A 57,671-nucleotide genomic window follows, 5' to 3' on the forward strand; every position below is an offset into this window, starting at 1 on the left:
AAGACGTCGATGCCACCCGCGACGGCACTCGTCCCGGTCGGGCAGTACGCGTAGGAGCCGCGACGATCTCCAGCCCAGTGGACGACGCCGTAGTACTCCCAGCCGTTGCTGCAGTCCACCCAGCCCTGGTAGTTCCAGTTCGGGCCGTTGCCATCGCACCAGCCACCTCCCCAGTTGCTCCCCACGGCCGGGTAGCAGTTCCCGAGCCAGCCCGCCTGGATGGCGAGGTCCGGCGCGGACTGGACGATGCGCACCGTCCCCGTGCCGACGGCTTGGTCTCGTGCCGTTGCCGAGGCCGGAGCGGCCGTCAGTCCCACCGCCACAGCCGCCATGGCGGCCGCCATGCCGATCATCCGTGCAATTTTCGTTGCCATCTCCACGCCTCTTCCGCTTCGTCGTGGTTGCTTGGTCGGGATGAGGCGGCCCGCCCCCCAGTCGATCTGCCTGGGCCGCCTCGGTTTCCACGGTCGGCGGCCGTTCGTGTGAACTCCTGCAAGGTTCCTGCATCGCCCTGGTCACTGCGCTATCCCTCTCGACAGGACGAGATCGCTGCGGGGGCGGCATGGTGATCGAGATCGCGTTGCTGGACGAGGTGTCCGTGCGTGTCGACGGCCGGCAGGTGGCAGTGGGGCCGTCCCGGCAACGGTGTGTGCTGGCGGCACTGGCGGTGGACGCCGGACGGCTGGTGCCCGCGGATCGGCTGCTCGACCGGGTCTGGGGTGCGGACACGCCACGACGGGGACGTGCGGTGCTGCACAGCTACATCTCGAGGCTTCGCAAGGCTTTCACCGGCGCGCTGACCATCGCGCACCGTTCCGACGGCTACCTGCTCACGATCGCGCGAGCGGATCAGGCGGTGGATCTGCTCCGCTTCCGCGCACTGCGCAGCCAGGCGCGCTCTGCGGACGACGACCCGCGCCGGGTGACGCTGCTGACAGAAGCGTTGGCGTTGTGGCGCGGCGAGCCGCTCACGGGGGTCAGCGGGCAGTGGGCGGACAGTGCGCGGTACCGGTGGCAGCAGGAACGGGAAGCGGCCGAACAGGACCTGACCGACGTCCTGCTGCGCCTGGGCCGCGGTGAGGAGATGGTGGCGCAGCTGTTGGCGCGGACCTCGAGGCATCCGCTGGACGAGCGGGTGACCGGCCAGTACATGCTGGCCCTGCACCACGCCGGACGCACCGCAGATGCTCTGACCTGCTACCGGCAGCTACGGCAACGCCTGGTCGAGGAGCTGGGCACCGACCCCGGCACCGCCCTGCGGGAGTTGCACCAGCGTCTCCTCGACAACGACACCACCCTCACCCCGGCGCCACCAGTCAGCGGCGGCAGGACGACGAACGAATTCGTGCCACATCAGCTGCCCGCACCGCCGCGGTGGTTCATCGGCCGCGACGCCGAACTGGCTCGGCTGGACGAGGCGCTGACCGCCGAGTCGGACGGGATGCCGCGGGGTTCACGGACCACGTCCGCGATGGTGATCTCCGCGATCGGCGGAGCGGGCGGGATCGGCAAGACCTGGCTGTCCCTCAGCTGGGCGCACCAGCACGCCGAGAGGTTCCCCGACGGGCAGCTGTTCGTGGACCTGCACGGATTCAGCCCCGCGCAAGAGCCGACGGCACCGGCGGTGGCCGTGCGCGGGTTCCTCGACGCCCTGGGGGTCGATCCCGGCCGGGTGCCGACCGACCTGGACGCGCAGGCCGCCCTGTACCGAAGCCTGGTCGCAGGCCGGCGGATGCTGATCGTGCTGGACAACGCCGCCACCGCGGAGCAGGTCGTCCCGCTGCTGCCGGGCAGCCCGACCTGCACGGTGCTGATCACCGGGCGCAGCCGGCTCGCTTCGCTGGTCGACCGGCACAGTGCCGGTTACGTTCCCTTGGGCGTCCTGGACCGTGCTGATGCTCGCGCCCTGCTGACCGCACGCCTCGGCGAGGACCGCGTCACCGCCGAGCAAGACGCCGTGGACGAGTTGGTCGAGTTGTGCGGGGGCTATCCGCTGGCTCTGTCGATCGCCACCCGCCACGCCGCCGATCGCCCCGCCCTCCTTCTCACCGAGGTTGCCACCAAACTGCGTGAGCTGGGGCTGGAACTGCTCGACCACGACACCGACCCCGCCGCCAGCCTGCCCGCCGTGCTGTCGTGGTCCCTGCGCCGGCTCACCGACGAACACCGCACCGTGTTCGCGTTGCTGGGCATTGCGCCCGGACCGGACACCACCCCTCCCGCCGTGGCCGCCCTCACCGGGCTTTCCCAAGCCCACACTCGCAAAGCGCTCTCCGTGCTGGAGGACGCATCCCTGGTCGAACGGCGGCCGGGCGGCCGATACGCGATGCACGACCTGGTCCGCGACTACGCCGCCACCCTTGCCCGCGACCTGCCAGACGACGTGCGCACCACCGCCTTGGTCGAGGTGATGACCTTCTACCTGCACAGCACCTCCAACGCCGACAACCGGCTGAGCCCCACGAGGTCACCCGCCGAGACAGGCCGTCACACCCGTGGAGCCGGTGCACGAACGTTTCCCGACATCACGACCGCGCTCGCCTGGCTTGACGCCGAACACACCTGCCTGCTTGCGGCCCAGCAAGTCGCCAAGGACCGCGACCGCCACTTCGAGGTGTGGCAGTTCGCTCGTTCTCTCGCCGTGTTCCACTACCGACGTGGTCACCGGCACGACGCCCTCGTCACCTGGCTCGCCGCCGCAGAGGCCGCAGTTCACCTCGACGTCTCCATTCGCATTCAAGTTCTTCAAAACGTCGGCACTGCTCTCACCCAGCTGAGTCGGCATCAGGAAGCTGTCGAACAACTGCACCGGGCACTCACCTTGGCTGAGGAACAAGAGAATCTGGCAGACCAAGCCAGCACGCACGGGGCCCTCGCGTGGTCCTGGCACGGATGCGGAGAAAACCGGCAGGCTCTGGAGCACGCGTATCGCGCCTTGCACCTCTACCGCGTGCTCGGCAAGCAGGTCAGGGTGGCAGATGCGCTCAACGCAGTCGGCTGGTGCGCCGCCCATCTGGGCGAGTACGACCTGGCTCGAGCCCACTGCGAAGAGGCTCTCGCACTGCATCGCCGACACCAGCAACATCCGGATGGCGAGGCTGCCACTTTGGACAGCTTGGGTTTTATCAGCCACCAGGCCGCCGATCACCGCCACGCTGTCCAGTACTACCAAGAATCCCTGACCCTGTACCGAACCCTCGACAACACCGCCGAGACCGCCAAGACCCTCGAAAACATCGGACATCCACTTGTCTCCATCGGTCGACTGGGAGAAGCAAGCGCCGCATGGCGGGAGGCCGAGGAATTTTACCGACACCAGGGACGCGACGTTGACGCCGAGAGAGTCCGGCGCCGACTCGACAACTTGCCCAGCCAGGAACTGCCGCCTCGACCATGAACCGGGAATGCCCGTCACGGCACCCTCGACTTGCCGTTCGTCGTGGCGGTCGGATTCGTGATCTTCGTCCCGGACGACGAGGACGTCTGGACCACGCTGTACGGAACCACGGTGGAGAACGCCGGGCGAGGCAAAGCGTCTACCTGCGGCCGGTTGCGGTACGGCTATGGGACGCTTCCACACGACCACGGTCATGAGCGGGTGAGCGGGGTGCTCGTCGTAGACAGCCCAGCGCCCTGGACGTGGTCGAGGAACGCCAGACGCTGTGGCACAGCGCGAGCCCGCGCTCGACGGGCGCACCGGTGTTCCCGACCTGGGATTCGGTGCCGAGCCGGTGCTCGCGAACGACGGTTGGGTGACTGTTCCTGATCCGATCGGCCTGTTCTGAGGTGCGGCCTTGCTGCGCATGGTGTGAGCTGCACTTCGGCGAGCTGTGACCTCACGCTCATCGAAGTCGGCAACGGCATGCCGCGGCTGGCCGCGGCGTTGTCGTGACACGTAAACCGCACCACGAAAGGCATGTCATGCGCGCACTGGTCCAGCAGAAGTTCGGTGACCCCGCTGAGGTCCTCGAGGTGCGGGAGGTGCCCGCTCCGCAGCCCGGCCCCGGCGAGGTCCTGGTGCGGGTGTTGCTGTCCCCCATCCACAACCACGACCTGTGGACCGTGCGCGGCACCTACGGTTTCAAGCCCGAGATGCCCGCGCGTTCCGGCACCGAGTTCGTCGGGGTCGTCGAGGCGCTCGGCGAGGGCGTAGAGGGCCTCGAGGTGGGCCGGCGCGTGGCTTCCGGTGGCACGTTCGGTGCCTGGGCCGAGTTCGTGGTGGCGCCCGCCAAGGCGCTCATCCCGGTTCCTGACGCCATCGGTGACGAGGCGGCCAGTCAGCTGGTGTCGATGCCGTTCAGTGCGATCGCGCTGCTCGACTCGCTGAACCTCGCCGAGGGCGACTGGTTCGTGCAGAACGCCGCCAACGGAGCGGTCGGCAGGCTCGTCGCGCAGCTGGCTGCGGCCCGCGGCATTCGGGTTCTCGGCCTCGTGCGTCGTGCGGACGGTGTGGCCGAGCTGAGTGAGCAGGGCATCGGTGACGTGGTCGCGACTGATGACGAGGGGTGGCGTGACCGGGTGCGCGAGATCGTCGGTGACGCGCCGGTGAAGGCCGGGGTCGACTCGGTCGGTGGTGCGGCCGCGGGTGATGTCGTGTCGCTGCTCGCTGAGGGCGGTCAACTCGTGGTGTTCGGTGCGATGGCCTCGCCGACCCTGGAGATCAGCTCGGGTGACGTGATCTTCAAGCAGGTGACCGTCATCGGGTTCTGGGGCAGCAAGGTCTTCCCGGCGCTGGCGGCCGACAAGCGGGCTTCTCTGCTGGGTGAACTGGTCACGGGGATCGCCTCGGGCGCGCTCACCGTGCCGGTCGAGCACGTCTACTCGCTGGAGGAGATCGCCGACGCTGCGCGCGGCAACGCGGCCCCCGGCCGGCGGGGCAAGATCCTGCTGCGTCCCTGACGGTGACAGCGACGCGGGTGCCGCGGTCAGTCGGGGTCGGCCGTGAGACCGGCGTCCGCCAGCCATTTGTCGTGGTAGAGCGTGTCGAGGTAGTTGCCGCCTAGGTCCGGGGCGATCGCCACGCAGACGAGGTTCTCGTCCCTGGTGGACAGCCAGCGCAGCGCGCCGCTGACCACGGTGCCGGTCGACCCGCCGAAGAGGTAGCCGCGGCGCACCAGGTCGTGGCAGGTGCGGACGGTGTCGTGCTCCTCTACGTGCACGACGTCGTCCACCAGCGACTCGTCGAGGATCTGCGGGCGGACGCTCGTGCCCAGGCCGGGGATCAGGCGGGTGGCCGGCTTCGTGCCGAAGGTGACCGAGCCGACGCTGTCGACGGCGACTATGCGCACGGACGGCTGGGTCTCGCGGAAGTAGCGTGCGCAGCCCATGAGCGTGCCTGTGGTGCCGGCGCCGACGAAGAGCACGTCGAGGTCGGGGAACTCCTTGGCGATCTCGGGAGCGGTCGAGCGGTAGTGGCCCATCCAGTTGCAGGGGTTGGCGTACTGGTTCAGCCACACGAAGCCGGGGTTGTCGCGGCACAACGCCCGCACGTGCGCTATCCGGGAGCCGAGGTAGGCGCCTGAGGAGTCGGGCTCGGAGATGACGTGCACCTCGCTGCCGAACGCCTCCATCGCGCGGCGTGCGGCGTGGGTGCACCGCACGTCGGTCACGCAGACGAACCGGTAGCCCTTGCTGGCCGCCACCAGGCTCAGCGCCACGCCCATGTTGCCGGAGGAGGACTCGACCAGGGTCGTGCCGGGGGTGACGCGGCCGTCGCGTTCCATCGCGTCGACCATCTCCACGGCGGCCTTGAGCTTGATCGACCCCGCGAAGTTGAAGCCCTCGCACTTGAGCATCAGGTGTCGTCCGGCCATCTCGCGCAGGTCCACGTACAGGTCCGCGACGTTGAACTCCAGCGGACTCGTGATGACAGCTGCCACACCGAAATCCCATCTCCTAGCCGATGCGGAAATCGTTGACGGCGACGCGATATTTCCGCTATACGGCCTGCCATAGGCGCGATACCGACGAAATATAGGCGTGCTCCCCAGGGTCGTTTTCACGACGAAAAGGGAGGGCGAGGCGGATGGAACACTGGGCTCCACTCGAGCTCGACCCGGCGGGCATCGGAGCCGAGCCGGGGCCACGAGGGCTGGCCGACCACCTGCGCGGGTCCGCTGACCTGGGCGAGCTCCTCGCAGAGCACAAGGCACTGGTCTTCCGCGGCTTCCAGGTCACGACCTCCGAGCTCGACGAGGTGATGGACCTGCTGCTGCCCAACCGGCTGGCCTATGTCCACGGCAACTCGCCGCGCACGAAGGTCGGGCAGAACGTCTACACGTCGACCGAATACCCGCCGGAATTCGACATCTCCATGCACAACGAGATGTCGTACGCGCACCAGTGGCCGGAACGGCTGATGTTCTTCTGCGCCGTCGCGCCGGAGACCGGGGGTGCCACGCCCCTGGTGGACGGGGTGCGGTGGCTCGGCTCGCTCGACGACGAGGTGCGCGAGGCGTTCGCGAAGGGCGTGCGGTACACGCAGAACCTGCACGGCGGCAAGGGGTTCGGCAAGAGCTGGCAGGACACGTTCGAGACCGATCAGCGGGACGTGGTCGAGGAGTTCCTCTCCACCTCCGGCAGCGAGTTCGCGTGGCGCCCCGACGGCGGCCTGCGGGTGAGCCAGGTCCGGCCGTCGACCACCGTGCACCCGGTGACCGGGGACGAGGTCTGGTTCAACCAGGCCGACCAGTGGCACGCGGCCGGGCTCGGCGACGAGACCGCGGCGGCGCTATACCAGATCATGGGCGAGGAGGACCTGCCCCAGTCGGTCACCTTCGCCGACGGCTCGCCCATCCCCGCGGACCACGTCCGGCAGATCCGCGACCGCGGGCTCAGCGAGGCCGTCGACGTCGACTGGCGCGCGGGCGACGTGCTGCTGATCGACAACGTGGCGGTCGGCCACGGCCGGCGCTCCTTCACCGGGCCGCGCCGCATCCTCGTCGCGATGTCGGACTGACCCGTGTCGAGCACGCAGCTCCGCGACGAGCGCCAGGCCGACGCGCTGCGCCGTGCCGCACGCCGGTTCGCCACCGGCGTCACGGTGGTGGCGGTGCGCGACGGCGGCGGCGAGCACGCGCTGACCGCCAACTCGTTCGTCACGTTGTCGCTGCACCCTGCGCTCGTCGGGGTGTCGGTCACGACGGACGGGCGGATGCGCTACCTCGCCGAACGCGCGCGCTACTTCGGCATCAGCGTCCTCGACGCCGAGCAGGAGGAGTACGCGCGGCACTACGCGCGCCGCGGCCGTGACGGCGCACCGGACCACCTCGGGCTGCGCACGCTGGACACCGTGCCCGCGCCGGTGGTGCCGGGCTGCGTCGCCTACTTCGTCTGCGAGTTCGCGCACACGCACCCGGTGGGCGACCACGACCTGATCGTCGGCTCGGTGGTCGAGAGCCGCGTGGTGAGCGAGGACCGCGCGCCGCTCATCTTCCTCGACGGCAAGTTCGGCTGACTGGAGCTTCCCGACATGACCCCCGTCCCCCCGTTCGGCGGCCACTCGCTGTTCCTGTTCCTGGTCCAGGTCGCCGTGCTGCTGGTGCTGGCGCTGCTGATGGGCCGCCTCGCGGTGCGCGTGGGAATGCCCGCGATCGTCGGCGAGCTGCTCACCGGCATCCTGCTCGGCCCGTCGCTGCTCGGCTGGGTGGCTCCCGGCTGGGCGGAGTGGCTGTTCCCGCACCAGGCGGAGCAGTTCCACGTGCTCGACGCGTTCGGGCAGATCGGGGTGCTGCTGCTGGTCGGCGTGACCGGTGTGTCGCTCGACCTGGCGCTCGTCCGCAAGCGCCGCGGCACCGCGGTGAGGATCAGCCTGCCCGGCCTGGTGATCCCGCTGGGCCTGGGCATCGGCGCGGGTTTCCTGGTGCCGCAGGCTTTGCTGGCCGGTGGCGGCGACGAGCGCCTGGTCTTCGCGCTGTTCCTCGGCGTCGCCATGTGCGTCAGTGCTATCCCGGTGATCGCGAAGACGTTGATCGACCTGAAGCTGTTGCACCGCAACGTGGGTCAGCTGATCCTCATCTCCGGCACGGTCGACGACGTGATCGGCTGGCTCGGCCTGTCCGTGGTGACCGCGATGGCCACGACCGGCGTGCACGCGGGCGCGATCGCGCGGTCCATCGCGTTCCTGTTGCTGTTCCTCGTCTCCTCGTACGTGCTCGGCCGTCCGCTGGTGCGGTTCGTGATGAACCGGGCCGGTGACGGCGCCACGATCGGCGCGGCGGTCGTGGTCGTGCTGGCGATGAGCGCACTGAGCCACCTGCTCGGGCTGGAGGCGGTCCTCGGCGCGCTGGTCGGCGGCATGCTGATCCGCAACGCGGGCGGTGACGTGCTGGAGAAGCTGCTGCCGTTGCGCACGGTCGTGATGACGTTCCTCGCGCCGGTCTTCTTCGCGATGGCCGGGCTGCGCATGGACCTCACCGCCCTCGTCCAGCCCTCCGTGCTCGTCGCGGCCGTGGTGCTGCTGCTCATCGCCGTCGCCGGCAAGTTCGCGGGCGCGTTCCTCGGCGCGTGGCTGAGCGGGCTCGACCGCTGGGAGGCGCTCGGCATCGGCGCGGGCATGAACGCCCGCGGCGTCGTCGAGGTCGTGGTCGCGATGGTCGGCCTGCGGCTGGGGGTGATCAGCACCGAGATGTACACGATCGTCGTGCTGATCGCGATCGTCACGTCGCTGATGAGCCCGCCGATCCTGCGCGCCGCCGCGGCGCGCATCGAGGTGACCGCGAGCGAACGGCTCCGGTTGCGCGAGTACGAACCCCCGTCGCGGCAGCCCCAGGCCGCCGACCCCGTCTGAGGAAGGACCTCCCGTGCTGCCTCCCCCCTTCACCGTCATCTCCGGCGCGCAGGTCCGCGAGGTCCTGCGCGGCCGGGAAGAACAGGTCACCGGCGTGGTCGAGGCCGCGTACCGGCTGCACGGCGCCGGCGGGACGGTGAACCCGGACTCGTACTTCCTGCGCTTCCCCGACCGGCCGTCGTCGCGGATCATCGCGCTGCCCGCGTCGCTGGGCGGCGTGCACGGCCTGAAGTGGATCTCGAGCTTCCCGGAGAACGTCGCGGGCGGCCTCCCCCGCGCCTCCGCGGTGCTGATCCTCAACGACGCCGAAACCGGCTACCCGTTCGCGTGCATGGAGGCCTCGGTCGTCAGCGCGGCGCGCACGGCCGCCTCCGCAGCACTCGCGGCTGTACGACTCAGCACCGCCCGTGGTGTCCGGCCCACCCGCGTGGGCTTCGTCGGCGCCGGGCTGATCGCGCGATACGTGCACACGTACCTGCTGGCCAACGGTTTCGCGTTCGACGAGGCGGGCGTGCACGACCTGTCGCCGGAGCACGCCGGCGGGTTCGCCTCCTACCTGCGCGGCAGCGGGCCGGTCACCGTGCACGACAAGGCGGAGGACCTGATCCGGTCGTCGGACCTCGTCGTGTTCGCGACCACCGCGGGCGAACCGCACGTGCACGACCCGGCGTGGCTCGACCACAACCCGCTGGTGCTGCACGTGTCGCTGCGCGACCTGTCCCCCGAGATCGTCCTCGCCTCCTGCAACGTCGCCGACGACGTCGAGCACTGCATGAAGGCGAACACGTCGCTGCACCTCACCGAACAGCGCACCGGTAACCGGTCGTTCGTGGCCGGGGACATGCGCGCGCTGCTGGCGGGCGAGATCGACGTGCCGGCGGACCGGCCGGTCGTCTTCTCCCCGTTCGGGCTGGGGGTCCTGGACCTCGCGGTGGGGATGCACGTCCACGAGCACGCGCGCGGACTCGTCGTCGACGGGTTCTTCGTCGAGCTCAAGCGCCACGGCTGAGGGGAAGGCCATGACCGAGCGACTGCCGCTGTCCGCGGCCCAGCGGGGCGTCTGGTTCGCCCACCAGCTGGACCCGACCGGACAGCTCTTCAACTGCGCCGAGTACCTGGCGATCGACGGCCCGCTGGACGTCGGCGTGTTCACCACCGCGTGGAACCGGCTGCGCGCCGAGGCCGACACACTGCGGGTCACGGCACTCGACCGCGTGGACGGCGAGCTCTTCCAGTTCGTCGCCCCCGCGGACGACGAACCGCTGCCGGTGCACGACCACACCGGCCGGGCCGATCCCGAAGGTGACGCGCTGCGGTGGATGCGCGAGGACACGACGCGGCCGGTCGACCTGGCCACGGCACCGATCTCGGCCTTCGCGCTGTTCCGGGTGTCCGTGGACCGCTTCCTCTTCTACTACCGGATGCACCACGCCGTCATCGACGGCTACGGGGTGCAGCTGGTCGGCACTCGGCTCGCGGAGCTCTACACGGCGCTGGTGTCCGATGAGGACGGTGGCGTGCCGTGCACGTCGTTCTCGACGATCCTGGCCGAAGACCTGACCTACCGGGACTCGGCGCAGTTCGACCGCGACCGCGAGTACTGGACGGAGCGGTTCGCCGACCGGCCCGCGCAGATGCGGGTGCTCGGCGACGTGCCGTCCGGCGCCGACCCCGCGACGCTGCCTGTGCGGCTCAGCCGCGAGAGGGAGCTGGCTCCCGCGCACGTGCGGACGTTGCAGCAGGCGGCCGCCGTCACCGGGTCGACGTGGCAGGTGGTCGTGCTCGCGGCGGTCGCCGCCTACGTGCACCGGGTCACCGGCCGCCGCGACGTGGTCATCGGCATGCCGGTCGCGGGCCGGCGCAGCACGGCGTCGCGGCGCGCCCCCGGCATGGCGACGAACTCCGTCGCGCTGCGTCTGGACGTCTCCGCGGCGGACAGCCTCGCGGACCTCGTGCCGCGCATGGCCGACGTCGTGCGCGAGGCGCTGCGGCACGAGCGGTACCGCGCGGAGGACCTGCGCCGCGACCTCGGGCTCGACGGCAGCGAGCAGGCGTTCATCGGACCGATGGTGAACTTCATGCCGTACGACCGCACGCTGCGGTTCGGCGGCGCGACGGCCTCGACGCACAACCTGGCGTCGGGCCCGATCGTGGACCTCTCGCTCGGGGTGCGCGGCCAGGCGGGCGGCGAGATGTCGCTCGTGTTCGAGGCGAACCCCGAGCACCACAGCCTGTCCGGGTTCCTCGCCCACCGCGACCGGCTGTCGGCGTTCCTGCTGACCGTGACCGCGGACCCCGCGCGGCCGGTCGGGGACGTGTCGCCGCTGTCCGAAGTGGAGCGTCGCGACCTGCTCGTCGACCGCAACGCCACCGCGCGCGACCTGCCGGCCGAGACCGTGCCCGAGCTCGTGGCACGGCAGGCCATCCGCACTCCCGACGCCCCGGCGCTGCGGTTCGGCGACCGCACGGTCTCCTACGGTGAGCTGAGCTCGCGCGCCTCGGCACTCGCCGCCCACCTCACCGCGCGGGGCATCGGCGCCGAGGACTTCGTCGCGCTCTCGCTGCGCCGTTCACCGGAGCTCATCGTGGCGATGCTCGGCGTGTTGCGGGCGGGCGCGGCGTACGTGCCGGTCGACCCGGACTACCCGGCCGACCGCGTCGCCTACCTGCTCGACGACCTCCGGCCCGCCCTCGTGGTCGATGACGCCGTGGTCGACGACACCACGTTCGGCGATCTTCCTCCCGCCGGCGCGGTCGAGGACCTCCTGCCGACGCCGCACGGGGCCGGCGCGGCCTACGTCGTCTACACGTCCGGGTCGACCGGCGCGCCGAAGGGCGTGGTGGTGCCGCACGACGCGATGCGCAACTTCGTCCTGGACCACGCCGAACGCTTCGGGCTCACGGACGGCAGCAGGGTGCTGCAGTTCGTCTCCCCCAGCTTCGACGTCGCCGTCGGCGACATCTGGCCGACGCTCGTGTCCGGCGGGTGCCTCGTCCTCGCGCAGGACGGGCAGGACCTGGCCGGGCTGCTGCGCGACGAGCGCGTCACGCACGCCGCGATCCCGCCGGTCATGCTCGCGCAGCTGCCCTCCGACGGGCTGCCCGACCTGCGGTTGCTGATCACCGGCGGCGAGACGCCCGACCAGGACGTGGTGCGGCGGTGGACGGCGGGCAGGCGGATGGTCAACGTCTACGGCGTCACCGAGGCCGCGGTGGCGAGCACGACCTGCCGGCTCACCGCCGGCGACGGGGCGCCGATCGGCAAACCCGTCGCCAACACGCAGGTCTACGTCCTGGACTCGCGGCTGGAGCCCGCGCTGCCCGGCGCGGAGGGCGAGCTGTACCTCGCGGGTGACGGGCTCGCCCGCGGCTACCTGCGCCGGGCCGCGCTGACCGCCGACCGGTTCGTGCCGTGCCCCTTCGGGCCGCCGGGCGCGCGGATGTACCGCACCGGCGACCTCGTGCGGTGGCGGCGGGACGGCAACCTGGAGTACCGGGTCCGGGCCGACGACCAGGTCAAGATCCGCGGGTTCCGGGTCGAGCTCGGCGAGCTGGAGGCCGTGCTGCTCGGGCATCCCGCGGTCCGGTCCGCCGTCGCCGCGGTGCGGGAGCACGACGGACGCAAGCGGCTCGTCGCATACGTGGTGCCGGAGCACGACATCACGCCCGAGGAGCTGCGCGAGCACGCCGCGCGGGTCGTGCCGGACTTCATGGTGCCGGCCGCCGTCGTGCTGCTGGACGCGCTGCCGGTCACCCCGAACGGCAAGGTCGACCGCCGGCTCCTGGCCGCACCCGACTTCTCCTCGGACGACGACGCCGCGCCGGGCAGCGAGCGGGAAGCCCTGCTGTGCGAGCTGTTCGCGAAGGCGCTCGGGGTCGCGCGCATGGGTCCGCACGACTCGTTCTTCGACCACGGCGGCGACAGCATCATGGTGTTCCCGCTGGTGTCGAACGCGGCCGCGGCGGGACTCGAGTTCACCGCGCGCGAGGTGTTCCAGCACCCGACGGCGGCCCGGCTCGCCGGAGTCGCCAGGGACGTGCCGACCACGTCCGGCACCGGCCCGTTTCCCCCGACGCCCGAACTGGCACGGCTGGGCACGCGGCTGGAGGGCCTGCACCAGTCGGTGGTCGTGCCGGTGCCGCTCGGCACCCGCCTGAACGCCGTGACCGCCGTCGTCGAGTCCCTCGTCGCGCACCACGAGGCGCTGCGGATGCGCGTGCTCGCGGACGGGACGTGGGAGGTCGCCGACGCGGTGGACGACTGCCTGAGCCGCGTGCTGCTGGTCGGCGACCCCGAGCCGGACCTCGTCGAGGCGGAACGTTCGGCGGCCGCCGAGCGCCTCTCCCCCGCCGACGGACGGGTCGTGCAGGCGGTGTGGTTCGACTCCGGGCCCGCGCACCGCGGACGGCTGCTGCTGGTGCTGCACCACCTCGTCGCCGACGGCGAGTCGTGGCGGACGCTGCTGTCCGATGTGGACACTCTGTGGTCCGGTGCCGCACTGCCCGCCGCGGCCGCGTTGCGCGATCACGTGTCGGCCACGCCGGGCGCGGGAGTGGCGACGGGTTCCCTTTCGACGGTGGAGATCACGCTTCCCGCCGCCGACTGGGACTCGCTGGCCGAGCGGTACCGGGTGGACCGGGCCGACGTCGTGCTGGCCGGGCTCACCCAGGCCGTCACCGAACCGTGCCTCGCCGAGGTGCCGCGCTCCGCCGGACCGGTCGGGCGGATCGCCGCTCCCGTGCCCGTGCACTGCGCGTGGGCCCCGGCGGACAAGGCGCTGCGGCAGGTGAAGGAACAGCGCCGCGGTGGCGGTGCCGACGCCCGCCCGCGGATCGCGTTCCGCGACCTCGGGGAGCTGCCGGTCGAGTCGTTCACCTGCACCCCTGACCCCGGCTACGCGTTGGCGTGCACCACTTTCTCCATCGGCGGCGAGCTGCGCGCGCAGCTGGCGTGGCGCGAGTCCGCGTTCTCCGCACAGGACGTGCAGGAGTTCGCCACCCGGTGGAGCACTGCGCTCGACGAGATCACCGCGTTGCGCGACCGCGCCCCTCTCACCCCGGCGGACGTGCCGCTCACCGGGCTCACGCAGGCCGAGATCGACGAGATCACCGCCGCGCACCCGGACGTCACCGACGTCCTGCCGGTCTCACCGCTGCAGGCGGGGTTCGTCTTCCTGCACGCGGTGTCCGGGCAGCACGCCGACTCCTACGTCTCGCAGCTGCGGTTCGACCTGGAGGGCCCGTTCGACGGCGCGCGGCTGCGGGACGCGGCGACGGCGTTGCTGCGCCGGCACCCGAACCTGCGGGCGGCGTTCCGCGACGACGTCCAGGTGGTGTGCTCGGACGTCACGTTGCCGTGGCGCGAGACCGCGTGCACCGCCGGCGACGCCGACCGGATCGCGGCCGAGGAGCGCGCCGAGGGGTTCGACCTCACCCGTCCGCCGCTGGTCCGCTTCCACGTGCTGCGGTTCGGCGAGCACCACCACCGGCTGCTGCTGACCGCGCACCACGTGCTGTGGGACGGCTGGTCCACCGGGCTGATCGTGCGCGAGCTGTTCGAGCGGTACGCGCAGGACCGCGAACCGCGGCCGGGCCCGCCCTACTCGGACTACCTGCGGTGGCTCGCGGACCAGGACCTCGACGAGTCGCGCGCGGTGTGGGCCGCGGCGCTGGAGGGCCTGCCCGGCCCGACTCTCGTGGCCCCCGGCGCCCCCGCCGGGCAACGGCAGGAGCAGGTCAGGGCCGATCTCGACGCCGAGACCACGGCCAAGCTCGCCCGCATCCCCGGCGTCACGCTCAACACGGTCGTGCAGGCCGCGTGGGGAGAAGTGCTGGGCCGGCTCACCGGACGCGACGACGTGGTGTTCGGCTGCTCCGTCTCGGGCCGGCCGCCGCACCTGCCGGGGATCGAACGCATGGTCGGGCTCCTGACCAACACGATCCCCGTCCGCGTGCGGCTCGGGCCGGACGTGCTGTCCCGGCTGCAGGACGAGCAGGCGGCGCTGATCCCGCACCACCACCTGGGACTCGCCGACACCGGCCGCGACCTGTTCGACACGGCGATCATGTTCGTCAACTACTCCTTCGACCGCGACGAGTGGGCCGGCGCGCTGCCGGAAGCGCTGCGGCTGACCGGGTTCGAGGTCGAGGACGAGACCCACTACCCGCTGCGGCTCGCCGCGGTGCCCGGTAACCGGCTGCACCTGCGGCTCGGCTACCGGCCAGACCTGTTCCGCCCGGCCGAGGCGCGGCGGGTGCTCGACCGCCTCGTCCACGTGCTCGGCACGTTCGCCGACTGAGGGGGAATCGCGTGCACGACGTGTACATCAAGGGGATCGGCGTCCACCTGCCACCGGTGGTCGGCATCGAGGAGGCCGTCGCGCGGGGCCTCTACCCCGCCGAGGAGGTGGAGCTGCACCAGCTCGCCGGCGCGGCCGTCGCGGGTGACGTGCCGGCGCCGGAGATGGCGTTGCTGGCGGCCCAGGAGGCGTTCAAGCGCACCGGCCAGGTCCCGGAGGACATCGGTGTGCTGCTGTACGCCGACTCGTGGCACCAGGGCCCGGACGGCTGGCAGCCGCAGTACCACCTGCAGCGGCACCTGCTCGGCGGCGACGTGCTCGCGGTCGAGGTGCGGATGGGCTGCAACGGCATGTTCGGCGCGCTGGAGCTGGGAGCGGCGCACGTGACGGCCGGCCGGGGCGACGCGCTGCTCGTGGCGTCGGACAACTTCGGCACGCCGATGATGGACCGCTGGCGGATGGGTCCCGGCTACGTCGCGGGCGACGCGGCGTCGGCCGTGGTCCTGTCGCGGGAACCGGGGTTCGGCCGGCTGCTCGCGGTCGCCTCGGTGGCCGTGCCGGAGGCGGAGCAGATGCACCGGGGCGACGAGCCGATGTTCCCGCCGGGCCCCACGGTCGGCGCGCCGCTCGACTTCGTGGCGCGCAACGCCGCCTACAAGAGCCGGATGGTGTCCTCCGGCGAGGGCACCGGCGCGTTGATCCGCATCCACCAGCAGACGCTGACCGTCGTGCAGCGGGTGCTCGACGAGGCGGGCATCGGTCTCGGCGACGTGACGCGCGTGGCGTACATGAACTACTCGCGGGAGATCGTCGAGCAGCGGTGCATGGCCGCGCTCGGGCTCGGCATGTCCCGTTCCACCTGGGAGTTCGGCCGCACGGTCGGCCACCTCGGCGCGAGCGACCAGGTCGTGTCGCTCGACCACCTGCTGTCGGCCGGCGAGCTGGAGCCGGGCGACCACCTGCTGATGCTCGGCGTGGGACCGGGCGTGACGTTGTCCGCCGCGGTGGTCGGGATCGACCACCGCCCGCTCTGGCTGGACTCGCCGGGGCAACCGTGAGCACACCACCGGTGGGCCGTGACCGGCGGCTCGGTCCCGCGGTCACGCCTCCGCCGTCGGGATCGAGAATGCGAGGAGAGTCATGAGCACACCACCGGTGGCCGTGATCGGCGTCGGCTGCAGGTTCGCGGGCGGCGCCGACGGCCCGGCCGCGTTCTGGGACATGCTGGTCTCCGGCCGGGACGGCGTCGGCGACCTGCCGGAGGGCCGGTGGCGCGCCTACGACGGCTCGTACCCCGCGGAGCTGCGCCGCGCGGCCGTTCCCGGCGGCTTCCTGGCCGACGTCTCCGGCTTCGACTCCGGTTTCTTCGGGCTCACCCCGCGCGAGGCCGAGCTGATGGACCCGCAGCAACGCCTGCTGCTGGAGGTGGCGTGGGAGGCGCTGGAACACGCCGGGATCCCGTCGCGGTCGCTCGCGGGCGGCGACACCGGGGTGTTCGTCGGCATCGGGTCCGACGACTACGGCCGCCGGATGCTGGAGGACCTGCCCTCGATCGAGGCGTGGACCGGCATCGGCAGCGCGCTGTGCGCGGCGGCCAACCGCATCTCCTACGCGCTCGACCTGCACGGGCCCAGCCTCGCGGTCGACACCGCGTGCTCGGCGTCGCTGGTCGCCACCCACCTGGCGGCCAGGGCGCTCGCCGACGGGGAGTGCGGCGTCGCGCTGGTCGGTGGCGTGAACCTGATCCTCGGGCCGGGTCTCACGCTCACCCTCGACGCCGCCGGGGCGACCTCGCCCGACGGGCGGTGCAAGCCGTTCTCCGCGGACGCCGACGGCTACGGGCGCGGCGAGGGCGGTGGCGTGCTGGTGCTCAAGCTGCTCGACGACGCGCTGCGCGACGGCGACCGGGTCCTGTCCGTGATCCGCGGGTCGGCGGTGCGCCAGGACGGGCGGACCAACGGGATCATGGCGCCGTCCGGTTCCGCGCAGGAGGAGCTGCTGCGCGAGGCGTGCGCCCGCGCGGGCGTCGAACCCTCCACAGTGGACTACGTCGAGGCGCACGGCACCGGCACCCGGCTCGGCGACCCGCTCGAGGCAGGTGCGCTGGCGGCCGTCTACGGCGGCGGGCGCGCCGAACCGGTGCGGATCGGGTCGGTCAAGCCGAACATCGGGCACCTGGAGGCGGGCGCCGGGATCGCGAGCCTGATCAAGGCGTCGCTCGCCCTGCACCACGGGGAGCTCCCGCCGAGCCTGCACTGCGCCACGCCGAACCCCGCGATCGACTGGGCCGCGTCCGGTCTGCGGGTCAACACCACCCGCACACCATGGCCGCGCGGGCAGCGGGTCCGGCGGGCCGGCATCTCCGGGTTCGGCTACGGCGGCACCATCGGGCACGTCGTGCTGGAGGAGGCACCCGTCCGCGCCGAGGCGACCGCACCGGACGACGGGCCGCGGCTGTTCCCCCTGTCCGCGGCGTCGCCGGACGCCCTGCGCTCGACCGCCGCCCGGCTCGCCGAGCACGACGACCTCGCCGCGGTCGGCCACACCCTGGCCCACCGGCGGTCGCACCTGCCGCACCGCGCGGCCGTGGTCGCGTCGACCGCGGCGGAACTGGCCGACGGCCTGCGGCTGGTCGCGGACGGCGAGGCGCTGCCCAACCCGGTACCGCCCGACCCCGGCACCGGGCTCGTGTGGGTGTTCTCCGGGCACGGCGCGCAGTGGGCGGGCATGGGCCGTGAGCTGCTCGACAGCTCACCGGAGTTCGCCGCCGCGGTCGCCGAGCTGGAACCGGTCTTCCTGGAGGAGATCGGCTTCTCCCCCGCGCAGGTCCTGCGGGACGGCGACTTCGACACCATCGACCGCATCCAGACCATGATCTTCGTCGTCCAGGTCGGCCTCGCGGCGCTCTGGCGGGCGCACGGCGTCACGCCGGACGCGGTCATCGGCCACTCGGTCGGCGAGATCGCGGCCGCGGTCGCCTGCGGCGCACTGAGCCCGCAGGACGGCGCGCGGCTGAGCTGCCGCCGGTCCGCGCTGCTGCGCCGGGTCGCCGGGCAGGGCGCGATGGCGATGACGTCGCTGTCGTTCGAGGAGGCGAGTGACCGGCTCGGCGGACGCACCGACGTCGTCGCCGGCATCTCCGCGTCGCCCTCGTCCTGCGTGGTCTCCGGCTCCCCCGCCGCGATCGACGCCCTGGTGCGGGAGTGGTCCGACGACGTCCAGGTCCGCCGGGTCGCGTCCGACGTGGCGTTCCACAGCCCGCAGATGGACGCGCTCACCGCCGATCTCGCCGCGGCGGCGAGCAGCCTCGACCCGCGCGAGCCGCGGATCACCATGTACTCCACGGCCCAGGCCGATCCCCGTTCCACCGCGCCGCTCGACGGCGCGTACTGGGCCGCGAACCTGCGCAACCCGGTGCGCCTGCTGGACGCGACGCGGGCCGCGATCGAGGACGGCCACCGGCGGTTCATCGAGATCTCGGCTCACCCGGTCGTCGCGCACTCGCTCACCGAGACGCTCGGCGACGAGGACGCGTTCGTCGGGATCACGTTGCGGCGCAACAAGCCCGAGCAGGTCTCGGTGCTCACCGCGCTGGGTGCCGCGTTCTGCGCCGGTGTCGACGTCGACTGGGACCGCCTGCAGCCCGCGGGCGACCTCGTCGACCTGCCGTTGCACGTCTGGCAGCACACCCCGCACTGGCACGAGTCGTCGGTCAGCGGCACTGTGCAGCAGCACGACCCGGCCGACCACGCGCTGCTCGGCGCCCCGGTGCCGGTGGCGGGCAGGCCGGACCTGACGCTGTGGCGCACCACCCTCGACGACGCGAACCGCCCCTACCCCGGCAGCCACACCATCCACGGCACCGAGATCGTCCCGGCCGCCGTGCTGGTCAACACCTTCTTCCGCGCCGCGGGAACCACGGCCGTCACGGACGTCGACCTGCGCCTGCCGGTGCGCGCCGGCGAGATCCAGGTCGTGCGCGACGGGACCGGCCTGCGCGTCGCCGGGAAGTCCGGGGGCACCTGGCTCACCCTCTGCACCGCCACGACCGGCGCGGTCCCCGACCTGCCGGCTCGGCTGCCGAAGCTGCCCAAGGGGTCCGCGCCGCTCGACCCCGGCCACGTCCGCGACCACCTCCGTTCGGTGGGCGTACCGGACATGGCCTTCGAGTGGACCGTCGAGGAGCTGCTGCGCGCCGGCACCGTGCTGCGCGCCCGCGTGCTCGCCGACGGCTCCTGGCCCGCCGTGCTGGACGCCGCGCTGTCCATCGCCCCCTCCGCGTTCCCCGGCCCCGCCGAGCTGCGGGTCGTCGCCGGGATCGGCGCCGTCCAGGTGACCGGCACGCCGTCGCCCGTCGTCGACGTCCAAGTGTCCGTCACGGCGGACGACACGGTCGACGTGCTGGTCGCCGGCACCGGTGGCACCGTGCTGGCCCAGCTGACCGGCCTGCGGTACGGCGGTCCGGCCACCCGGTCCACCCCGGCCGAGCAGGTGCACGAGATCGCCTGGCGGCCCCTCGATCTCGGCGACGCCCGCGAGGTCGTCCCCGGCGTCACCGACGAGGTGTTCCTCGCACCGGACGGGGAGCCGGCCGAGATCGCCTGGCAGCTGCTGGAGAAGGCACAGCAACTGTCCATGATGGACGAACCGCCGCGTCTGTGGTGCGTCACGACCGGTGTCCGCGAGAGCGCGAGCCCTCAGGCGCTCGCGCAGTCCGTGCTGTGGGGCCTGGGCCGGGTGCTGGCGACCGAGTACGAGGAGTTCTGGGGCGGCGTCGTCGACCTGCCGGCCGACGGCTCGACCGACCGGCTGCACGAGGTGATCGGATCCGCACCGGCCTCGGACGTGATCTCCATCCGCGGCGACGGGGTCGAGACGGCGACGCTGCGGCCCGCCTCGGGCGAACCCACCCACGCGCCGCTGACCTGCCGTCCGGACGGCACCTACCTGATCACCGGCGGGCTGGGCGTGCTCGGCCTGGAGGTCGCGCGGTGGCTGGCGGAACGCGGCGCCCGGCGGCTCGTGCTCGTGGGCCGCACGCCGTTCCCCGCGCGCGGCGGCTGGGACGACCACCCCGACCGGCGTCAGGTCGAGGCGGTCCGCGGGCTCGAGAACGCCGGTGTGACCGTCCGCTGCGTCGCGCTCGACATCACCGACGCGGAGGCCGTGGCGTCGTTGCGGGAGCTGGACCTGCCGCCGATCCGCGGGATCGTGCACGCGGCGGGCGTGCTCGACAACCGCATGGCCGTCGACGTCGACCTGGCGTCGATGCGGACGGTGCTGGCACCGAAGGTCACCGGTGCCGCGAACCTGCACGCGGCGTTCCCCGCCGGCAGCCTCGACTTCTTCGCCCTGTTCTCGTCCTGCGGCCAGTTGCTCGGCCTGCCCGGCCAGGCGACCTACGGCGCGGCCAACGCGTTCCTGGACGCGCTGGCGGCCCACCGCCCGGACGTCACCAGCCTCGGCTGGACGTCGTGGCGCGGACAGGGCATGGCGGTCAACGCCTCCGTCGACCGGCAGCTCGCCGCCCGCGGCGTCGGCGACATCTCCGCCGACGAGGCGTTCCGCGCGTGGGATTTCGCGGCGCAGCGCGGCCCCGGCCACTACCCGGTGCTGCGGGTGGTCGCCACCGCGGACGCCGACCGCCCGCCGCTGCTGGGTGAGCTCGCGACCGCCGAGGCCGTCCCCGCCGCGGCACCGGACGACTTCGACGGGCTGGAGTCGGATCAGTTGCAGGACAAGCTCATCGAGGTGATCGGCGCGCAGATCGCCGGGGAGATGCGGATGCCCGCGGCCTCGCTGGACGTCCGCAGGTCGCTCGTGGAGCAGGGCCTCGACTCCGTGCTCACGATCGTGGTGCGCAAGCGGCTGGAGAAGCGGTTCGGTCACAAGCTGCCGTCCGCGCTGCTGTGGCAGCAGCCCAGCGTCACGGCGATCGCGGACCACCTGGCGGAACGGCTCACCACCAGCTGATCGCACGACGTGAGGTGGCCGGGATCCCCTTCCCGGCCACCTCTTTCGTCACTCCACAACGGACATGCGAAAGCGGGCCGGCTCCCGGAGGAGCCGGCCCGCGTCGTTCGTGCGGTCAGAAGCTGGGTGCCGAGGTGGGCGCCCGCAGCGTGCCGAGGTAGGGGTGCCAGAGGTGGTCGGGGTTCGCCTCGACGGCCGCCACGACCTCCTTCATCGCCACGAGCGCCTTGGGCTCCTCGCCGTCGTACACGTCGCCCTGCAGCATCTTGAGCACGTCCACGCGGTAGCGGTGGTCCTGCACGAACGCCGTGAACAGCACGTTGAGCCGGTAGTAGATGGAGATGAACTCGTACCAGTACTTCACCGCGCGCCGCAGCTTCGTCTCGTACGTGCCGAAGCGGTCCTTCTCGTACGAGCCGGCGGCGTGCGCGGCGATGATGTCCTGGGCCGCGATCCGCGCGCTGTTGAGCGCCACGCTCACGCCGCTGGAGAAGATCGGGTCGACGAACCGGGCCGCGTCGCCGATCAGCACGAAGCGGTCGCCGCAGATCTTCTCCATCGCGTAGCTGTAGTCGCCCTCGACCTTGAACGGGCGCAGCCGCTGGGAGTTCTTCAGCGCGTCGGCGAGCTCCGGGCGGCTGGAGACGAAGTCCCAGAAGAACTCCTCGCGGTCGCCGGAGCTGTCGCGGAAGCGCTTCTTCTGGGTGACCACGCCGATGGACGTGATGGTGTCGGTGATCGGGATCTGCCACACCCAGGTGTCCTTGATGGGCAGGAAGTGCACGAAGATGTGGTCCACCTGCGACGCGTCGCCCGCGAGCGCCCCGCGGTCGAGGCCCTCGAACCAGGTGTGCACCGCGTACTGGTCGAACACGGGGTCGCTGACCTTCACCTTGAGCTGCTTGCCCAGCAGGGTCGAGCGGCCGGAGGCGTCGACCACCATGCGCGCGGTGAACGGCACGTCGCGCGGGCCGACCCGGCAGGTCAGCCGGACCTCCTCCGGCGAGGAGAAGTCGACGTCGCGCACGCGGACGCCGTTGAAGACCGTGGCGCCCTGCTCCTGGGCGTGCTTGAGCAGGATCGCGTCGAACCGGCCGCGGTCGACGTGGAACGTGTAGTCGCGGTCCACCCCCGGCTGGTTGCGCTCCACGAACTGGATGTCCGCGGTCCAGCCGTGGCTGAGCCCGCTGTAGCCCATCTTCGGGATGTCGCGCGACTCGGCGGAGGTCCAGGAGGCGCCGTACTTCTTCGGGAACCCGGCCTCGTCGATCTTCTCCAGCACGCCGATCTCGGCCAGCACCGGCGTGGTCGCGGGCACCAGCGACTCGCCGACGTGCTCGCGGGGGAACGTCTCGCCCTCGAACACGACCACCTTCAGCCCGGCCCGCGCCAGGTAGGACGCCATCGTGGAGCCGGCGGGGCCGCCGCCGATGACCGCGACGTCGTAGTCGGGGCTCATGCGCGCACCGCCTGTTCCTCGTGCAGCATCGCGGCGATGGTGCGGATGTCGGCGAAGTGCTGTACGTCGATCTTCGTCAGCGGGACCTGCACGGCGAACTCGTCGCGGATGAAGGCCATCAGCACGGCGATGCGCAGCGAGTCGAGGACGCCCGACTCGATCAGCGGGGTGGCCGCCGTGAGCTCCACGTCGTCGGAGTCCGACAGGAACTCCCGTCGCACGAAGGCGAGCAGCGCGGAGACGTATTCTTCCTCGGTCATCGGTTCTCACTCTCGTCGAGCAGGGCAAGTTCTTCGTCGGACATCCGGTCGAGCTCGGCGCGCACCTGCTGCTCGACCACGGCGGCGAGGTCGGCGACGGTGCCGCCCTCGAAGACCGCGCGCATCGGCACGGTCACCTCGAACTCGGACTGGATCGTCGCGATCAGCCGGATCGCGAGGATCGAGTTGCCGCCGATGGAGAAGAAGTGGCTGTGCGCCCCGGCGGGGACGCCGAGCAGCGCGGTGAAGATCTCGGCGATCCGTTCCTCGACGACACCGCGCGGCGCGACGAGGGTCTCGACGGCGGGGCCGGGAGGTGGAAGCGCGGCGCGGTCGAGCTTTCCGTTGGCGGTCAACGGGAACGCCGCGAGCGAGGTGAACGTGACGGGCACCATGTAGGCGGGCAGCCGTTCCGCGCACCAGCCGTCCAGCTCCACGTCGCCGGCCACCGGCACGTAGTAGGCGGTCAGCACGCCGCCGGGCGCCACGACGACCGCGTCGCGCACGCCGGAGTGCTCGGCGAGGACGGCGGCGATCTCGCCCAGTTCCACGCGGTAGCCGCGGATCTTGACCTGCTGGTCGCCGCGGCCGACGAAGTCGACGTCACCGCCGGGCAGCAGCCGCACGAGGTCGCCGGTGCGGTAGAAGCGCGCGCCGGGCGGGCCGAACGGGTCGGGCAGGAAGCGCTCGGCGGTCAGGTCCGGCCGGTCCGCGTAGCCGCGGGCGACGCCGGCGCCGCCGACGAACAGCTCCCCCACGACCCCGACGGGCACCGGCCGCAACCGGGAGTCGAGCACGTGCATCGTGACACCCGGCAACGGTTTCCCGATCGGTACCGTGTCGCCGAGCGGCCGCCGCACCGGGTGCGTGCAGGCGCCGACGGACGTCTCGGTGGGGCCGTACTCGTTGACCAGGCCGTCCCACTGCGCGGCGAGCCGCGGCGGCAGCGCCTCACCCGCGACGACGATCACGTCGGCGAGGGACCCGCGTTGCTCGGGCGTCAGCTGCTGCGTCAGCACGTCGAGGTGGCCGGGCGTGAGCTTGAGGAACCCGTACGGCGCCGCGGCCAGCAGGTGCGCGCCGAGCACGGAGAGGTCGAGGTCCTGCGGCAGCAGGTGCGCCGGGTGGCCCGCCAGCAGCGGCGCCCACACGTTCGGCACGACCAGGTCGAACGCGACCGACGAGAACACCGGCGCGCCACCGGTTCCGGCGAGCTCGCCGACCGCCCAGCGGACGTGGTTCGCGAGACCGCGGTGCGGCACCTGCACGCCCTTGGGGCGACCGGTGGAGCCGGAGGTGTAGATGACGTACGCCAGCGCGTCCAGGTCGGTCTTGCGCGGCAACGGGGTCGCGTCGCCTTCGCAGTCGTCGGGCCGCAGCCCGTCGAAGCCGTCCCGGCGGGTGATCAGCACGTCGGCGCCGGCGTCGGCCAGCACGTACCGGACGCGGTCGGCCGGGAAGTCCGGGTCGAGCGGGAGGTAGGCGCCGCCGGCCTTCCACACCGCGAGGAACGCGGCGGGCAGGTCCGCGCCGCGGTCGAGCCACACGCCGACGACCGACTCGGGCCCGACGCCCGCCGCGCGCAGCCTGCGCGCCAACCGGTTCGCGTGCGCGTCGAGCTCGCCGAACGTCACGGTCCCGCCGGGCACGACCAGCGCGGTCGCGTCGGGCGTGGCCGCGGCCCGCCGTTCGAACCCGTCGAGCACCGAGGACGTGACCGGCTCGACGGGGTTGGCGCTCCAGGACAGCACGTCGCGCAGTTCGTCCGCGGGCATCAGGTTCGCGGTGCCGAGCGGCGTGCCGCCCGTGACCGAGGCCAGCAGCTGCCCGAAGTGCCCGGCCAGGCGTTCGACAGTCGAGTGGTCGAACAGCGAGGTCGCGTACTCGACCATGCCCGTCATCGAGCCGTCGGTCTGCTCGCGCAAGTAGAGCGTGAGGTCGGTCTTGGCGACCTGCGAGGCCTCGAGGAGGGTGGCGAGCTCCGCGTCGTCGGCGGGGGCACCGGTCAGCTCGGCGCCGTGGAAGTCGAACGCCACCTGGTAGAGCGGCGTGCGGGAGAGGTCCCGTTCCGGGGCGAGCGCGGCCACGAGCCGTTCGAACGGCAGCTCCTGGTGGGCGAACGCCTGCTTGCAAGTGTTGCGCACGGAGTCGAGAGCCTGTTCGAACGTCAGGTCGCCGTCGAGGCGGCAGCGCAGGACGAGGCTGTTGAGGAAGAACCCGACGACGTCCTCGACCTCGGGCCGGTCGCGGCCGGCGACCGGGCTGCCGATGATGACGTCCCACTGGGCGGTGTAGCGGGCGAGCAGCGTGGCGTAGGCGGTGAGCAGCACCATGAACGGGGTCGCGTCGCTGCGCCGGCCCAGCTCGGTCAGCTGCCGCACGACCTCGGCCGGGACGGTGAAGCCCACCACGGCGCCGCGGGCGTCGCGGGCGGCGGGACGCGGGTGGTCGGTGCGCAGCGCGAGCGGCGTTGCTCCCGCCAGTTCCTCGCGCCAGTGCGCCAGCTCCCGTTCGAGGACGTCCTCGGTGAGGCGTTCGCGTTGCCACACGGCGAAGTCCGCGTACTGGACGTCCGGAGTGGACGGTGTGCCGCCCGCGAGGATCTCGTGGAACTCGCGCTCCAGCACCGCGGAGGACCAGCCGTCGCAGACGATGTGGTGCATCAGCACGACGAGCCGCCCGGCCGCGGGGAACAGCAGTGCCCGCACGACGGGTCCGGCGGCGAGGTCGAAGCCGCGCCGCGCGTCCTCGTCGAGGACGGCCGCGATCCGGTCGGCGGGAACGTCGAGCACGCGCAGGTCCATCGGCCGCGGCGGGTCGACGACCTGGCGTGGTTCGTCGTGCTCGACGACGAACCGGGTGCGCAGCGATTCGTGCCGTGCGACCAGGGAGTCCAGTGCCGTGCGCACGGAAGTCTCGTCGGCGTCGGTACGCAGGAACAGCCCGGAGACCCACTCGCGGGCGGCGGGGTGGATGCGGTCGAGCAGCCACAGCCGCTGCTGCCCGAACGACAGCGGCAGCGCGCCGTCGCGGGGCACCGGGCGCACCGGCACCGCGGACGGCGGGCGCGGGTCGATCAGCCGGGCCTGTGCCGCGACCGTGGTCGAGCCGAGCAGGGCGGCCAGCGGAACGTCCACCCCGGTGGCCGCGCGCAGCCGGTTGCCGAGCCTGGTCAGCTGCAGCGAGGAGCCGCCGAGCCGGAAGAAGTCGTCGTGCGCGCCGACCCGCTCGACGCCCAGCAGCTCCCGCCACACGCCCGCGACCAGCTCCTCGGCCTCGGTCGTCACGGCGGGGCCGGACACGCCGGGTGCGGGCAGGGCGGCCCGGTCGACCTTGCCGCTCGACGTGCGCGGGAAGTCGTCGACCTCGACGAACGCCGCGGGTACGTGCGTCTCGGGCAACCGGGTGGCGAGGAACGCGGCCAGGTCCGCCTCGGCGTCCGTGCGCACGTAGGCGGCGAGGCGGGTGGTGCCGTTGGCGGCGGTGTAGGGCGCGACCACGGCCTGGCGCACGGCGGGGTGGGTGCTCAGCACGGCCTCGACCTCGCCGGGTTCGATCCGCACGCCGTCGACCTTGACCTGCTGGTCGATCCGGCCGAGGTACTCCAGGGTGCCGTCGGTGCGGCGGCGGGCGCGGTCGCCGCTGCGGTACCACCGGCCGCCGTCCTCGCCGGGCACGAACCGCTCGGCGGTCAGCGCCGGGCTGCCGAGGTAGCCCTGCGCGACACCGGGTCCGGCGATGAGCAGCTCGCCGTCGGCGGCGAGCTCGACCCGCATCCCCTCGATCGGGGCGCCGATCGGCACCGGGCCGGAGCGTTGCAGGTCGTCGAACCGCTGGGCGGTGACGTCGATGGCCGCTTCCGTTGGGCCGTAGGTGTTCCAGACGGTGACGGGGCAGTTCTCCGCGACCCGCAGGAACCGCTGGACGAGGTCGGCGTGCAGCTGCTCGCCGCCGGACGAGAGCACGCGCAGCGTGGTGCAGCGCTCCCAGCCGGGTTCCTCGACCAGCGCGCGCAGCACCGAGGGCACGACCTGCAGCACGGTGATCCCGTGGTCGGCGATCGCGCGCACGATGGCGCCCGCGTCGCGTTCCGCGCCGGGCGGGGCGAGCACGACGGTCGCGCCGCTGATCAACGGCGCCCAGATCTCCCAGCCGGCGGCGTCGAACGTGAGCGCGGTCTTCTGCAGCACCCGGTCGCCCGCCTCGAGGGCGTGCGTGCGCGAGAGCCACCGCAGCTGGTTACCGATGCCCGCGAGCGTGACGACCACGCCCTTCGGGGTACCGGTCGATCCGGACGTGTAGAGCACGTACGCGGGGTGGTCACCGGTGAGGGGCACGTCCGGCGCGGTGTCGTCCTGGTCGCGCAGGACGGTCAGCTCCGGGTCGAGCACGACGTCGGCTTCGGCTTCGGCGATCACCAGCCGGGGGCGCGCGTCCGCGAGCACCGTCGCCGTACGCTCCGCCGGGTGTGCGGGGTCGAGTGGCGCGTAGGCCGCGCCCGCCCGCCACACGCCGAGCAGTGCGACGACGAGGTTGACGCCGCGGGGCAGCCGTACGGCGACGCGGTCGCCGGGCTCGACGCCGCGGGCCCGCAGGAGGTGCGCGAGCCGGTTCGCCGAGTGGTCGAGCTCGCGGTAGGTGACCTGGCGGGAGCCTTCGACGAGCGCGAGGGCGTCCGGTGCACTGGCCGCCCGCCGCGCGATCCAGGCGTGGGGCACGCTGTCCATTCGTCTCTCCACTGTGTGCGCGATGGGACGGGTTGCCGTCCCGAACCTCTCGCCGGACCCGATACTCGGGCTATATCGCGGCCATACCCGGCTTCGCCCAGTTCTCGTCGGCGCGGAACAGCTCCGCCAGTCCCGCGGCGGAGTCGTCGAAGTAGAAGTGGCCGCCGTGCTGGGTGACCGCGCCGAACGGCCCGATCGTGATCTCCTGCCAGCGCAGGACGTCCGCGTGCGACACCGACTCGTCGCTGTCGCCGGCGATCGCCGTCACCGGGCACGTGAGCGGTGCGCCGGGGGTGTACCGGTAGGACTCGATGAGGCGGAAGTCGTTGCGCAGCGCGGGCAACGACAGCTGCCACAGCTCCTCGTCGTCGAGCAGCGCCGCGCCGGAGCCGCCGAGGAACCGGACGTAGTCGCGGATCTCGGCGTCGGTGTGGTCGGCCGTGCGGCGGCGGTGCGCGGGTGGCGCGTCGCACGCCGACACGTACAGCCGGGTGAGCCGGGACGGGAACAGCGGCCGCAGCCGCCGGGCCGTCTCGAACGCGACCGCGGCGCCCATGCTGTGGCCGAAGAACGCGGTCGGTCTCGTCAGCCGGGGCGCGACCTCCGCAGCCACCCGGTCCGCCAGCTCGGCCAGGTCGGCGGGCAACGGGTCGGCGATGCGGTCCTGGCGGCCGGGGTACTGCACGGCCACCACCTCGACGGTCGGGCCGACGAGCTCGGCCCAGCCGCGGAACGTGCTGGCCGCGCCTCCGGCGTGCGGGAAGCACAGCAGCTGCCGCGGGGCGTGCGGGCGGGGCGTGAAGGTGCGGAACCAGCTGCCCATCAGCGGACCCCGATCCGCAGGCGGCGCAGGAACCGGAAGTTGATGCTGTCGAGCCACACCGGCGCGTCGTCCAGCAGCTCGATGCTCGAGAACCGTTGCAGCAGGCGGGAGACGGCGATCTCGATCTCGGCCAGCGCGAGCGAGGCGCCGAGGCAGTAGTGGATGCCGTGCCCGAACGAGAGCTGGTCGTGCGCCTTGCGGGTCACGTCCAGCCGGTCGGGGTCGGTGTACCGCTTGGGGTCGCGGTTGCCGGCGCCGAGGACGAGCGCGACGGACTGGTCGCGTTCGACGTGGTGGCCCGCGATCTCCAGGTCCTCCAGCGCGACCCGGCTGGTGAACTGCACGGAGCTGTCGTAGCGCAGGAACTCGTGGGCCGCGTTCGCCGCCAGCTCCGGCCGCGCCCGCAGCAGCCGCTGCTGGTCGGGGTGCTCCAGCAGCGCGAGCACGGCGTTGCCGATCAGGTGCGTGGTCGTGGCCTGGCCCGCGTCGATGAGCAGCATGAAGTTCGCGAAGACCTCGTCCTCGGTGTAGTCGTCCTTGGCGAGCTGCCCGGACACCATCCTGGTGAACAGGTCGGTGCCGGTGCCGTCGCGGCGGGCCTGCGCGCCCTCGTCGAACAGGCCGCGCAGCGCCGTCACCCGCGGCACCTCGCGCCGGGACTGGGTGAAGAACTCGTGCAGCAGCCCCTGCCAGCTCTCCAGGAGGTGCGCGCCTCGTTCGGGGACTCCGGCGAGCTGCCCGATGACGTCGCGGGTCAGCGGTTCGGAGAAGTCCGCGATCACGTCCATCCCGCCGCGGGCGGCGGCCTCGTCGAGCAGCGACTCGACCCGGTCGGCGATGACCTCGCGGACCTCCTTGACGAACCGGGGTGTCAGGCCGGGCCGCAGCAGCTGCCGCAACCGGGTGTGCCGCGGCGGCTCGGTGAACAGCATCATCGGTTCCAGCGCGTTCTTCAGCGTCGCCAGCCCGGTGCGGGCCTCGTCGGGGAGTTGCTCGTAGAACTGCTCGATGCGGGCGCCGGAGAGCCTCGGGTCCTTGGACAGCCGGGTGATCTCCTCGTGGTCCAGCACGATCCAGGTCCGCATCCACGGGTCCCAGTGCACCGGCCCGTGCTCGCGCAGCCGCCGGTACAGCGCGTACGGGTCGGTCTCCCCGTACTGGCCGAACAGGCTCTCGACCGCCTTCGTCATGCATTCACCCTTTCCCGGTACTCGGTGGTGCGGACGACGGGCGTGAGCCAGGCGGTCACGGCGACGGCGGCCATCACCGCGGCCACGCCGAGCACCGTGTGGCCCGTTCCCCAGGCCGCCAGCAGGAAGCCGGCGGCCAGCGCGCCGAACGAGTTGGCGCCGGAGCTCAGCAGGCCGGCCACGCTGCCGACCCGGCCCTGCATCTCGTCCGGGGTGACCTGCACCTGGTAGACGCCGGCCATCACGTTGATCAGGGCGCCGGCGAACGACATCCCGGCGAACAGGCCGCCGAGCACGACGGGGTTCGCGGTCAGCGCGACCACCGGCATCAGCAGCGCCCACACCGCGAACACGGTGATGATCACCATGCCGGGCCGCAGCCTGCGCACGAACCACGACCCGCTCATCGCGCCCAGCACCCCGCCGACACCGGACGCCGCGCCGATCACGCCGATCACGGCGGGCGAGCCGCCGTTCTCCTTGACGATCAGCGCGAGGCTCAGCGACAGCACCTGGAACAGCACGTTCGTGACGGCCACCAACAGCACGGCCGAGCGCAGGAACCGCTGCCGCAACAGCCAGCCGACACCCTCGGCGATCTCGGCCCGCAGGTTCTTGCGGGGACCCCGCTCGGTCTGGAAGTCCTTGCGGATCAACAACAACGTCACGAGCGCGACGAGGTGGCCGAGTGCGGTGAACACGAACGGCGCCCACCGCACCAGCGCGAACAGGACGCTGCCCAGCGGCTGGCCGAGCAGGCCCGCCGCCCGGCCGCGCGCCTCGTTCTGCGACAGCGCGGCGGGCAGGTCGCCGGGCTGCACGACGTTGCGCACGGCGGCGCGTTCGGACAGCCGGTAGAAGATCTGCGCGCTGCCTTCCAGGAACGCGACGACGAGCAGGTGCGGCAGCCAAAGATGGCCTAACAGCAACGAGATCGCGACGCTGCCGATCGTCGCGAACGACACCGCGTCGCACGTGATCATCACGCGCCGCCGGTCCCAGCGGTCGACGAACACGCCCGCGGGCAGCTGGAGCAGCAGCATCGGCAGCAGTGCCGCGAACCCCACGAGGCCCGCCCGCACCGCCGACCCGTCGTGCCAGATCATCAGCAGCGGGTAGGTGACCGTCGTGACGGTGCCGCCCAGCGCGGAGATGCCCGCACCGGTCCACAGCAGCCGGAAGTCCCGGTTGTGCCGCAGCACTCCCGCGCTCATCGGTCGCCTTCGAGCAGCGACGTGTACTGCTTCACCACGTCCGCGCCCGCGTCGGAGTTCGTGAGCGCCACGAACCCGGTGCCCGTGCCGATGCGGCACATCGCCATCGCGTGGAAGCCGCCGCCCGTGCCGCCGTGCCCGAACTGGACGTCGGTGCCGAGGTCGTCCACGACCACGCCGAGCCCGTACGCGCTGTGGCGGTGCTGCGCGGTCACCATCTCCCTGGCCAGCTCGGGCGTCAGCAGCGCGCCGGGGTGGCCGAGGCGGGACCTGCGGATCTCCAGCAGGAACGACGCGAGGTCGCCCGCCGTCGTCCACAGGCCGCTCGCCGCGGCGGGCCACAGCAGCCACGGGACGGGCTTGCCGTCCTGGTCGTGGCCCTGCGCGGCGGGCCCGGCCGTCGGGCCGTAGCCGCTGCGCGCCATGCCGAGCGGCGCGAACACGAGCTCCCGCACCAGCTCCGGGAACGGCTTCCCGGTGACGTCCTCCAGCAGTTGCTCGACAATCGTGTAGTTGACGTCCGCCTTACGGAACACCGCGCCGGGCGGTGTCTCCAGCCGGACGTCGCGCAGCAGCTCGGAGAGGCCCGGCAGGGCGCTGTAGCCGGGGTTGGGCGTCGGGACCAGGCCCGACAGGTGGCTGAGCAGGTGGCGGAGGGTGACGCGGCCGTCGGCGGGAGCCGACCAGCTCGTCAGGTAGGTGTTGACGTCCTCGTCGAGGTCGAGCACGCCCTGCCGGACCAGACGCAGCACCGCGAACGCCGTGACCGGTTTGCTGAGCGACCCCACCTGGAACACCGTGTCCGCGGTGACCGCACCTTGCGCGCGAACCTCTGCGAGCTCTCCGCCGCGGAGCACCGCGACGCTCACGTCGGTCCCACGCTCCACGACCGGAGCGGGCTGCTCCCGGTCCATGGCCGCCGCGACAGCCGAGAGGCGGTCGTCGGCGTACATCGTCAGCAACGACAGGGTCCGTCCGGCACGGCGGGCCGCCGCGATCACCTGGAACACCAGGATCGAGTGGCCGCCGAGCTCGAAGAACCGGTCGGCCGCGCCGACCCGGTCCAGGCCGAGCACCCGCGCCCACACGTCCGCCAGCCACTGCTCGGTGTCGGTGATCGGCTCCTGGTGCGGCCGGTGCGCGAACGACGACCCGTCCGGTGCCGGCAGTGCCCGCAGGTCGAGTTTGCCGTTGGCGGTCAACGGGATCTCCGGCACCGGCACGAACGCGGCGGGCACCATGTGGGCGGGCAGCCGGGCCGCGAGCCACGAGCGCAGGTCGCCGGTCTCCCCCGCCACGTAGGCGACGAGCCGGCCGGAGTCGAGCACCACGCGGGCGTCGTCGACCCTCGTCCGCAGGACAGCCTCGATCTCGCCCAGCTCCACCCGGAACCCGCGGATCTTCACCTGGCCGTCGGCGCGGCCGAGGAAGTCCACGTCACCGGAGGGCAGCACGCGGGCGAGGTCGCCGGTGCGGTACAGCCGGGAACCGGGCGCACCGAACGGGTCCGGCACGAACCGGTCCGCGGTCATCCCCGGCTCGCCGAGGTAGCCGCGGGCCACGCCGAGACCGCCGACGAACAGCTCACCGGACACGCCGACCGGCACCGGCCGCAAGGCGGTGTCCAGGACGTAGGTCGAGACTCCGGGCAGCGGCACGCCGATCGGCACGACGTCGGTCTCGTCGAGCACCACGTGCTCGTTGGTCGTGACCGTGGCCTCGGTGGGGCCGTAGGAGTTGACGATCCGCCCGCTGACCAGGCCGCGCGCCGCCGCCACGACGTGGCCGGACACGGCCTCGCCACCGACGACGAGCGCGTCGGCCAGCACCTCGGACACCTGGCCGGTGACCAGTTCCAGGTGGCTGCGGGTCAGCTCGACGAAGTCGAACGGCCCCTGCTCGGCGAGCCAGCCGCCCAGTGCGTCGAGCGGGAGGTCACGCGGCGCCAGGTGCAGGGGCGCGCCGGCGGTCAGCGGCCCGTGCAGGTTCGACACGACCATGTCGTAGGCGACCGACGCGAACAACGGCGCACCGCGGCCGCGCACGTACTCGGATCGGACGTAGGCCAGGAAGTTCGCCAGGCCGCCGTGCGTGACCTGCACGCCCTTGGGCCTGCCGGTCGACCCGGACGTGTAGATCACGTACGCGAGCTGGTCCGGGTCCGTGGTGCGCGCCGGTGCGGTCGCCGGGAAAGCGTCCAGTCCGTCCACAGTGGCCGGATCGAGCACCGCCGTGCAGCCGCGCAGCATCTCGTCCACGCGCGCCGCCGGGAACGACGGGTCGACCGGCACGTAGGCCGCACCCGCCTTCCACACGCCCAGCAGCGCCGCGACGAGGTCGACCCCTCGCTCCAGCACCACGCCGACGAGCGACTCGGTGTCGACACCCCTGCCGCGCAACAGGTGCGCGACGCGGTTGGCCCGTGCGTCGAGCTCCGCGTACGTCACGGTGGCGCCCTCGAACGTCACGGCGGGGGCGTCCGGCGTCGTCGCGGCGTGCGACTCGAACAGATCGATGGCGGAGGAAGCCGCCACCGGCTCCGGTCCGACCGGCAGCACCGGCTCGCCTTCGGGCAGGTAGGTGCCGCAGACGTCGTCCGCGACGACCGAGGCCAGCGCGGCCCGGTACATCTGCGCGAGCCGTCCGGCGTTGGCCCTGCTGAGGAACGCGCCGTCGCAGGCGAGGAAGAGGCAGCTGTCGGACGCCGTGACGGCGAGCGGGAACTCGTCGTGGCTGTGCCCCTCGGCCGGGTCCGCGGCCACGTCGAGCGTGCCGAAGTCCTCGTAGCTGAAGTACACCTGCACGAGCCGTCCGCCGTCCGCCAGCTCGTGCTGGATCGCGGGCATCGGGAAGTGCCGGTGCGGCCACAGCGCCAGCTCGCGGTCGAACACCTGCCGGACGAGGTCCGTCCAGGACGAGGTGATCTCGACCGGGAACGGCACGGTGTTGAGGTGCGTGCCGTAGACGCGGTCGCCGCCGTCCGGGCGGCAGTGCGTGACCAGGCCCGAGTGGAACCGGCGGGCGGGCGTGAGCTGGCTGAGCACCTTGAGGTGCGCGGCCAGCAGGACGCTCTTCACCGGCACGCCGGCCGCCGACGCGACCGCGCGCAGCCCGTCCGTCAGGTCGTCCAACGGCACGCGCAGGTGACAGCTCCCGCCGGAGTCGCCCCAGCACTCGGGCAGGACGAACGGCTCGAACCCGTCGACCACGTCCTGCCAGAAGGAGCGGTCCTCCGTGGACTCCAGTGCGCGCAGCTCGGCCGCGACCGTGTCCGCGAAACGCAGCCGGGGCGGCGTGAACGCGGGCAGATTGGCGCCGTCGCGCACCGCCCGGTAGGTCTCCAGCAGCTCGCCGCGCAGCGTGTTGAACGTCCAGCCGTCGACCACGACGTGCGACTGGGTGATCGTGAGCTGCCACTGACCGCCGGCCAGCCGGTGCACGGTCAGCCGCAGCAACGGTGCTGCGGCGTGCGGCAAGGCGGTCGCCGCCTCGGTGCGCAACGCCGCCCGCACCTGCTCGTCCGCGTCGGCGGCCGTGGTGAGGTCCACGACCCGCAGCGGCACGTCCGCCGTGGCGTGCACCAGTTGCAGCGGCACCGAGTACCGGTCGAGGTCGACCGACGTCCGCAGCGCCTCGTGCCGGGACACGAGCAATTGCAGCGCACGGTGCAGCGCGTCGCGGGAGAACGGCTCGCTGATCCGCGCCGACGCCACCCGGTGGTAGCTGGGCGGGCCGTCCGCGGACAGCATCTCCACGAGCATGCCGGTCTGCGGCTGGGTCAGCGGGTAGGCGTCCACCAGCCCGTCCGGCAGCAGCGTGCGGTCGGCGTCGGCCAGCAGCGCGAACGGCTCGACCGGCGCCACGTCGTCGTGGTCAGGGGACAACGCCAGCAGCGCGGCGATCGTCTGGTGCCGCAGCACGTCGAGCGCGGTCACCGCGATCCCGGCGGCCTTCATCTCCCCCACGACCATCACGGCGCGGATCGAGTCGCCGCCGAGGTCGAAGAAGCCGTCGGCCAGCCCGACCCGGCCGACGCCGAGCACCGACCGCCAGATCGCCGCCACCCGTTCCTCGACCGGCGTGCGCGGCGCGACGAACTCGGTTCCGGCGAACGCGCCGCGGTCCGGTTCGGGCAGCGCCCGCTTGTCCAGCTTGCCGTTGGGCGTGAGCGGGATCCGGTTGAGCACCGGGTACGCGGCCGGGACCATGTAGTCCGGCAGCGTGCGGCCGAGCCAGTCGCGCAGTTCGGCGGGGTCGACGTCGCCCGCGGGCACGACGTAGCCGACCAGCGACTCCGCCCGCAGCAGCACGACCGCCTCGCGCACCGCCGGGTGGGCGGTCAGCGCGGCCTCGATCTCGCCCAGCTCCACGCGGTAGCCGCGGATCTTGACCTGGTCGTCGGCGCGGCCGGCGAAGCCGAGGCTGCCGTCCGGGCGCCGCACGGCCAGGTCGCCGCTGCGGTACAGCCGCGATCCGGGCGGGCCGAACGGGTCGGGCACGAACCGTTCGGCCGTGAGCTCCGGCCGGTTGAGGTAGCCGCGGGCGACGCCGGGGCCGCCGACGTGGATCTCACCGCGCGTGCCCATCGGCACGAGGTCGCCGTTGGCGCCGAGCAGGTGCACGGCGAGGTCGCTCAGCGGCCGGCCGACTGGGTTGCCCGCGCCCGGCAGCAGGTCCTTCTTGGACAGCCGGTGGTATGTGGTGTGCACGGTCGTCTCGGTGATGCCGTACATGTTCACCAGCGCCACCCGGCCGAGGCCGACGCGCTCGACCCACGGCGCCAGCTCGCCGATCTCCAGCTTCTCGCCGGCGAACACCACCGCCCGCAACGACAACCGCGTGATCCGCGGGTCGGCCGAGAGCGCGACAAGCGAGCGGAACGCCGACGGCGTCTGGCTGAGGATCGTGACCTCGTTGTCCACCAACAGGTCGAGGAAGTCCTCCGGCGAGCGGGTGACGTCGCGCGGCACGACGACGAGCGTGCCGCCGTGCAGCAGGGCGCCCCACATCTCGAACACCGACACGTCGAACGCGTACGAGTGGAACATCGACCACACGTCCGACTCGTCGAACGCGTAGTGCTCCTGCGCGGTCGTCATCAGCCGCACCACGTTGGCGTGCGTCAGGCACACGCCCTTCGGCTTCCCGGTCGAACCCGAGGTGTAGATCGTGTAGATCAGGTTGTCCGGCACCGTCAGCGGCACGGGGTTCGCGTCCGATCCCTCCGGGAGCGCGGCCATCATCTCCGCGTCGACCACGATCGAGACACCGGCGTCCTCGCGGACGTACCGCAGCCGTTCCTCCGGGTTGACCGGGTCGAGCGGCAGGTAGCCCGCGCCGGACTTCAGCACGCCCAGCAACGCGGGCAACAGGTCCGGTCCGCGCTCCAGGGACACGCCGACGAGCTGCTCCGGCCCCGCCCCGAGGGAACGCAGGTGGTGCGCCAGCCGGTTCGCCCGCGCGTTCAGCTCCGCGTACGTGAGCGACACGCCTCCGGCGACGACGGCGACCGCGCCGGGCGTCCGTGCGACCTGCTGCTCGAACAGCTCGTGCACGCACGACGTCACCGGCTCCGCCACGGCGTCGGTGAACCCGAGCAGCCGCTCGCGTTCGCCAGCCGGCAGGCACATCGCCCGCGCGTCACCGTCCACATCGGACGCGATCGCTTCGAGCACCGCGCGGTACATGCCCGCGAGCCGTTCGGTGTTCGCACGGCTGAGCACGCGTTCGTGCGAGTTCACCCACAGCCGGTCGCCGCGGTTGAAGACCGAGAGGTCGAACTCGTTGGGACCGATGTTCATCCGGGTCCCGGCCGCCACCCGGTCGGTGTCGACGTGGTGGAAGTCCAGGTAGTTGAACAGGACGTTGATCAGCCGGCCGCCGCCCCAGTCGTGCTGCACGGCGGGCATCGGGTAGCGCCGGTGCGCCCACAGCTCGACCTCGCCGTCGAAGACCTGCGTCAGCAGCTCGCGCCACGTCCGCGCCGACCGGTCGACGCCCATCGGCAGCGTGTTGAGGTACATGCCGGGCACGCGGTCCGCGCCGAGCACCTCCGGGCGCACGTCGCAGACCAGCCCGGTGTGGTAGGCCGGTTCGTCGGTGACCTGGCCCAGCACCTTGAGGTGCGCGGCCAGCAACACGCTCTTCATCGACACACCGGCGGTGGTCGCGGCCGAGCGCAGCGCGTCGGCGAGGTCGTCGAACGGCACCTCGACGTACACGCGTTCGTCGGAGTCGCCGGCCCACTCGGCCGGCATCGCCGCCGGCGCCTGCGTGCCGGTGACGCGCTGCCAGTAGGCCTTGTCCCCCAGCGATCCCAGTGCCGCCAGCTCGCCGGCGATCGTGTCGGCGAACCGCACCCGCGGCTGGTCGTACGGCTCGGGCTCGGTGCCGTCGCGCAGCGCCCGGTAGACGTCGAGCAGCTCCATGAGCAGCAGGTGGTAGCTCCAGCCCTCGGTGATCGCGTGCGACTGGGTGAACGTGACCCACCACGCGTCGTCGCTCTCGACGTGCGCGATGATCCGCATGAGCGGCGCGCTTGCGACGTCGAACACCGCCGCGCGCTGCTCGGCCGCCAGCTCCTGCCGCACGCGCACGAGGTCCTCTTCGGACAGTCCGCGCACGTCGCGCAGCTCGACCGGCAGCTCGGCCGCGCCGTGCACCAGCTGCAGCGGCTCGGAGAACCCGGTGAGCCGGAACGACGTCCGCAGCACCTCGTGCCGGCCGGCGAGGACCTGGGCGGCCGCGGTGAGCGCGGCGGGGTCGAGCGGTTCCGGTTCGGTCACCCGGAACGTGTTGATGATGTGGTACGGGTGCCGGCCGTCGTCGGCCAGCATCTCGATGATCATGCCGAGCTGGGTGCGGCCCACCGGGTAGGCGTCCACGACGTCCGCGGGCAGCAGCGCCCGGTCGGCGGCGGAGACCAGCTCGAACGGCTCGACGTAGCGCTGCTCGGCCGCGGCGCCGCGACCGGCGAACAGCCGGCACAGGTTCTCGACCGTGCGCGCCTCGAAGACGTCCCGCACGGCGACGTCGAAGCCCTCGGCGCGCAGCGCGCCGACCAGGCCGACCGCGCGGATCGAGTCACCGCCGATGTCGAAGAACCCGTCCCGCACGCCGACCCGTTCGAGGCCCAGCGCGGTCCGCCAGACCTCGGCGACGCGGGCCTCGGTCTCGTTTCGCGGCGCGAGGTGCTCGCCGCGGGCGAACGCGTCGTCGCCGGGTGCGGGCAGCGCCTTGCGGTCGTGCTTGCCGTTGGGCGTCAACGGGAACTCGTCGAGCCGCACGAACGCCGCCGGCACCATGTAGTCGGGCAGCGTGCGGCCGAGCCGGTCGCGCAGCTCCTCCCGCGACGGCGTCCCGCCGGTGTAGTAGGCGATCAGGCGGTCCTCGCGCACGACGACCAGCGCCTCGGCGATCTCGTCGAACGCGACGAGCTCCGCCTCGATCTCGCCCAGCTCGATCCGGTGCCCGCGCACCTTCACCTGGTCGTCGATCCGGCCGAGGAAGTCGAGCGCGCCGTCCGGCCGCCAGCTCGCGAGGTCGCCGGTGCGGTAGAGGCGCGTGCCCGCCGGTCCGAACGGGTCGGGGACGAACTTCTCCGCCGTGAGGTCCGGCCGGTTCAGGTAGCCGCGGCCGACGCCGAGACCGCCGACGTACAGCTCGCCCTCGACCCCGGACGGCACCGGCTCCAGCCGGGCGTCGAGCACGTAGAGGCGGGTGTTGCGGACGGCCTCGCCGATCGGCACACGTCGTCCGTGCAGCCTTTCGGTCAGGAACGCGTGCGTCACGTCGTCCGAGCACTCGGTCGGGCCGTAGGCGTTGACCAGCGGGATGTGCGGGTAGCGGGCGAACCAGCGCGGGCACAGCTCCGGCGGGAGCGCCTCACCGGTCACCATCAGCCACCGCAGGTCCGGTAGCTCGGGCAGACCGGTGCCGCTGTCGAGCGCGGTGCGCAGCAGCGACGGGACGACCTCCAGCACGGTGATCCGCTCCCGCGCGGTCAGCCCGAACAACGCGTCCGGGTCGAGCGCGGTGTCACCGTCGACCACGCGGACAGCGCCGCCGACGACCAGTGGCGCGAGCATCTGCCACACGGAGATGTCGAACGACGGCGACGCGTTCTGCACCACGCTGTCGTGCTCGGTGAGCCCGAGGTCCTCGATCTTCGCGAGCAGGTGGTTGCCCATGCCGCCCCGGCGCACCATCACGCCCTTGGGCCGCCCGGTCGAGCCGGACGTGTAGATCACGTACGCGAGGTTGTCCTGCGTGGCCCGCGGTGCCGGGTCGGTGTCGGGCAGGCCCTGCGGTTCCGGCTCGTCGACCAGCACGACGGACGCGTGCGACACCTTGTCCAGCAACGAGGTCCGGGTGATCAGCAGCTCGGCGCCGGCGTCGGAGTGCATGAACTCCAGGCGCGCGGGCGGCGTCTCCGGGTCGAGCGGAAGGTAGGCGCCCCCGGCTTTGAGCACCGCGAGCACGGCGGTGACCAGCTCCGGCGAGCGTTCCAGGCAGATCGCGACGACCGTCTCGGGACCGACGCCGAGGCCGGCCAGGCGGTGCGCCAGCCGGTTGACGCGCTGGTTGAGCTGGGCATAGGTCGCCACGTGGTCGTCGGCGGTCAGCGCGACGGCGTCCGGGGCGAGCGCGACGCGGCGTTCGAACTCCTGCTGCACGCAGAGGTCGACCGGTTCCTGCTCGGTGGCCGACGCCTCGACGAGCAGCCGTTCGCGCTCGCCGGCGGGCAGGTGGGTCGTGCGGGCGTCGCCGTCGAGGTCGGCGACCATCGCGCCGAGCACCGCCCGGTACATCTCGCCGAGCCGCGCGCCGTCGGCGCGGGACAGGACGGCGGTTTTCGCGGTCAGGTTCACCCGGTTCGGGCGGCAGTGCAGGGTGAGGCCGAACTCCGTCTGCGACACCGAGTACCGCGACTCGACGTCCTCGCCGGCGGACTCCTCGTGCCGCAGGTCAACGTAGTTCAACGCGACGTCCACGAGCCGCCCGCCCGGCCAGGCGCGCTGGATCGCGGGCATCGGGTACCGCCGGTGCGGCCACAGTTCGACCTCGCGGTCGAACACGCCCAGCACCAGCTCGCGCCACGTCGCCGCGAAGCGGTCCGCGGGGAACGGCACGGTGTTGAGGTGCATGCCGTAGACGCGGTCCGCGCCCTCCAGCTCGGGCCGCGCGTCGCAGACGAGGCCGACGTGGAACGCCGGTGCGCCGGTCAGCTGTCCCATCACCTTGACGTGCGCGGCGAGCAGGACGGTCTTCACCGACACGCACAGCTGCGCGGCCAGTTCCGTCAGCGCCTGCTCGTCCAACGCCACTGTGACGTCGTAGCTCTCACCGGGTTCGTCACCGCGCCACGACTCCGGCAGCGTCACCGGGGCGTGCGAGTGCACGACGTCGCGCCAGTACGCAGCGTCCACTTCGGACTCCAGCGAGGCCAGCTCGGCCGCGATGTAGTCCGCGTACCGGACCGGAGGCGCGGTGTGCGGCGCCGGCGGAAGGCCGTCGCGCAGCCTGCGGTAGCAGTCGACCAGCTCGGCGAGCAGCCAGTGGTGGCTCCAGCCCTCGACGATCGCGTGCGGCCGGCACAGCGACAGCCACCAGCCGTCGTCGCCGGTGAGGTGCGCGGCGATCTTCAGCAACGGTGCCGCGTCCAGGTCGAAGCCCGCGTTGCGTTCCGCGAGCAGCGACTCCATCAACGCGTCCTCGCCGTGCACCTCGCGCACGGTCACCGGGACGTCCACGTCGGCGTGCACGACCTGCATCGGCACGGAGTAGGTGTAGAGGTCGAACGAGGTGCGCAGGAGGTCGTGGCGCGCCACGACGGTGTTCGTCGCGGCACGCAGGGCGGCCTCGGAGAACGGCCCGGCGATCCGGTAGGAGGCGAAACTGCGGTAGGCGTCGTCCTCGGTGAGCAGCTCGACGACCATGCCGGTCTGCACCTGCGACATCGGGTACGCGTCGGCGGCACCCGCCGGCAGCTTCGCCCGGTCCGCCGCGCCGATCAGCTCGAACGGCGCGACGGGCTCGCGGGCCGTGAAGTCGTCGCGGCTCGCGGCCACGGCGGCGAGGCCCGCGACCGTGCGGTGCTCGAAGACCTCGGGCACGGACAGGTCGACACCACCGGCACGCAGCGCACCCACCAGCCGGACAGCGCGGATCGAGTCGCCGCCGACGGAGAAGAACTCGTCGTGCACGCCCACCCGGTCGAGGTGCAGCACCTCGCGCCACACCGCCGCGATCCGCTCCTCCACCGGCGTGCGCGGAGCGACGTGATCAGTGCGGGCGAACGCGCCGGCGTCCGGGTCGGGCAGCGCGCGCCGGTCGAGCTTGCCGTTGGGGGTCAACGGAACGGCGTCGAGCGGAACGAACGCGGACGGCACCATGTAGTCCGGCAGGTCACCGGCCAGTGCCGCGCGGAGGTCCTCCTCCGGCGCGCCGACGACGTAGGCGACCAGGCGGTCGTCGCGCACGACGACGACGGCCTCGCGCACACCCGGCACCGCGGACAGCGCGACCTCGATCTCGCCGAGCTCGACGCGGTAGCCGCGGATCTTGACCTGGTGGTCGGCGCGGCCGAGGAAGTCCAGGGTGCCGTCGGGGCGGCGTTTCGCGAGGTCGCCGCTGCGGTAGAGCCGCGACCCCGGCGGGCCGAACGGGTCGGGCACGAACCGCTCGGCGGTCAGCTCCGGCCGGTTGAGGTAGCCGCGGGCCACACCGGGACCGCCGACGTGGATCTCGCCCGGCACGCCCACGGGCACGAGGCGCCCGTGCGCGTCGAGCAGGTGCACCGACAGGTCGTGCAACGGTGACCCGACGGCGTTGCCCCCGGCCAGGTCGGCCTCGGTGACGCGGTGGTAGGTCGTGTGCACCGTCGTCTCGGTGATGCCGTACATGTTGACCAGCTCGACCCGGCCGAGCCACGGCCGCAGCTCACCGAGCTCCAGCTTCTCGCCGGCGAAGACCACCGCCCGCACCGACCACCGGCCGGTCCGCGGGTCCGCCGGGTCGATCGAGCGGAACGCCGACGGCGTCTGGCTCAGCACCGTGACCCCGGTGTGCACCAACAGGTCCAGGAAGTCGTCCGGCGAACGGGTCACGTCCCGCGGCACCACGACGAGCGTGCCGCCGTGCAGCAGCGCACCCCACATCTCGAACACCGACACGTCGAAGGCGTAGGAGTGGAACAGGGAGAAGACGTCGGACTCGCCGAACCCGTAGTGCTCCTGCGCGGTCGCCATCAGCCGCACCACGTTGCGGTGGGTCAGGCTGACGCCCTTCGGCTTCCCCGTCGAGCCGGACGTGTAGATCGTGTAGATGACGTTGTCCGGGGAGGAGAGCGGTTCGGGATTGGTTTCCGGTCCGTCGGGCACCTCGGGTGAGGTGATCACGATCCCGGCGCCCGCGTCCTCGCGCACGAACCGCAGCCGGTCCTGGGGGTTCACCGGGTCCAGCGGCAAGTAGCCGGCGCCGGACTTCAGCACGCCCAGCAGCGCGGGCAGCAGGCCGGGACCGCGCTCGAGCGAGACGCCCACCAGCCGTTCCGGTCCCGCGCCGAGCGAGCGCAGGTGGTGCGCCCACCGGTTGGCCCGCGCGTTCAGCTCCGCGTACGTCAGCGACTCGTCGCCGGCGACCACGGCCACCGCGCCGGGCGTCCGCGCGACCTGCTCCTCGAACAGCTCGTGCACGCACTTCGTGACGGGCACCGGGCTGGTCTCGCCGAGCCGCAGGAGCTGCTCCCGTTCGCCCTCGGGCAGGAGCACCTCGCGGGCGTCACCGTCCACATCGGACGCCATCGAGTTCAGCACGGCGCGGAACATCCCGGCGATCCGGTTGGCGTTCTCCTGGCTCAGCACGTGCGAGTTCGTGGTGATGGCCAGCAGGCCGCCGAGCGTGGTGATCGCGAGCGCGAACTCGTTGGGCGCGTCGTTGAAGCCCCAGCCGTCCTCCGCGACCTCGGAGTCGAGCCGGTGGAAGTCGAGGAAGCCGAAGAAGACGTCCACGAGCCTCCCGGCCCGGCCGCGGATGGCGGGCATCGGGTAGTGCCGGTACGCCCAGGCCTCGATCTCCCGGTCCGAGACCTGCCGGGCCAGCTCGCGCCACGTCCGCGCGGTCCGGTCTGCGGGGAACGGCAGGGTGTTGAGGAAGTTGCCGTACAGCCGGTCGGCGCCGGGCGCCTCCGGCCGGGAGTGGGTGACGAGGCCGGTGTGGAACGCGGCCTCGCCGGTGAGCTGGCTCATCACCTTGACGTGCGCGGCGACCAGCACGCTCTTCATCGACACCTTCGCCGCCGAGGCCAGCGCGCGCAGCCCGTCCGCGAGGTCGCCGAAGTCGAGGCCGGCGCGCACGGACAGCGGCGGGGCGGTGCGGTCGCCGTGCCAGCCGGCGGGGATCTCGAACTTGGCGTGCTCGTCGACGAGCCGCTGCCAGTACTCCGCGTCCTGCGGCGACTCCAGCGCCGCGAGCTCGGCCGCCACGAAGTCGGCGTAGCGCACCGGGACCGGCTCGTAGCGGCCGGGGTCCTGGCCGTCGCGTTCGCGCCGGTAGACCTCGAGGAGCTCCATGAGGAACAGCTGGTTGCTCCACCCGTCCATGACCGCGTGGTTCTGGGTGAACGAGCACAGCCACTCGTCGTCGCCCATGAGGTGCGCGCAGACCCGCAGCAGCGGCGTTCCGGCGGCGAGGTCGAACACGTCCGCGCGCTCGGCGGCCACGAAGTCCGACACCGCGGCCCGCCGGTCGCGCACGTCGAGAGCGCGCAGGTCGCGCCGGTCGACCGGGGTCTCGGCGACGGCGTGCACCAGCTGCATCGGCACGGAGAAGCCGGTCAGGTGGACGCTCGTGCGCAGCACGTCGTGCCGTGCCACCACGATCCGCACGGCGCGGGCGAACGCGAGGACGTCGAACGGCCGGTCGTCGTGGACGGTGTAGACGTTGACGTTGTGGTAGTTGCTGCGGCCGGGGTCGGCGAGCATCTCCACCAGCATGCCGGTCTGCACCTGCGACAGCGGGTAGGCGTCGACGATCCCGTCCGGCAGCGCCGCCCGGTCGTGGGCGTCGAGGAGCGCGAACGGCGCGACGAAGCTGTCCGCCGTCACGGCCTCGCGCCCGGACAGCCGCTCGCACAACGCGGCGACCGTGCGGTGCCCGAACACGTCCTTGACGGACACGTCGAACCCGGATGCCCGCAGCGCGCCGATCAGCGCCACCGCGCGGATCGAGTCGCCTCCCAGCTCGAAGAAGTCGTCGTGCACACCGCACTCGGACCCGAGGACGTCGTGCCACACCGCGGCGACCCGCTCCTCCAGCGGCGTCCGCGGCGCCACGCTCGCCGCCCGTGCGAACGCGTCCGCACCCGGTGCGGGCAGTGCGGCGCGGTCGACCTTGCCGTTGGCGTTCAACGGGATGGCGTCGAGCCGGACGAACGCCGACGGCACCATGTACGCGGGCAGCACGGGTTCCAGCACCGCGCGCAGCTCCTGCGGGTCGAACTCCGCGCCCGTCAGGTAGGCGACGAGCTGCTTCTCGCCGGGGTTGTCCTCGCGCAGCACCACGCGCACGTCGGTGACGCGCGGGTCCTGCGCGATCCTCGCCTCGATCTCGCCGAGCTCCACGCGGTAGCCGCGGATCTTGACCTGGCCGTCGCCGCGGCCCAGGAAGTCGACGTCGCCGTCCGGCAGCACGCGCACCACGTCGCCGCTGCGGTAGAGCCGCGCGCCGGGCGGGCCGTACGGGTCGGGCAGGAAGCGCTCCGCGGTCAGCTCCGGCCGGTCGGCGTAGCCGCGGGCGACGCCCGTGCCGCCGACGTACAGCTCGCCGGGCACGCCCACGGGCACCGGCTCCAGCCGGTGGTCGAGCACGTACATGGTCACGTTCGGCAGCGGCCGGCCGATGGGCTGGACCTCCGCGGTGACCGGACCCTCGACCGGGTGGACGCACGTGCCGACCGACGTCTCGGTGGGGCCGTACTCGTTGACCAGCCGCACGTCCGGTGCCAGCGCGCGCCACGCCGTGACGACGCGGCGGGTCAGCGCCTCGCCCGCGACCACCAGCACCGGCGCGATCGCGTTGGCCTGCTCCGGTGAGAGCTGGTGGGTGAGCACCTCCAGGTGCGCGGGCGTGAGCTTGATGAAGCTGTACGGACCGGCCAGTGCGGCGCCCAGCGCGCCGAGGTCGGTGTCCTGCGGCACCATGTGCACGGCTTGGCCGGCGAGCACCGGCGCCCAGAGGTTGGGCACCACGAGGTCGAAGGCGATCGACGAGAACAGCGGCGCGCCGCCGGTGCCCTGCGACGCCAGCTCCTCGACGGCCCACCCCACGTGGTTCACCAGGCCGCGGTGCGGCACCTGGACGCCCTTGGGCCGCCCGGTCGAGCCGGACGTGTAGATCACGTAGGCGAGCCGGTCCAGGTCGGCGACGCGCTCGGGGGCGGTCGCCGGTTCGGCCGAGACGTCGTCCACGCCGACGACGAGCGTCGGGCCGGCGAAGTCGTTGGTGTACTCGGGTTGAGTGACGAACGCGGCGGCATCGGCGTCGACGAGCGCGCCGGTAACGCGGGCGGCGGGAAACGACGGGTCCATCGGCAGGTACGCGGCACCGGCCTTCCACACGCCCAGCAGGCACGCCAGCAGGTCGGGGCCGCGGTCGAGCAGCACGCCGACCACGGACTCGGTGCCGACGCCGAGAGCGCGCAACCGGTGCGCGTAACGGTTGGCGAGTGCGTCGAGCTCCACATAGGACAGCTGACGGGTCCCGTCGGTGACGGCGACGGCGTCCGGGGTGCGGGCGACCTGGTCCTCGAACAGCTCGTAGGTGCACTTCTCCACCGCGGGCGCGGGGTTGACGGCCCACTCCCCCAGCGTCAGCGCGGTCTCCTCCGGTGCCACGAAGGTCTTCTGGGCGTCCCGTGCCGAATCGGCGGCCATGTCCGCGAGCACGGCGCGAAACATCGCCGCGATGCGTTCGGTGTTGGCGAGGCTCAGTGACGACGAGGCCGCGGTGAGGAAGATGTGCTTGTTGCGGGAGGAGATGGTGAGCGGGAACTCGGTGGGGCTGTCGTCGATGCCCACGGAGGCGTCCACCAGTCCGGTGTCGACCTGGCGGAAGTCCTGGTAGTTGAAGAAGACGTCGATCAGCTGGGCCGCGCCGTACTCGCGCTGCACCGCGGGCAGCGGGTAGCGGCGGTGCGCCCAGGACTCGACCTCCTGCGCGAAGACCTGCTCCACCAGGGCCAGCCACGTGGGGGCGCCGCGGTCGAACGGCAGCGGCAACGTGTTGAGGTACATGCCGAACACCCGGTCGGCGCCGAGGACCTCGGGGCGCACGTCGTAGACCAGGCCGCCGTGGAACGACGGCAGGTCGGTCAGCTGGCTCATCACCTTGAGGTAGGCGGAGAGCATGACGGCCTTGAGCGACGCGCCGGCCGCCGTCGCCAGCGCCCGCAGGCCGGGTTCCAGGTCCTCCCAGGACACTCGCACGTGGTGCGTGGTGCCGGGTTCGGAGCCCCACCCGGCCGGCAGCGTCACCTTCGGGTAGCGGGTCACCACCGAACGCCAGTACGCACCGTCCACACCGGACTCCAGCGACTCCAGCTCGGCGGCGACCGAGTCGGCGAACCGCACGCCCGGTCGTTCGTGGGCCTCGGGTTCGACGCCGTCGCGCAGCGAGCGGTAGAGCCGCAGCAGCTCCATCAGCAGCGAGTGGTAGCTCCAGCCCTCCATCACCGGGTGGCACTCGGTGATGGAGATCCACCAGGCGTCCGTGCCGGTGAGGTGCGCGTGGAACCGCATGAGGGTGGGCCGGGTCAGGTCGAACGGCGTGGCGCGCTGCTCGCGCACCCACTCCCGCAACGACGCGAGCTGGCCCTGCTCGTCGAGGTGGCCGAGGTCGCGCTGCCCGACGGGCATGGTCGCGGTGGCGTGGACCAGTTGCAGGGGTACCGAGAAGTCGGTGAGGTGGACGCTCGTGCGCAGCATGTCGTGACGTTCCACCACGATCCGCGCCGCGTGCTCGAAGGCCTCCCGGGAGAACGGGCGGTCGTCGAGGATCCGGAAGCACGAGCAGTTGTGGTAGTTGTTCTTGCTGTCGTCGGCCAGCATCTCGATGACCATGCCGGTCTGGATCTGCGACAGCGGGTAGGCGTCCACGACGCCCTCAGGCAGCGCGGCCCGGTCCTGCGCGCCGATCAGCGCGAACGGGGCCACGAGCGCCTGGTCCGCGGCGACCAGGGCGGTGCGGCCGGTCAGCAGCTCGCACAGCTCGGCGACCGTGCGGCGTTCGAAGACGTCGCGCACGGCCAGGTCGAAGCCCTCCGCCCGCAGCGAGCCGACGAGCGCGACCGCGCGGATGGAGTCGCCGCCGAGGTCGAAGAAGCCGTCGTGCACGCCGACGCGCTCCACCTCCAGCGCCGTCGCCCACACCGCGGCGACCTGTGCCTCGACCGGCGTGCGCGGCGCCACGTACTCGCCCCGCGCGAACGCGTCGAGGTCGGGTGCGGGCAGCGCGCGCTGGTCGAGCTTCCCGTTGGGGGTCAACGGGATCGCGTCGAGCCGCACGAACGCGGCGGGCACCATGTAGTCGGGCAGGTCGCGGCCCAGCGCCGTGCGCAGTGCGGCGGTATCAAGATCGTCACCGGCCGGGACGACGTAGGCCACGAGCCGTTCGTCGCGCGCGAGCACCACGGCGTCGCGAACGTCGTCGAGCGCCGTCAGCGCGAGCTCGATCTCGCCGAGCTCGACGCGGTAGCCGCGGATCTTCACCTGGTGGTCGATGCGCCCGAGAAAGTCCAGGGTGCCGTCGGGGCGGCGCTTCGCGAGGTCGCCGCTGCGGTAGAGCCGCGACCCCGGCGGGCCGAACGGGTCGGGCACGAACCGCTCGGCGGTCAGCTCCGGCCGGTTCAGGTAGCCGCGGGCCACACCGGGCCCACCGACGTGGATCTCGCCCGGCACGCCGATCGGGACCAGCACGCCGTGCGCGTCGAGCAGGTACACCGTCAGGTCGCTGAGCGGCCGGCCGATGGGGTTGCCCGCCGACAGTTCCAGGTCGCCCGGCTGCACCTCGTAGAACGTGGTGTGCACGGTGGTCTCGGTGATCCCGTACATGTTGGCGAGCCGCGGCTCGGCGAGGCCGCACCGGTCGGTCCACGGCCGCAGCTCCGGCATCTCCAGCTTCTCGCCCGCGAAGACCACGGCGCGCAGCACCAGCCGGTCGATGCGCGGGTCCCCGCCGGCCGCCGCGGCGACGAGCGAGCGGAACGCCGACGGCGTCTGGCTCAGCACGGTGACCTCGTTGTCCACCAGCAGGTCCAGGAAGTCCTCCGGCGACCGCGTCACCTCCCGCGGCACCACCACGAGCGTGCCGCCGTGCAGCAGCGCACCCCACATCTCGAACACCGACACGTCGAACGCGTAGGAGTGGAACATCGACCACACGTCGGACTCGTTGAACTCGTAGTGCTCCTGGGCGGTGCGCATGAGCCGCACGACGTTGGCGTGGGTGAGCACGCAGCCCTTGGGCCTGCCGGTGGAGCCGGAGGTGTAGATCGTGTAGACGACGTTGTCCGGGCCGGAGACGTTGGCGGGGTTGGTGTCCTGGCCCTCCGGCAGCGCCGCGAGGAACGCGTCGTCGACCACGAGGGTGACGCCCGCGTCGGCCTGCACGTACCGCAGCCGGTCCTCCGGGTTCACCGGGTCCAACGGCAGGTAGCCCGCGCCGGACTTCAGCACGCCCAGCACCGCGGGCAACAGGTCCGGTCCGCGCTCCAGGCACACGCCGACGAGCTGCTCCGGCCCCGCCCCGAGGGAACGCAGGTGGTGCGCCAGCCGGTTCGCCCGCGCGTTCAGCTCGGCGTAGGTCAGCCGGGTGTCACCGGCGACGACCGCCACCGCGTTCGGCGTGCGGGCCGCCTGCTCCTCGAACAGCGTGTGCACGCAGTCGGTCACCGCGGCGGTCCAGCCGGGCACCGACCCGGTGACGAGCGCGTGCTCCGCGTCGTCGAGCACGGTCAGCCGGGAGATCGGGAGCGCGGTGTCGGCGAGTGCCGACTCCAGCAGCCGCAGCAGGTGCCCGGCGGCGCGCTCGACCGTCTCCTCGTGGAACAGCGACGTGGCGTAGACCAGCTGGCCGGCGAACGTGCCGTCCGGCAGGTCGTTGATCTGCAGTTCGAGGTCGCACTTGGCGACCCGCCCGGTGGCGGTGCGCGGCTCGACGGTGACGCCGGGCAGGCCGAAGGGCGCTTCGCCGCGGTCGTGCAGGGTGAACGCGACCTGGTGCAGCGGGGTGCGGGACATGTCCCGCTCCGGCTGCAGGTCGTCGACGAGCCGGGCGAACGGCACCGCCTGGTGGTCGTAGGCGTCGGCGAGCGTGCCGCGCGCCCGCACGAGCAGCTCGCGGAACGCGGGGTCGCCGTCCCACCGCGCGCGCAGCACGAGGTTGTTGACGCCGTAGCCGATCATGCCCTGCAGCTCGGGGCGGGTCCGGCCGGACACGGTGGTGCCGACCGGCACGTCGGGCGTGCCGGTGTAGCGGGCCAGGAGCACCTGGAAGGCGGTGAGCAGCACGACGAACGGTGTGGTGCCGAACTCCTTGGCCACGTCCCGGATCCGCGCGGACAACCCGGCCGGCACCGCGAACTCCACGGCGTCGCCGGAGGAGTCGCGCACCGCGGGCCGCGGCAGGTCGGTGGGCAGGTCCGCCGGCTCGATCCCGGCGAGCTGGCCGTGCCAGTAGGCGAGCTGGTCCGCCAGGGCGGGGTCGTTGCGCTGCCACGCCGCGTAGTCCGCGTACTGCGTCGGCACCGGCGGCAGCGACGCGGGCTCACCGCGCGTGAACGCCGTGTAGAGCGCCTCCAGCTCCTCGCCGACGACGCGGGTGGACCACGCGTCGAACGCCACGTGGTGGAAGACGAGCGTCAGCACGTGGTCCTCCGGCCCGCTGCGCCACAGGCGGGCGCGCACCGGCCAGTCGTGCTCGAGGTCGAACGGCTCGACCGCCTCCTCGCCGACCGCGGCGTCCACATCGGACACGTCGGTGACCGGCAGGGTCAGCGGCGCGGGCGGGTCGACCACCTGCACGGGCTCGGCGCCGTTCACCGCGTACCGGGTGCGCAGCACCTCGTGCCGGGCGACGACCTCCTGCCAGGCCCGGTGCAGCGCGGCGACGTCGAGCCGTCCGCGCAGCCGGAACGCCAGGGGCACCAGGTACTCGGCACTGCCGGGGTCCAGCCGGTTGAGGAACCACATCTGCCGCTGGCCGTGCGACAGCGGCAGCGGCGCGGACCGGTCCGCACGTCCGATCCCCCGCCGCCTGCCCCGCACGCCGCCGCTGAGCCACCGGCGCAGGAGCTCGTCCCTGTCGGTGGCGGTGCTCGTGTGCTCGATCTCGCCGGTGCTCATGGTCGACCCGTTCCTCCCCGATCGTGTGGACTGGTGGTGTGGCTCGCGAGGTCGCCGGTGGACTACGCGTTCAGACGGGCGGATCGCGGTGCCGCTCCCACGTCCTCAGCCTGGTTGGCTGTGGGCGTGGGAGCGGTGCCGCGAGGCGTCCTGCTGAGCGTGAAGTCCGCCGCCGACGTCGCGTGACGCACCACTACTGCGCGGCTTCCGCCATGCGGCGGCGGAGGCTGAGCGGGCGCATGTCCGTCCACACCTCACCGATGTGCGCGAGGCAGTCGGCACGGGTTCCCTCGGTGCCGTCCGCACGCCACCCGGCGGGCAGATCCCGGTCGGTGGGCCAGATCGAGTACTGCTCCTCGTCGTTGAGCACGACGCGGTAGGTCTGCTTGTCGTCCTGTTCCTCGGCCACGAGAACTCCTCAGGTGATCGTCTCCGGTCGCCTGAACAGTTCTCGCGGGCTCGATACTGGGTCTATACCCGAACTATCCGGCGCCCAGGCGCGCCGCGGCGCGCTGCCGCGAGGGGCCGGCCGCGAGACCGGGAACGTGGGAGAACCGGCCCAGGCCACCGGGCAGGACCCACGCCCGTTCGCCCAGCACGGCCATGGCCGCGGGCAGCAGCACGCCGCGCACCAGGGTCGCGTCGACGAGGATCGCCACCGCCATGCCGACGCCGAGCATCTTGTACTCGATCGCGCTCAGCGTGACGAACACGGCGAACACCGCGGTCATGATCACCGCCGCGCTGGTCACCACCCCGGCGCTGCCGCCGACCCCGCCGACGATCGCGGCGCGGGCGTCGGCGCCGCCGGACCACCGTTCGCGGATCCGGCTGAGGATGAAGATGTGGTAGTCCATGCTCAGCCCGAACAGCAGCACGAACATGAACAGCGGCAGCCACCCGACCACGCCCCCGTAGGACGTGAACCCGAGCACGGACTCGAGGTGCCCGTCCTGGAACACCCACGTGAGCACGCCGTAGGCCGCGCCGATCGACAGGACGTTCAGCCCGATGGAGATCAGCGGGATGGCCAGCGCCCGGAACGCCACGACGAGCAGCACGAACGCGAGCAGCAGCACGAACCCGAACACCAGCGGTGTGGTCGCCCGGACCTGCGCGGTGAAGTCGTAGGCGAACGCCGTCCTGCCCGACACGGCGAACGACACCCCCGGCACGTCCCCGAACGCGGCGGGCAGCGCCTTCGTGCGCAGGTGCTCCATGGCCCGGTTGGAGAGGTCGTCGGTGCCGGTTCCGGCCAGCGGGACCCGCAGCACCAGCGCGGAGTCGACCCGCGCGGCGGTGAGCGGCTCGTGCAGCAGCCCGCCGCTGGACGCGATCTCGCGGCGCAGCGCGGAGACGTCCACGTCGTCCCCCCGCCCCGACAGGACGACCTGCGCGGGCGTGGGCGTGCCGGGGAACGCCTCCTGCATGCGGATCGCGCCGTCGACCGCGGCGACCGACCGCGGCAGGCTGTTCGTCGCGCCCGCGTCCTGCAGCCGCATGCCGAGGGCGGGAACGGCCAGTACCAGCAGGGACAGCACGGCGAGGCCGCCCCACAGCCAGGGCCGGCGGACCACCACGCGCGCGACGGCGGTCCACAGCCGGGACTCGCGCGGGTGCGTGCGGCGCAGGAACGGCACGCGCACGCCGTCCACCCGGTGCCCCAGCAGGGACAGCACCGCGGGCAGGGCGGTCACCGAGCCGACGACGGCGAGGCCGACGACGAGCACGGTGCCGACGGTCAGGCCGCGGAAGTTGGCCAGGCCGGTGAACAGCAGGCCCGCGACGCACAGGACCACGGTCAGCCCGGACACCAAGACCACCCGCCCGGACGTGCGTGCGCTGATGCGCAACGCCTCGGCTACCGACCGGCCAGCCGCGCGTTCCTCGCGTTCGCGCCGCAGGTAGAACAGCGAGTAGTCGATGCCCACGGCGACGCCGATCAGCAGGATCATCGACGACGTGGCGCTGTTGACCGGGATCCACGTCCCGACGAGTCCGAGCAGCCCGAACGCGGCCGCCACCGTCGTCCCGGCGAGCAGCAGCGGGACCGACGCCGCGACCAGCGCCCCGAACACGACCAGCAGGATCAGGACCGTGATCGGCAGCGAGATGAGCTCCGAGCGCTGGAAGTCGTCCTTGATCGCCTGGTCGACGGCCTTCGCGAGGCTGCGGTCGCCCGCCTGGGAGAACCGGGTGTCCGGGTGGCGCGAGGAGGCCTCCGCCACCAGACGCACGACCGTGTCGTAGTGCGCGGCGACCTCGGCGTCGGGCCCGGCGAGGTGGAACGTGACCAGAGAGGGCGTCTCGCCGGAGACGCTCAGCTCCGTGACGGCACCGCTGCCGCGCAGCGCCGTGACGAGGTCGTCGGTGCCGGCGCCCTCGACCAGCACGTTCTCCCGCACGGGGGCGTAGGAACGCTGCTGGTCCAGCACTTCCGCGGCGCGGCCGGACTCGCCGGGGTCACGGGCGGAGGCCCCGTCCCCCGAGAGTGCGCCGACCAGCACGGCCAGCAGCACCAGCAGCAGCCATCCGGCGACCGCCAGGCCCCGGTGGCGGACCGACCACGCGGCCACCCGTTCCACCAGTGCGACGTCCGACCTGTGTCCAGGCAGCATCGGCTAAGGTCCTTCCTCGAAGGAGTGCTCACCAGAACTCGCCCTCGGGCGAGAGACATTTCTTCTGCTGGGCCGCCGAGTTGCCGCTCGCCGGCCCAGCACTCACACCTACTCGACTTCCTTGAGGATGCGTTCGACCGAACGCAGCCGCTCCCCCATCTCGTCGAGCTTGCGCTCGGAGTTCTCCTGCGCCTGGACGGCCCGCTCGGCGAGCGCGCGGTACTCGCTCTCCCGCGACAGCGCCGCCTTCGCCCGCCACGTCGCCGCGAGCTGCCAGACGAGGACCGTGGTCACCGTCGTGATCAGGACGAACACCCCGACGACGCCGATGATCTCCTGCCAGTCGTAGGGGCTCATGCCTGCGTTTCCTTCTCCGTCAGGGTCCGCACGGCGACCGCCACCGACTCCGGTGACAGCTCGACGGCGAACGGTTCGACCTCGTAGAACTTCATCGCCTTGCCGTCCTCGGACAGCTCCAGGTGCGCCCGCACCAGGCCGGCCGACTCGAGCTTGCGCAGGTGGACCTGCAGCAACGCGCGGCTGATCCCCAGCTCGCGGGCGAGCGCGCTGACGTAGGCGCGCTCTCTCGTGAGCACCGCCAGCACCCGCAACCGGTGCGGGTTGGCCAGCGTCGCGAGGATGCGCAGCAGCTCATCCCCTGTCACAACTGAACCCTGCACATGCAAAGAAATGTTAGCAGGTGTCAGGCGAGCCTGCGATACGCCCTGGCCACCGCGACGAGGAACGCCGTGTCGCTGTCGAGGTCACCGCCGCCGGGGACGCCGACGCGTGCCTCGGCCGTGAGCTCGCGGCCCCGTGCCGCGGCCCGCAGCGCGTCCGCCAGGACCGTCGCCTCCACGAACGCGTCACCGTCCTGACCTCGCACCCCGGCGCGCGCGGCGTTGCGCCGGGCCCGCGCGGCCACCGCCGGGTCGAGGTAGGGCTGGAGCGCGACCCGGCCGTCCCTGATCTCGATCACCCGCCGGTACAGGCGCAGCCCGAGGTCGTCCGGCAGCAGGTCGAGGTGCGCGCCGCGCGGCCGCTGCAACGCGATGTGCGGGCTGGCCCGGTAGAGGTCGAGCCACAGCGGCCGCAGCCACCGGTAGGTGCGGTACCGCTTGACCCACGCGACGAGCACGGTCAGGCCGATCCGCGGCGCCCACCAGCGGATCGTGGCGCCGCCGAAGACGAACACGTTCGACGCGAGCGGCACGACCATGTCGACGAGACCCAGGTGCAGGTAGTCGAAACCGAACCTCGCCGCGGCGAACAGCAGTCCTTTGTGGACGTGGTAGACCAGGCCGCAGAGCCCACCGGCCGCGACGACCCGCAACCCCAGGCGCAGCACGGGATCCGGTGTCACCCGCGCGAAGCGCCACGTCTCGCGCATGACCGTGACGATCGCCGGAGTCAGACAGGCGACGTAGGCGACCCAGTACTCCAGCACCCACGGCGTGCCCGCGTACCGCGTGGCGAAGCGGACGTCGTCCACGTCGACCGGCGCGAGCACGAAGAGCACCGTCAGCACCGCGGCCCCGGCGAGCAGCCACCACGCGGCGCGTCTGGACCGGCGGCGGGCCTGCGCGGGTGTGCCGGTGAGCCACGCGACGAACGCGAGCCCCGCCCAGCACACCAGGAGCAGGGTGCAGTGGCCGATCAGCCGGCCGATGTTGGCCACGCCGCTGACCCTGGCGGCGAACGCGTAGCCGGCCGGGGTCAGGACGAGCAGCGAGGTGCCGAGTCCCAGCAGGCCGAGGCACACCGCGCGCTGGGCGGGTGAACGCGGCCGGTACTCGCCGTTGACCAGCATCACCACGAAGAACCAGAACACCAGCAGCGGCGGCAGGTAGAACCGGGCGGCGTCGAGCATCAGCGGGGGTCGGACCAGTTCAGCGCGTCGGAGATCCGGTGGGCGAGCCCCTCGGCCGGCGGCGCGGCCGGCTGACCGGCCTGTTGCAGGATCAGCGACGCGAGCAGCTCGGCCTCCTGCTCCTCCACCGCCGAGTACCCGGTGCGTCCCAGCACCGACCGGACCATCTCGGGATCGAGGTGGGGCATCAGCTCGGCTCCCGGCAGCGGCGCCGCGTAGTGGTCGCAGAGCAGGTGGCACAGCTCGTGCAGGATGATGTGGTCCTGGTGCGGCAGCGTGGTCGCCTCTTCGTAGAAGATCAGGTCGCTGTCGTCGGTCGCCACCCAGAGCCCGAGCACGCCCTGCCGTTCGGTGATCGGCACGAGCTCGATGGGTCTCCCGCGCTGCCCGGCCACCAGGTCGCAGAGCGCGCGGACGTCGAACGGGTCGGGCATCGGCAGCTCGCGCACCCGTGCGGCACAACGGCGGCGCAGTCGCCGCAGGCTCAGACGCCCGTCGAACACGAAGCCCCCCAGAGGCTTGTCACGAACCCGTTTCCCCGTCCGACCCCTCAGACAGGCCCTCGATCTCGCGCGCCCGTTCCACCATAGCGGTGAGCGCGCTCAAGCTCTTCGCGGACAGGCCTGACGCCCGCAACGCCATGCGGCGCACCGAACTGTCGCGCAGGGCGATGAGCAGCGCGAGCTCGGAGTCGATCATCTCGGTGACGGCGTCGTCGAAGAAGTACGCGGGCGGCACGCCGAAGAACCCCGCGAGCGCCTCCAGGTGGCGCTTCGTGGGGTTGTCGCGCAGGCCGCGGCGCAGCTGCCACACGTAGGTGGCGGAGATGGTCGGCCCGCCGCGCGCCTTGATCGTCTCGGCGACCTCGTCGAACGAGTACTCGCGCCCCGCACGGGGACGCACGGTCCGGAACAGGTGGTCGACCTTCGCCGCCAGGGAGCCCTCCGGCGGCGCGTCCGCATCGGCCATCCACTACCTCCACAGTCCGCCCACGGGCACCCGACCCTACACGCATCAGCCGATGTGGATGAAAGTCGCACTAACTTCTCACCGCAGTTGACGCCCCTGGGGCATCTCGGTACGTTGGAACTTGTTTGGAGATCAATAAACAAGATCGCGCCGCATCAGGTGAGGAATCTGCTCACCCAGCGGGAGAACATCGACGAGCCCATTCGGCGCGCTTGTCACCGGCGAACTCGCGGGACGGACCGGCATTCCTGGTCCGCGTCCGTACCGGGGTTCGCGTCTTCAGGGGACGCACCAATCCGGACCGGGGAGGGGTGCACACTTTGAATGGGGGAAGTGACCTGTGGAGTTCCGAATCCTGGGACCGGTCGGCCTGTGGCTGAACGGTGCTGAACTTCCACTGAAAGGCTCCAAGCAGCGCACCATCCTGGCGGCTCTGCTGCTCGCGAGGGAAAAGGTGCTGTCCGACGCCCAACTGGGCGAGGTGCTCTGGGGCAAGAATCCGCCCGCGACCTATCAGGCCCAGATCTACACCTATGCGTCCCGGCTGCGCAGGCACCTGCAGGGCAGCATGGTGCTGCTGCGGCAGGGACCCGGCTACCTCATGCGGATCGGCTCGTCGCGGTTCGACTTCCACGAGTTCGAGAAGCTCGCGGAAGCCGGTCGCGAGGCTCTCCTGGCGAGCCGGTTCGACCAGGCCTCCGAGACGCTGCGCGGCGCGCTGGACCTGTGGCGCGGCCCGACGCTCACCGACGTGACCGACCTGCTGGCCGAGACCGAGCGCCCGCGGATCGACGAGATCCGCATGAAGACGCTCGAGCTGCGCATCGACGCCGAGCTCGCCCTCGGCCGTCACCACGAGCTCACCTCCGAGCTCGTCGGGCTGGTCAACGCCCACCCGTTGCGCGAACGGTTCCGGGCCCAGCTGATGGTCGCGCTGTACCGCGCGGACCGGCAGGCCGAGGCGTTCGCGACCTTCCAGGAGGGCAGCAGACTGCTCTCCGACGAGCTCGGCGTCGACCCCGGCCCCACGCTGAAGGGCGCCTACCAGGCGATCCTCACCCACGAGGTCTCCCCCGAGTTCCCCAGGCAGCGCCACTCCCTCACCGCGTCGTCCCGGCCGGTGACCCTGGCCGCCGACACCCCGGACTTCACCGGCCGCGTCGCCGAGCTCGCGCTCGCGGCGGACCGATTACGCCACCGGTCCGCACCACTGACGGTCACCGGCATGGCCGGCGTCGGCAAGACCGCGTTCGCGCTGAGGATCGCGAGCGGGCTGAGCGAGGACTTCCCCGACGGCCAGCTGGTCGTCGACCTCCGCGGCAGCGACCGCACGCCGCTGCCGCCCTGCGAGGCGCTCGGAGCGCTGCTCACGGGTCTGGGCCTCGACGAGGCGTCGCTGCCCGCGAGCCTGGAGCAGCGGGCGCTGTTCTACCGGGGCGCGCTGGCCGACCGGCGGATGATCGTCGTGCTCGACGACGCGGCGACCGACCGGCAGGTGCGGCCGCTGCTCACGGCCGGGACCCGCTGCCGCACGATCGTCACCACCCGCAGCTCGCTCACCACCCTGGCCGGCCAGTACACGCTCGACCTCGAACCGCTCGGCCGCGAGGCGGCGCTGGCGCTGTTCACCAAGATCATCGGACCGGAGCGCGCGGCCGCCGAGACGGACGCGGCGGACGAGATCGTGGACACCTGCCACGGCCTGCCGCTCGCCATCCGGATCGCCGGCGCCCGCGTGGCGGCCCGGCGGCACTGGCCCCTGGCCCGCTTCGCCCACCGGCTCGCCGACCCCGACCGGCTGCTCGACGAGCTGCGGCTCGGCGACCTCGACGTGCGGGAACGGCTCACGGGCGGCAGCAGCTCGCTCGACCCGCACACGCGCGCCGCGCTGCTGCGCCTGTCACTGCTGGACCTGCCGTCGTTCCCGCACTCGGTGACGAGCTCGCTGCTCGGCCTGTCCGACGCCGACGGCGAGCAGATCACGGAGTCCCTGCTCGACCTGCACCTGCTGGAGCTCGCCCACGTCGACGAGGAGGGCAGGCCCGCCTACCGGTTCCACCCGCTCGCCCGGCTCGCGGCGC

27 protein-coding genes (2 of these 27 running past the window's edge) are annotated in these 57,671 nt (G+C 72.4%); 11 read left to right on the forward strand and 16 right to left on the reverse strand.

Annotation, left to right across the window (positions count from 1 at the left end):
• A protein-coding gene (locus ACFWV3_RS04060) for a hypothetical protein (RefSeq protein ID WP_382407984.1) crosses the window boundary here: on the reverse strand, positions 1-374 show its 5' portion. Its footprint begins 13 nt before the window's first position; the window shows 374 of its 387 coding nt (coding positions 1-374); it begins with the start codon at positions 372-374; its stop codon lies off the left edge, out of view.
• 188 nt (positions 375-562) lie between these two features.
• On the opposite strand from ACFWV3_RS04060, the gene ACFWV3_RS04065 reads away from it, so the two are divergent.
• The 3 genes from ACFWV3_RS04065 (at position 563) to ACFWV3_RS04075 (ending at position 4,899) form a co-directional block, all read left to right on the forward strand.
• The gene (locus tag ACFWV3_RS04065; protein WP_382407986.1) at positions 563-3,397 is read left to right on the forward strand and encodes a BTAD domain-containing putative transcriptional regulator; all 2,835 of its coding nucleotides are present in this window, start codon (positions 563-565) and stop codon (positions 3,395-3,397) included.
• A gap of 265 nt (positions 3,398-3,662) precedes the next feature.
• Positions 3,663-3,785 carry a hypothetical protein gene (locus ACFWV3_RS04070; RefSeq protein WP_382407988.1) on the forward strand — a complete coding sequence of 41 codons (123 nt, stop codon included), beginning with the start codon at positions 3,663-3,665 and terminating at the stop codon, positions 3,783-3,785.
• Between the two features lie 136 nt (positions 3,786-3,921).
• Entirely contained in the window at positions 3,922-4,899 is a 978-nt protein-coding gene (locus ACFWV3_RS04075) for a zinc-binding dehydrogenase (protein WP_382407990.1), read from the forward strand.
• 26 nt (positions 4,900-4,925) lie between these two features.
• Here the strand turns inward: ACFWV3_RS04075 and sbnA are convergent, their stop codons facing one another.
• A complete protein-coding gene (gene sbnA / locus ACFWV3_RS04080; RefSeq protein WP_382407992.1) occupies positions 4,926-5,879 on the reverse strand; it encodes a 2,3-diaminopropionate biosynthesis protein SbnA in 954 nt (317 codons plus the stop codon).
• A 146-nt stretch (positions 5,880-6,025) separates the two neighbouring features.
• Between sbnA and ACFWV3_RS04085 the strand changes: the two genes are divergently transcribed.
• The 7 genes from ACFWV3_RS04085 to ACFWV3_RS04115 all read left to right on the forward strand — a co-directional run bounded on the left by ACFWV3_RS04085 (position 6,026) and on the right by ACFWV3_RS04115 (position 21,060).
• A complete protein-coding gene (locus tag ACFWV3_RS04085; protein ID WP_382407994.1) occupies positions 6,026-6,958 on the forward strand; it encodes a TauD/TfdA family dioxygenase in 933 nt (310 codons plus the stop codon).
• Between the two features lie 3 nt (positions 6,959-6,961).
• The gene (locus ACFWV3_RS04090; RefSeq protein ID WP_382407996.1) at positions 6,962-7,456 is read left to right on the forward strand and encodes a flavin reductase family protein; all 495 of its coding nucleotides are present in this window, start codon (positions 6,962-6,964) and stop codon (positions 7,454-7,456) included.
• 15 nt (positions 7,457-7,471) lie between these two features.
• On the forward strand, positions 7,472-8,788 hold the full coding sequence (locus ACFWV3_RS04095; RefSeq protein ID WP_382407998.1) for a cation:proton antiporter: 1,317 nt from the start codon (positions 7,472-7,474) through the stop codon (positions 8,786-8,788).
• 16 nt (positions 8,789-8,804) lie between these two features.
• The gene (gene sbnB, locus ACFWV3_RS04100; protein WP_382408156.1) at positions 8,805-9,797 is read left to right on the forward strand and encodes a 2,3-diaminopropionate biosynthesis protein SbnB; all 993 of its coding nucleotides are present in this window, start codon (positions 8,805-8,807) and stop codon (positions 9,795-9,797) included.
• Positions 9,798-9,807: 10 nt separating this feature from the next.
• On the forward strand, positions 9,808-15,087 hold the full coding sequence (locus tag ACFWV3_RS04105; protein WP_382408000.1) for an amino acid adenylation domain-containing protein: 5,280 nt from the start codon (positions 9,808-9,810) through the stop codon (positions 15,085-15,087).
• 11 nt (positions 15,088-15,098) lie between these two features.
• On the forward strand, positions 15,099-16,145 hold the full coding sequence (locus ACFWV3_RS04110) for a ketoacyl-ACP synthase III family protein (RefSeq protein ID WP_382408002.1): 1,047 nt from the start codon (positions 15,099-15,101) through the stop codon (positions 16,143-16,145).
• A gap of 82 nt (positions 16,146-16,227) precedes the next feature.
• Entirely contained in the window at positions 16,228-21,060 is a 4,833-nt protein-coding gene (locus ACFWV3_RS04115; RefSeq protein WP_382408004.1) for an acyltransferase domain-containing protein, read from the forward strand.
• Between the two features lie 115 nt (positions 21,061-21,175).
• On the opposite strand, the gene ACFWV3_RS04120 is transcribed toward ACFWV3_RS04115, so the two are convergent.
• The 14 genes from ACFWV3_RS04120 to ACFWV3_RS04185 form a co-directional block, all read right to left on the reverse strand.
• Complete coding sequence (locus tag ACFWV3_RS04120) at positions 21,176-22,519, reverse strand: NAD(P)/FAD-dependent oxidoreductase (protein ID WP_382408006.1); 1,344 nt, start codon at positions 22,517-22,519, stop codon at positions 21,176-21,178.
• On the reverse strand, positions 22,516-22,779 hold the full coding sequence (locus tag ACFWV3_RS04125; RefSeq protein WP_382408008.1) for a phosphopantetheine-binding protein: 264 nt from the start codon (positions 22,777-22,779) through the stop codon (positions 22,516-22,518). Before ACFWV3_RS04125 ends, ACFWV3_RS04120 begins: the two co-directional genes overlap by 4 nt.
• Positions 22,776-27,506, reverse strand: coding sequence for an amino acid adenylation domain-containing protein (locus ACFWV3_RS04130; RefSeq protein ID WP_382408010.1), 4,731 nt, complete (start codon positions 27,504-27,506; stop codon positions 22,776-22,778). Before ACFWV3_RS04130 ends, ACFWV3_RS04125 begins: the two co-directional genes overlap by 4 nt.
• A gap of 70 nt (positions 27,507-27,576) precedes the next feature.
• Complete coding sequence (locus tag ACFWV3_RS04135) at positions 27,577-28,329, reverse strand: thioesterase II family protein (RefSeq protein WP_382408012.1); 753 nt, start codon at positions 28,327-28,329, stop codon at positions 27,577-27,579.
• Positions 28,329-29,519 (reverse strand): cytochrome P450, encoded by a 1,191-nt coding sequence (locus ACFWV3_RS04140; RefSeq protein WP_382408014.1) that lies wholly within the window; start codon positions 29,517-29,519, stop codon positions 28,329-28,331. The genes ACFWV3_RS04135 and ACFWV3_RS04140 overlap by 1 nt, the downstream gene beginning before the upstream one ends.
• Positions 29,516-30,733 carry an MFS transporter gene (locus tag ACFWV3_RS04145; RefSeq protein WP_382408016.1) on the reverse strand — a complete coding sequence of 406 codons (1,218 nt, stop codon included), beginning with the start codon at positions 30,731-30,733 and terminating at the stop codon, positions 29,516-29,518. Before ACFWV3_RS04145 ends, ACFWV3_RS04140 begins: the two co-directional genes overlap by 4 nt.
• Positions 30,730-50,133: an amino acid adenylation domain-containing protein gene (locus ACFWV3_RS04150; RefSeq protein ID WP_382408018.1), complete on the reverse strand. Its 19,404-nt coding sequence runs from the start codon at positions 50,131-50,133 to the stop codon at positions 30,730-30,732. The genes ACFWV3_RS04145 and ACFWV3_RS04150 overlap by 4 nt, the downstream gene beginning before the upstream one ends.
• A 193-nt stretch (positions 50,134-50,326) precedes the next feature.
• Complete coding sequence (locus tag ACFWV3_RS04155; RefSeq protein ID WP_382408020.1) at positions 50,327-50,542, reverse strand: MbtH family protein; 216 nt, start codon at positions 50,540-50,542, stop codon at positions 50,327-50,329.
• 73 nt (positions 50,543-50,615) lie between these two features.
• On the reverse strand, positions 50,616-52,751 hold the full coding sequence (locus ACFWV3_RS04160; RefSeq protein ID WP_382408022.1) for an MMPL family transporter: 2,136 nt from the start codon (positions 52,749-52,751) through the stop codon (positions 50,616-50,618).
• Between the two features lie 108 nt (positions 52,752-52,859).
• Positions 52,860-53,108: a hypothetical protein gene (locus ACFWV3_RS04165; RefSeq protein ID WP_382408024.1), complete on the reverse strand. Its 249-nt coding sequence runs from the start codon at positions 53,106-53,108 to the stop codon at positions 52,860-52,862.
• Positions 53,105-53,416, reverse strand: coding sequence for an ArsR/SmtB family transcription factor (locus tag ACFWV3_RS04170; protein WP_382408027.1), 312 nt, complete (start codon positions 53,414-53,416; stop codon positions 53,105-53,107). Before ACFWV3_RS04170 ends, ACFWV3_RS04165 begins: the two co-directional genes overlap by 4 nt.
• A gap of 38 nt (positions 53,417-53,454) precedes the next feature.
• Positions 53,455-54,621 (reverse strand): MAB_1171c family putative transporter, encoded by a 1,167-nt coding sequence (locus ACFWV3_RS04175; RefSeq protein ID WP_382408029.1) that lies wholly within the window; start codon positions 54,619-54,621, stop codon positions 53,455-53,457.
• Positions 54,621-55,124: a hypothetical protein gene (locus ACFWV3_RS04180; RefSeq protein ID WP_382408031.1), complete on the reverse strand. Its 504-nt coding sequence runs from the start codon at positions 55,122-55,124 to the stop codon at positions 54,621-54,623. Before ACFWV3_RS04180 ends, ACFWV3_RS04175 begins: the two co-directional genes overlap by 1 nt.
• 19 nt (positions 55,125-55,143) lie before the next feature.
• On the reverse strand, positions 55,144-55,590 hold the full coding sequence (locus ACFWV3_RS04185) for a helix-turn-helix domain-containing protein (RefSeq protein ID WP_382408033.1): 447 nt from the start codon (positions 55,588-55,590) through the stop codon (positions 55,144-55,146).
• Between the two features lie 340 nt (positions 55,591-55,930).
• On the opposite strand from ACFWV3_RS04185, the gene ACFWV3_RS04190 reads away from it, so the two are divergent.
• A protein-coding gene (locus ACFWV3_RS04190) for a BTAD domain-containing putative transcriptional regulator (protein ID WP_382408037.1) crosses the window boundary here: on the forward strand, positions 55,931-57,671 show its 5' portion. Its footprint extends 47 nt past the window's final position; only the first 1,741 of its 1,788 coding nucleotides appear in the window; its start codon is at positions 55,931-55,933; the stop codon falls past the right edge of the window.

Origin of the sequence: Lentzea sp. NPDC059081, assembly GCF_042738015.1 — a bacterium.
In the GTDB taxonomy this organism is placed as follows: Bacteria; Actinomycetota; Actinomycetes; order Mycobacteriales; family Pseudonocardiaceae; genus Lentzea.

Coding starts and splice junctions, on each gene's coding strand:
- ACFWV3_RS04125 (WP_382408008.1), bottom strand. CDS start 22,779: ATGACCGAGGAAGAATACGTCTCCGCGCTGCTCGCCTTCGTGCGACGG.
- ACFWV3_RS04065 (WP_382407986.1), top strand. CDS start 563: ATGGTGATCGAGATCGCGTTGCTGGACGAGGTGTCCGTGCGTGTCGAC.
- ACFWV3_RS04130 (WP_382408010.1), bottom strand. CDS start 27,506: ATGGACAGCGTGCCCCACGCCTGGATCGCGCGGCGGGCGGCCAGTGCA.
- ACFWV3_RS04120 (WP_382408006.1), bottom strand. CDS start 22,519: ATGAGCCCCGACTACGACGTCGCGGTCATCGGCGGCGGCCCCGCCGGC.
- ACFWV3_RS04150 (WP_382408018.1), bottom strand. CDS start 50,133: ATGAGCACCGGCGAGATCGAGCACACGAGCACCGCCACCGACAGGGAC.
- ACFWV3_RS04095 (WP_382407998.1), top strand. CDS start 7,472: ATGACCCCCGTCCCCCCGTTCGGCGGCCACTCGCTGTTCCTGTTCCTG.
- ACFWV3_RS04105 (WP_382408000.1), top strand. CDS start 9,808: ATGACCGAGCGACTGCCGCTGTCCGCGGCCCAGCGGGGCGTCTGGTTC.
- ACFWV3_RS04160 (WP_382408022.1), bottom strand. CDS start 52,751: ATGCTGCCTGGACACAGGTCGGACGTCGCACTGGTGGAACGGGTGGCC.
- ACFWV3_RS04075 (WP_382407990.1), top strand. CDS start 3,922: ATGCGCGCACTGGTCCAGCAGAAGTTCGGTGACCCCGCTGAGGTCCTC.
- ACFWV3_RS04175 (WP_382408029.1), bottom strand. CDS start 54,621: ATGCTCGACGCCGCCCGGTTCTACCTGCCGCCGCTGCTGGTGTTCTGG.
- ACFWV3_RS04185 (WP_382408033.1), bottom strand. CDS start 55,590: ATGGCCGATGCGGACGCGCCGCCGGAGGGCTCCCTGGCGGCGAAGGTC.
- ACFWV3_RS04115 (WP_382408004.1), top strand. CDS start 16,228: ATGAGCACACCACCGGTGGCCGTGATCGGCGTCGGCTGCAGGTTCGCG.
- ACFWV3_RS04145 (WP_382408016.1), bottom strand. CDS start 30,733: ATGAGCGCGGGAGTGCTGCGGCACAACCGGGACTTCCGGCTGCTGTGG.
- ACFWV3_RS04165 (WP_382408024.1), bottom strand. CDS start 53,108: ATGAGCCCCTACGACTGGCAGGAGATCATCGGCGTCGTCGGGGTGTTC.
- ACFWV3_RS04135 (WP_382408012.1), bottom strand. CDS start 28,329: ATGGGCAGCTGGTTCCGCACCTTCACGCCCCGCCCGCACGCCCCGCGG.
- ACFWV3_RS04140 (WP_382408014.1), bottom strand. CDS start 29,519: ATGACGAAGGCGGTCGAGAGCCTGTTCGGCCAGTACGGGGAGACCGAC.
- ACFWV3_RS04085 (WP_382407994.1), top strand. CDS start 6,026: ATGGAACACTGGGCTCCACTCGAGCTCGACCCGGCGGGCATCGGAGCC.